Raw genomic sequence first — 55,456 nt, forward strand, 5'->3', positions numbered from 1 at the left:
ATCGCCGATGACCTTCTTCCCGTCCAGGCTGTGAACCTTGCCGCCGACGTAGAAGATGATTTCACGGCTCGCGATCACCCGACCCGCATGCCTTCCCGTGCACAGCTCCAGCGCGCCTTCGGACATCACCTCGACCGGTTCCAGCATGTCGGGATTGGTCTTCGCGATCATCCGGGTAAAGCCGGCCCCCGAGGTCAGAACGATGGCCGTCGGGCGCATCGAATTGACGAAAATGCCATGTGGTTGAAGCTCGCGGGCAAGGGCCAAAGTCGCGCGGTCCAGCGCGGCCTTGGTCGTTCCGTAACCGCCCATGGAATACGTCGCCTCGATTGGAATGCCCGCCCGACCAGGAAGTTCATCGACCCGGGCCGAACCGCTTCCGATGTTCAGGATCCACCCCGCCCCCCGCTTCTTCATTTCCGGCAGACATTGCCGGGCAAGGTCCACCGGGGCGATGACGTTCAATTCGAACATGAAGGTCATCTCGCTGTTTTCGATCTCGGTGAGCGACTTCATGATTCCGTAGGCGGCGTTGTTCACCAGAATGTCGATGGGTCCGAAGAAGGCGCTTGCCCGATCCATCAACCCGGCACGCGCCTCGGGGTCCGCCAGGTCGCACGCAATCGCGGCCGCCTTGCCGCCCATTGCCTCGATATCCGCCACGGCGGATTCGAGCGTTCCCGGCAGGCCGTCTTCTTCCCCCATCACGGGTGCGTTCAAGACCACCGATGCCCCTTCCGAGGCCAGCCGCATGGCGATTGCCTTGCCGATCCCCCGGCTCGCGCCCGTTACAAAGGCCACCCGGCTATTACAGCGTCCCATTTTTCAAATCCTCCATGTTTTCCGTGCCGATCGAAAACTACCCGTGACCGACCTCACGTGGTTGCAGCCTCAACGTTCCGGTCCCGCGGGGTCAGGTCGCAGCCGTACGACCAACCATGGCAACAACCAGAAGCAAACTGCGCCGAATGCCAGATCCCTCAGGTAGATCAGATGCATGTCCTGCTCCAACAGGACTGGCGCCGTGCCGATGGTCAGGAAGGCGAAAAGCCCGAAATTGCAGACCAGCGGCAGCATGTCCTTGATCTTGCACGCAATGGCCAGAATGATTGCAGTCAGCGGGACGATCACCGCGATATCGCCGAAAAGCGCAGGAAACTCCGCAATCGACCAGGAGATCAGAAGCCCAACCGCACCGCCGACGAAGATCCCGGGCGCCTGATCCAATTTCATGCCGGTGGCGCTCCAGACGGTGACCGCAACAAAGGCGATCCAGGGATTTTTGAGACCAAACAACGACGTGACAAAAAAATAGCTTCCGGCCGCGACCAAAACACCAAGCGTGATCAGAACCGCTTTCCAGAATGGTAGATCCTGCACTTTCCCCGCTCCTGAATGCGTCGTCCGAACCTAGGCGCCGATCGGGCCGTCAACCATGTGCGTGGCGTCTGTCCCAGCCGAGCCGGCGCATTGCACTCCGCCATCGGGAAAGTGCTCCACGGCCCCCTTCTGATCGTAGTTTGGCAATTGAACCACCTCTCAAGAACCCGGTGCACAGCACTGGTTTACTAAAAACTGTCGCCCTGATTTGACCTCGCACGCGCTTTGATAATGGGTGGTGGCTTTGATTTGTCCAAATCGAAGTGAGCCAAAATGGCCCAGGACTTTTGCGACAAGGTTTTGTCCCTTAGCAATACTTGCAGTTGAGGAAAGGTCTCTCTTCCAAGGCATGAGTTTTTTGACCCTAGAACCCGGTCGGAACCCGTTGAACCAGAGGACGTCGATAGCAGTGACAATCGGCTTTCAAACGATGTGCGATCCGTTCGACCCCGTCCTTCAAATGCACACACAACCAGGACAACTCCTATGTTGAAGCGCTGGATCTCGAACGTAGCACTTGTGGTCTTTGCCATCGGTGTCGCCGCGATCGCGAATGCCGATCCTCTAACCGACCGCGGGATCGATCCCAAGACACTGGAACTTATGGTTTCCGAATTGTCAACGGATCTGCGCTATACCCGGTTTGCCGAAATCGAGATCCGTACCGCGGAAGAAACCCTTAGCGATCGCGTGTTGATTGAATTCGATCCCAGAACCCCGTCGGGGATCGATCTGGTCCTGAAGTTCGACAAGCCGACCCCGACGACCGCCTCGACCCGCCGGTTTCGCAGTGTCCTGGAAGCCAGGATGCGGCTTCAGCACGAAATCAGATCGCTGGATCTGTCATACGACCCTGAAAGCGTCCGGCTGGAATCCTCCAACGGGTCAACCGCCGTCTACACGTTTCGCTACAGCCCGTTTGCGCTGGCGCAAGACATCGCGTGGATCCGCTTCCTACAGGGGCGGATCTGGGTGGATGGCGACCGCGTAACCCGGATTGTTCTGACGCTAGATGAAGGCCGCACCTTCCTGCACGACGGCACCCGCGTGTCAGACTACACGCTGGATGTCCGTTTCTCTCGGGCGAAGAACGAAACAGATGTTATCCAGGATTCGGTCAACGTGATCGTGGCAAGAGATTTGTTCCTCGGCCTGGTGCCAAATGGCGGGCAGTTTGTCACGACGGTTCGGACAACTGCGATCAGCTATGTCGATGAGGACGGAAACGACGTAACACCCAAAAGTGCCGCAGCTCTGAGACGCGTGGACCTCGCCTCGTTCAACAATCCGGTGCGGGTGAACATTGACCGGACATTCCCGATCTTCGGCAGGCAGGCCAGGGCGGCCGGCTACGAGTTTCCCAAGCCGTTCGGCGTCAGCGTGATGTACAACGACATCACAACAAGGTTCACTTTCTCAAGCTTTGAAATCAATGGGATACGCGAGCCGATCGAGGCAATCTTCAACCCCAACGGGTCAGGCATCGACATCCACGCGAAATCACCCCAAGTCCGGATCGACTGGTTTCCGTTTCCATTCCTGAACCTAATGGGCCTTTTTGGCAAGCTGGAAGCCACCGGAAGCCTGAAGATCCGGACGACCGGTCTTGGTCAGCTGGTTGGGCTGCCTCCAATCATCGAAGAACAAATCGACATCAATTCCACTGTGGTCGGTGGCGGCGCAACGCTCGCGGGGGGCTGGCGCAACTACTTCGCCTCGGTCACCGGAACAGTGTTGACCACAACAACCGAAGAAGCCGGCACAAAAGCGACATCACACTTGATTGCGCCCCAGATCGGATACTATTTTCCGCGGCATCGCCTGCGCGTGATGATCGGTGCCGACTGGCTCAAGCTCGACAGCCAGATGGCCGGAACCATTCCCATTCCGGGTGGCCCCAACCTGAACTTCAACATCGGTATGGAGCATGAGGAATGGGCCGGTCGGTTTGGCATCTACAAGCAGATCGGAAACAACATGGAGTTTACCCTTACCGGCACCTATGGCGACACCAGAGAAGGTTTGACCGCGATGCTTGGTACCGTTTCTGAGGTAAGCGATCCCATAAAGCAAACCCGGTTCGGGCAAGTCCGAGGTTTTTCCCCGACAGCGGACTGGCCCTTGCCAGAGCGTTGCCAGATGCCGCGCTTTCGGGCATTCAAGCACTTTCCCGGCTGTTTTGGCGCCAGACTGCCAGGCCGCCAGATCTTTTTTTCATCCCATCCTGTAGCCTTGTCACCTATTCTACCCGTTCAATGAAAGCTCCAGGCACAGCAATCATCGCAACGATACTGGCGGCATTGCCGCGTCCACAGCGCAGAAATCAGAGATACAAACCATGGCAAGTGAACAAAGGGCTGCGGTGAAGGTAGACATCGCGTTGCAGGGCGGCGGTTCCCACGGGGCCTTTACCTGGGGCGTGCTGAGCAGGCTTCTGGAAGAGGACTGGCTTGACATCCAGGGCGTCTCGGGGACCAGCGCCGGGGCGATGAATGCCGTCGCTTTGGTTCAAGGGCTCCTCGAGGGTGGAAACCCGCGCGCGCAGGAACTGCTTGAGAAATACTGGATGGACGTAAGCCGGGCTGCACGGCTCAGCCCGATCCGACGCGGTCCGCTGGACAGGTTTTTGGGTCGCTGGTCGCTGGACTATTCTCCGACCTATCTTGCTTCCGAGATTTTCGGGCGGTTGCTTTCGCCCTATCAACTGAACCCGGCCAACGTGAACCCGCTGCGGGACATCGTGGCAAAGTGCTTTGACTTCGACCTAGTCAACGGATCCGAGGACATCAAGCTTTTCTTGTGCGCAACGAATGTGCGGACCGGGCGCCCCAAGATTTTTCGGCAACCGGACATCAGCGTCGACACGGTCATGGCATCGGCCTGCCTTCCAAAACTGTTCAAGGCTGTGGAGATCGACGGCGAAGCCTATTGGGATGGCGGATACATGGGCAACCCGCCGCTTTTTCCCCTCATTGACGAAACCACGGCCCGCGACGTCATTCTTGTCCAAATCAATCCGTTCGAGCGGGACGAGATTCCTACGACGGCCGCCGAGATTGACAACCGACTCAACGAAATCACGTTCAACAGCAGCCTTGTCAAAGAGCTGCGGGCGCTCGGTTTCCTATGGGAGATCATCCACCATGAGAACCTCGACCGCGAGGCCTACAGGGATTCGCGACTTCACGTCATCGGCGCCGAACGCGATCTCTGTGGCCTTGGCGCATCCAGCAAGCTGAACGCCGAGGAGGCGTTTCTGCGCCACCTGTTCGACATTGGGCACAAGGCTGCGTCGGATTGGCTGGACGAGAATGCCGCCCATATCGGCGTACAATCGACATGGACGCCACAGCCGCTGTGGGAAGAAAGCCTTGAACCGGCGCACCTTGAACCGGGGACCAAACGAAAGCTGCCGTTGTGAGTTACGAATTGCTGGGCATCCTGCTGCCCCTGATCCTTCTGATGTACCTTGCCTTCAAAGGCATCACGTTGCTCATCCTGGCGCCTTTGATGGCCTTGCTTGCGGCGATCCTGACCGGTGGGTTACCGCCCATCGCGGCCTATACCCAGGTTTTCATGATGAACGCGGCCGACTTCATCTTTGCCTTCTTTCCCCTGTTCTTTCTGGGGGCCATCTTCGGCAAGCTCATGGACGACAGCGGGTCCGCAAACGCGATTGCGCGATGGATCGTCGCAAAGCTTGGCAAGGGCAACGCGATCCTGTCCGTGGTCATCTGCTGTGCGGTTCTGACGTATGGCGGGGTGTCGCTTTTCGTGGTGGCCTTTGCCATCTTTCCCATCGCCGCAGCGTTGTTTCGTGATGCGGACGTGCCCAAACGGTTGATTCCAGGCGCGATCGCCTTGGGGGCATTCACTTTCACCATGTCAGCGATGCCGGGCACGCCCGCCATCCAGAATGCCATTCCGATGCCGTACTTCGGCACCACTGCCTTTGCCGCGCCCGGGTTGGGCATCTTCGCCGCGATCATCATGTTCGGCCTGGGTATTGCCTGGCTCAATTTCCGCGAGCGGTCGGCGAGAACAAGCGCAGAAGGATACGGCGCCCACGAGGACGCCGTGCCCGAGCCTGACAGCATCATGCGGGCGCAAACGTCAAACGAAGGGTTTGATGTAAACGAGATTGACCCCGCCGATCCTGACCTGACCCCACCGGGGATCATCCTCGCCACGGCGCCCATCGTGATCGTGGTGGCGGTGAACCTGCTCTTCGTGTCCTTTCTGCTTCCCCATCTCGACACCGACTATCTGGCCAAGCCACTTTTTGGGGAAACCTCGGTCGAAGCCGTGGGTGGTGTCTGGGCAATCGTGGTTGCGCTGACCACATCCATCCTGTTCTTGATTGCTGTGAACTGGCGGCAATACCGGGACCTGCGCGAAACGCTCAACAAGGGGGCGGATGCGTCAGTGCTGCCGATCTTTAACACGGCCAGCCTGGTGGGTTTCGGTGGTGTGGTCGCCGCCCTGCCCGCTTTCGCCCTGGTAACCGAAGCCCTGATGTCTGCCAGCGGGGGAAACCCGCTGGTTTCGGTTGCGATGTCGGTCACGACCCTGTCGGCCATGACGGGGTCCGCCTCGGGCGGGATGAGCATAGCGCTGGACGCGCTCGGCGACACTTTCCGTACCATGGCGGACAGCTCGGGCACCTCGTTGGAGGCCATGCACCGTGTGACTTCGGTCTCTTCCGGCGCCTTGGACGCGCTGCCCCATAACGGGGCCGTCATCACGGTTCTCGCGATCGCGAAACTGACTCACAAGGACAGCTACTTCGATATCTTTGTGACTGCGGTCGTCATTCCGTTCCTCGCGCTGGTCGCCATCATTCTTCTTGCCGGCGCGTTCGGAGGGTTCTGACCTACAGCGGGAAGAACACTGGTGTGATCGCGACAGCAATCACACCCACAAGAACGGTCAGCGGCAAACCGATTTTCAGGAAGTCGGCAAACCTGTAGCCGCCCGGTGCCACGACCAGTGTGATCACCGGCGTCGACACCGGGGTGGAAAAGGCCGAAGACGCTGCCAGCAGGACACATATGACGAATGGATACGGCGACACTCCCATGGTCTCGGCGGCGGTCACGGAAATCGGTGCGACCAGAACTGAGGTCGCGGTATTGGACAGGACCAGCCCCTGGGCCGCTGTCAGGAAGAACAGCATTCCCATCATTGCCCTTGGCGAACCGTCCCCCACGAAAGAAATCAGCGCGTCTGCAACAAGGTCCGCGCCACCGGTGACCTGCAAGGCATCGGCAAGGGGCAGCATGCCTGCGATCAGAACGATGCTGCTCCAGTGGATCGCCCCGTAGGCACGTTCGGGCGAAATGGTGCGAAACAGAACTGCTGCGATGGCCGCCAGCAAGACGGCCACAACCACCGGCACCAGGCCAGAGACGCTGAGGACAACCATCATGACCAGAATGGCCAGGGAACTCAGGTATTTGTCCGGGACCAGCGGGACATATTCGCGCTCGGTTGGCAAGTGCAACAGCACGAAATCATGGTTCAATTCGGCGAAGGCGTCGATGTTACTCACCGGTCCGGCGATCAGGATCCGGTCACCGGCCTTGAGTTCGGTACGAAACGGGTCGTCCAGACGGTCTTCGCCCCGAAGCACACCAATGACATCGACACCGTGGATATCGCGAAATGCGTATTCCGAGACCGTGCGCCCAATGATCCGGGCCTCCGGATGGACAAGCATGTCGGCCAATGCCACGCCTGTGCCCCATTCCGTGGTCTCTTCCTCGATCACGCCGACATCGCGAAATGCGGATTGATCCGACAGTATGGCAAGCTCTGCCGGTTCCCCGACAACCAACAGGCGTCCCTCGTCATCAGTTCCATTTCTGGAACGAAGGCGTCCGCCTTGCGTTTCGGCGGTCGCTTGCGCGCCAGAACGCGCGCGATTATCCCACTGAAGATCGAGCGGAGGTCGGATTGAGGTTTGTGAACCACCGAAACGAGGTAAAACTTGTCGAGTAGCGCGAAAGTCTCGAGCAGTTTCAGGGACGACGCCCGCCGTGACGCCGTGCCTTCGCTCGGTCGTTCAGCCTCGACCGCCGCGTCGTCTCCGGCCAGCATGGGCCGCGCAATCGTAAGGCTGTAAAGGATCGCGACCACTAGAACAAACAGCCCGATCGGGAAAAAGCTGAAGAAGCCGAGCGGCTCGTATCCACCCTCCTGCAAGGTATCACTGACGACGAGGTTGGGTGCCGTCGCGATCAAGGTCAGCATTCCACTGATCAAAGCTGCATATGACATCGGAAGCAGCAGGCGCGACTGATGGAGACCGGTTTTGGCGGCAATGCGCAGGATGATAGGGACGAAAATCGCCACGATGGCCGTAGAACTCATGACAGATCCCAGAATGCCGGCACCGACCATGAGGAAAACAAGCAATCGAGTCTCGCTGTTACCCCCGTAGCGCAGGATCAGGTTTCCGATGCTGTGCGCAATACCGGTGCGATCCAGCATTTCACCAATGATCAGAAGCGCGGCCACCATGATCACGACCGGGCTGCCAAATCCCGACATCGCCTGGCCAGACGCCAATATGCCGGAAAGGATAAGCGCGATCACGACGATCAGGGCGACCAGATCTTACCTGACCCGGTTGCTGGCCACCATCGCACCGGCAACCGCGATCAGAACGAAGACCAAGGTGGCTTCGGGATTCACGGTGCTTCGGCCCAACATTTTCTAAGGTTCACTGGCGTCATCCAGGTGGCTTTCTGTTCCAAACCGTTCCAGACTTGAAACGCATGTAGCCATAGTCAAACAAGGCCTGCATGTATTCCGGATCGAAGGGTTCATTCAAAGGCGCGTTGAAATCCGGGCCGATCCACGTGGCATTGTACCTGACGCCCTGGCGCTGCCCGATGGCGTAGGCCACGCCCAGATCGACCGCGCCTTGATACTTGATGAGAGTGGCGAGCGAGCGTTTCGAGATATCGGCGATACCGGGCTTTGTGATCTCGGCCTCGGGATCAATCTTGCCGTTTCTGATTGCATACAAAGTGGTCCCTTCGGTAAACCGGCTTGGAATGCGCCATCCGGGAACAAACATGGATTGCGAAACTACGCCACCATCGACATGAAGCTCGTCACGAATTCCCAACGGTGTTTCGACATCGATCAATACCGGAGGAAACACGCCGGGCATCGCTGCGGATGCCATCAACGCATCCTGAAATACCTTCCGCGCGTTCGGAGCGCCACTGGCAGCAATTCGACCAAGATCCCATAGCACCGGGCGTTGGGCGTCCAGGCTGACCGTCTGGATCACCAAGCGGCGACCCCGGCGGTGCTGCACGGCGATTTTTTCCAGGAATTCGTCGGTGACATAGTCTTCCAGCAACCGACGGAGAGGTCCCGAGCTTTTTACGGACGCCTTCGAAAAAATCTGGGTGATCGGGCGGCGCTCAAAGATCTGTTCCGGCGGCAGGCCGCCGTAAAGTCGTTTGAGTTCGTCATCGTAGTCAGACCCCAAAAAGGCGAATGGGGCGGCCAGGGCGCCCGTAGACACCCCGGTCACGTTCATGAAAACCGGGCGGGTTCCGGATTCGCTCCACGCCGTCAGGATACCCGCAGCATAGGCGCCGTTTTCTGCCCCGCCGGACAGTGTAAGGTCGGCATGCCGGTCCGGCAGTCCGGCCGCTCGCGCTTGCTGCTGCCGTTCGGTCAGAAGCTCGTTGATGTTGGGTGGCGTGTCGTCGGCCCAGAAGCGGGCATTTTTGATACCTGGAACCTGCGGGGCTTCAAGCTCTCTGATGCTGACAGGATCTCGAGATATAGTGGTTCCGCACGCGGACAGTATCAGGGAAACAAGAACGATGACAAGAATTCTCATCTATGCCTCCGGTGGAGTTTCCGGGTTTCGGGGTGCATTCTCATCTCTTCTTTGACGGCACCATCTCGGTGCTCGACGGCACGAGATCGGTGTGGGAGGTCTGCTCGGCATGGGACACCGGTTCGGAGGACCGGATGTGGAACCCGAGGTAGACGACGAAACTGGACATGACCGCGAAGTTCACCCAGTGCATTGCATTGTCGCCAAAAAAACCCGTGAAGACGCTTGTGATTATGGGCCCCGCGATCGATCCCAAGGTCCAGACAAACAGCATGGTCACCGCCGCGGCCGAAACATAGACCGGGACCGTTCTGTCCATCGCGTGTGCTGTCAGCAGAGAATACATGGTCAAAAGGCTGCCACCGAGAAGAACCATCAGGATCATCAGAACAAGGTAGCCCGGCGAAAGATAGTCGAACTCGATTTCAACGGGCTGCGCGTCGGCCAGGAGAGCCATGGCCAACAGCACCGCTGCGCATATGGATGACGTGATGAAGATCACCACACGCCGGTCCACTTTGTCAGACAGGCTGCCAAGCGGGTACTGGAACAGGACCCTCCCCAGGTAGATCGCGCCGATAATGTAGGCAATGTCGTGGACCTTGATGCCCAGTTGAGAGGCGCTGTAAGGCGCCACACTCAGGATCGTGGTGGACACCATTCCCATGGCGATCACCCCGAAGACAGCTGCAGGCGCGTCCTGTAACAGCCCTCTGACACGAACCTTGGCCTTGGATCCGGGGTCTGGCGGGTTCGTTCGGGTGGAGGCAATGACCACGGTCGAGAAGCAGTAGATCAAGGCCACGAGAACGAAGGCATCGTCGCTTTCTTCCGGGACGAGAATGACAACGGCCTGGCTGAGAACCGAAACAATGCCGACAACAATTGCGTAGATGGCCAGCACCCTGCCCCGCGAGGACTTCTCGGCCGTTTCGTTGATCCAGGCATCCCCGATGGAAAACAGGCCCGCCGTGGCGAGCCCCATCAGGAAACGCAGAAGAATGAGAAACGAAACACTGTCGACCTGCGAAAACAACAGGATAGCGGCGGTTGTTATCGCTGCGCCCGCCGCAAATGCGCGAATGTGCCCGATATCCGCGATCGACTTGGCGACGACAAAACACCCGACCAGAAAACCGGCCGAGTAGGCCGACGCGGCAAACGAAGCTGCTTCCTGCGACGCGCCGGACTGGGCAAAAGCAAGAGGCACAAGCGTGCCTGCGGCTGCCGTCGCCAGCTGAATGGACGCCATCGCGACAAAAACCGACCGCAGGGTCACAAGTTGTTTGTTCAGGGACATTTGTGCATCTTTTCTAGTCCTGTATTCGTCTACGGTAGCTTGCAGACTATGGCCATTCCGAAAGCCGATCAAATTTCGGGCCCGGACGCCTTTGCCCGATCCCGTTTCTGCATTTCTGCATTCGACAACCCAAAAAGCCTGATCGGCTCGCTTCGGCCTCGCAGGTTCTCCGGGGGAAACTCCACCCAGTCTGCGGCGTCCGCTCCTGCCGCAGACAGAACCGCATCTGACACGGCCACTTGCAGGTTTCGCTGCTTGGCAAATGCCTCGATCCGTGAAGCCTCGTTCACGACGCTGCCAAAAACCCCGAACTCCAGGTGGTGCGCGTCGCCAATCGCGCCTGCGACAGCGGTTCCGGCATGCAGGGACATAACAACGTTGATCTCGGTTCGCCCGGCGCCTTCGCGTTCTTCAGACCATCGTGACACCGTGGCGGATATGCCTTCTGCAGCTTTCAGGGCGTGCTGCGCTGCCCGCTCCATTGACTCGTTCAGGCCGAACACGATCATTGCGCCGTCGCCGATGAACTTGTCGATGACGCCGTCGTTCGCGGTAACCTCCCTCTCGATATGCGACCTGAACTCGGTCAGCAGTTCAGTAGTTGCATGGGCGCCAATGGCCTCGGATATAGCGGTGAACCCCCGGATATCGACAAACATGACCACGATCCGGACCGCCCTTCCCTGACGCAGTTCGTCCAGTTTTCTGTCGCTGAGGTTTCCTGCCAGTTCAGGGGAAAGAAACCGCGTCGCGTTGCGCTCCCGCTCTCTCTGTTGGGCCACCGCATAGGCCAGCCTACGGGCGCGCCATACGACAAGAATACAGATGACCCCGATCAGGACGACCAGAAGGAACCGGACCGTATTGCTCATGGGGGAGTGGTTCTTGGTGAGGTAGACGATGTCCGCGTCAGACAGACCGTCTTCCATTCCCACCAAAGTGACGAAAAACAGACCAGCCACGAGGCAAAGCGTCAATGTCACCTGCAACACCGGTCGAATCCGGATCAGCTGCGAGACCAGCACGACAAACAGGAAGAACGTCGCTGGCGCCGCGAAGGCCACGACCGATCCGGCAGAGTGAATCCGGGCGCCGAAATGCAGGTTGCACAGCACTATGCTTATGTCCGCGATACCGAAGGCCCAGGACATCCAAAGCCTGTAGTAGCCGAGTTGCACGACCGAGATGGACGCAACACCGATCAGAAAATACGAAAACACGATCCACGCGGCCAGCAGCACATCGCCCGCTTCACCCTCGGAAAGGATGTCAGCCGAAACCGTCAGGACAACAATCGTAAGCCCAATGATCAGCGCGGCGGCAAGCCTGATCACTCCGATCAGCTTTTCCGCACTCGCGTCTGCACGCGCTATTGCCGCGTCAGCAAAAGAACTGGACGGCGCGGCGCCAAGTTCGTTTTTATCGACCGGTTTCCAAGGCAGGGGCTCTACTCCAAAGGCCAAAACACAACAAAAAAGCTTGCGATCCCGAGGTCTAAGCCCCGCAGCACACCCAAGCCTTGAGGCCTCCCTGCCCCCAGTTTGGTGGCTCTTCCCCCAGGCCTTTGGACTGGTCTTGCAGTTCGGATCGCGTCGCCTCGGCGGACATGAGTATGTTTGGTACTATGTCCGGTCACAAGGTGCGCGAGACACTGAGCCATTTTGGCTCAGCGTCGCTTGTCAAGTATGGTCTGCGCGGGCAGATTGGGATGGAAAACGTTGGTCTAAACGGAAATGCGGCTTGCGGTTCCGCCGATGTCTTATCGAGGGATTGCGATGCATATCAAAAGCTTAAGCCTCTTCTCTGCACTGGTTTTCTTCGCACAGGGCTCAGTGCTTGAAGCACAGGAAAGCACCGGTTCGGCACGTCCGGCAAAGGTGTACACGGTTGTTGAAACCGACACGTTGTATCAACGTTCCTATCCCGCGATAGTGTACCCCTCTCAGGAGGTGGAGCTGTCCTTTCGGGTCAGCGGGCGGATCGTGGAATTGCCGATCAGGGCCTCCATGAGCATAGCGCAAGGTAACGTCGTCGCAAAGTTGGATACCCGCGATTTCGAGGCCGAGGTGCGGCGGCTGGAAAGCCAGATGGACCAGGCAAAGGCACAACTCATCGTGCTTCGCGTCGGTGCCCGACCCGAAGAGATCGCCGCCCTCGAAGCCGCCGTTGCAGCGGCACAAGCTCAGCTTGATCAGGCTCGGGATGATTTTGAAAGGACTCAGCGACTGGTCGAACGCGGCGTCGCGCCGGCCTCGCAGTTCGAACAGCGGTTGGCGGCCTATCGCGTGGCTCAGGCGGAACTCAGATCACAGCAGGAACAGTTGGCCATTGGCCGCAGCGGTGGACGCCCCGAAGAAATTCTTGCTGCCGAAGCCCAGTTGCGCGGGCTCGAAGCCCAGGTTCAAAGCGCTCGAGACAACCTGTCCGACACCACGTTGCGGGCACCGTTCAGCGGCACCATTTCCAGCCGGTTTGTCGAGAACTTCCGCAACGTTCAGGCAGGCGAGGCGATCGCCCTGCTTCAGAACCTTTCGACCGTGGAAGTCGGCTTCGATCTTCCGGGCGCGGACATCATTGCCATGTCGGGTCTCGACATAGAGAACGTCACCAGCGTCGTCATCTTCGAGTCGATGCCCGACGTCGAAGTCCCTGCAGAACTGGTCGAGTTCACAACTCAGGCAGACGCCGCGACCCAAACCTACCGGGGTCGATTGTCCGTCACGCCACCTGACGGGATGATCGTCCTACCGGGGATGGTCGCGCGGGTCATTTCGCGCGCCAACCGTCAGCAGGCGCCTCAAATGACTGTCCCGCTCTCCGCCCTGGCTTCCAGCCCGGACGGATCCACGTTCGTGTGGCGCGTCGACACCAGCGACAACACGGTGTCACGCCAGCCTGTCGAGCTTGGCGACGTGTCGGAAGGCGGCGTCGTCATCAATACCGGGCTCGAGGCCGGGGCCGTGGTTGTGACCGCAGGACTGAGTGGTCTTCAGGAAGGCATGGCGATCCGCCCCATTTCGAAGATCGGCGACTAAGCCATGGATCTTGCCCGTTTCGCAGTCGAAAAGCGCGTTATCTCGGCGCTGTCCACAATCCTTATCCTGATCGCCGGTTACTTCGCGTACATGACCCTACCTCGGTTCGAGGACCCCGAGTTCATCATCCGGCAGGCGCAGATCATCACCCCGTATCCCGGTGCAACCGCCGAGGAAGTGGCGGAAGAGGTCACCGAAGTTGTCGAAAACGCATTGCAGGAACTGCAGGGCGTGAAAGAAGTGCGCTCGGTGTCGTCGCCGGGGGTCAGTACCGTTACGGTCGAATTCACGATCCCGACCACACCGGACTTCCCCACGCTCTACGAACGGTTCGCGCAGATGCGCGCAAAAATCTTGGACGTGCAGCCAGATCTGCCGCCCAACGCCCTTCCGACTCAGGTCTACGACGACTTCGGCGATGTGTTCGCGCTGTATTTCGCAATTGTCGGTGATGGCTACACCATTGCCGAACTGCGCGACTACGCAAAGGACCTTCAGCGGGAACTGGTCGCCGTCGAGGGCGTGTCCAAGGTCGTGCTGAGCGGGACACAGGATGAGGTCATCTATGTAGAATACTCACCGGCCCGGCTGGTCGAACTCGGGTTGACACCACAGCAGATCCAGCAGGTTCTGGAGGGGCAGAACCTAGTCATTCCCGGTGGCTCCATCGAGTCGGATTCCCGCAGGATCGAGATCCGCCCCACGGCGGCCGTGGAGTCGATCCAGTCGATCGAGGATCTTGTCATCACGGCGCCGGGTACAGGGGCGTCTTTCCGGCTTTCGGACATCGCCGTGGTGTCGCGCGGCTATGTTGATCCGCCCCGTCGACAGCTTTTTCGCGACGCTCAGCCTGCCATCGGAATCGGCATCTCGAACACGCTTGGCGGCAATGTCGTGAACATGGGCGACGCCGTGAAGGCACGTATTGCCGAGCTTGAATCCGCCCGTCCGGTCGGCATCGAAATTCTTCCGATCTCGGACCAGTCCGCTTCGGTCAAGGATTCCGTCGACGACTTCGTGATGAACGTGGTTCTGGCACTTGTCATCGTCGTCGGTACGCTGCTCGTCTTCATGGGGTTGCGGTCGGGGATCCTGATGGGGGGCATCCTGCTTGTTACCGTCGCAGGCACCTTGGCAGGCATGTACCTGTACGGCCTGGACATGCAGCGGATTTCCCTTGGCGCGCTGATCATTGCGCTTGGCATGCTGGTCGACAACGCAATTGTCGTCGTCGAAGGTACCCTGGTCCGCGTGCAGCGAGGCGAAGACACGAAAGATGCGGCGATTGCGGTGGTCAACCAGACGAAATGGCCGCTGCTTGGCGGAACCGTCGTGGGACTTCTGGCGTTTTCGCCCATCGGCTTTTCACCGGACAACACCGGTGAGTATGCAGGCAGCCTGTTCTGGACGATATCGATCTCGTTGTTGTTCTCATGGCTGGTCGCGATCTGGCTGACCCCGTATTTCTGCACGCTTCTGCTGAAGCCCAGCGAAACCGCGGCACCGAAGGAGAACGCCATCCTGCGCGGATACCGGACAGTTCTGGCCCTGGCGATCCGGGCCCGCTACATCACGGTCGTGCTGGTTGTCGCGCTGTTCGCCTCTGCCGTGGTCGGTATAGCCCTCGTACCGCCGGGTTTCTTCCCCAACAGCACCCGGGCGCAGTTCGTCGTGGACTACAACCTGCCTGAAGGGACGGACATCACCAGAACCAGCCAGGATCTGAAGGAAATCGACCAGCACATCCGCAGCCTGGATGGCGTGACCTCTACCAACCTGTCGGTCGGAGGCGGCCATCTACGGTTCATGCTGGTCTACACCAGCGAGGATGCGAATACGGCATACGGCCAGATTCTGGTCGACGTCGAAGACTACCGGCAGATCGACGACCTCCAGCCCCAGATACAGGCGTGGATCGATCATACCTATCCCGAGGCCTACTCGAAGGTCTGGAAGTTCGTGCTTGGACCCGGCGGAGGTTCAAAGATCGAAGCCCGGTTCACCGGAACCGATCCGGTCGTGCTGCGGTCGCTCGCTGAAGAAGCCAAAAAGGTCTTCTCCGAGCAGGGCGGCATCGCGATCAAGGACGACTGGCGCGAACAGGTGCAGGTCATCCGCCCGATCATCAACACGGAAAACGCCCGACGCCTTGGGCTGACCCAGGGCGAGATTTCCCGGGCGATCTATGCGCATCTGAACGGGGCCGATATCGGCATCTACAGGGAAGGCGATGACCTGCTGGCCATTGTCATGCGCCCGTTTGAAGACGCCCGCGATGATATCGGCGATTTGCGCAACATCCAGGTCTTCAGCCAGGTAGCCGGTGGCTACATCCCGATCTCTCAGGTCGTGACCCGTTTCGAGTTGGTCTTCGAATCCGGAAATCTGCGCCGCATCGACCGGCGGCTCTCTATCACCGCCCAGGCGGACAACGCCCCTGACGAACTGTCGGGCGATCTTTTCGCCAAGGTCCGGCCTCTGGTCGAGGACATCGAGATGCCAAGCGGATATTCCCTTGAGTGGCGCGGCGAGTACGGTGACTCGCAGGACGCCAACGATGGGTTGGCATCGACGATGCCGTTGGGGTTTGGCGCCATGATCATCGTCGTGGTCATACTGTTCAACGCCTTCCGCCAACCCCTGATCATCTGGCTGACCGTACCGCTGGCCCTGATCGGGGTGGTCTGGGGGCTGGCGCTTACAAGGACGCCGCTGGAGTTCATGGCCATATTGGGCGTGCTGTCGTTGACGGGTATGTTGATTAAGAATGCCATCGTTCTGATCGACGAGACCGACACCCAGATAGGAGACGGCAAACCCAGACTTCAGGCAGTCGTGGATTCCGCCGTTTCGCGTGTGCGCCCGGTGTCTCTTGGCGTACTGACGACGGTTCTGGGCGTCATGCCTCTGCTCTGGGATCCGTTTTTCGAGTCTCTGGCAGTCGTCATCATTTGTGGCCTGAGCTTTGCAACCATCCTGACGTTGATCGTCGTACCCACGCTTTACGCGATCTTCTTCCGGGTTCGCGATGACGAGATATCGCAGACCTCCTGACGGACGGAAGCCATCCCGCTGCCGTGGCGTAGGCGCAACCGAGCTGCTGCGCTTGCGATACGCGGTAATGCGTGCCTGGCGTGCGGCATATATTTCGGAAGAACATACGGCCCTCAAGTGGATGGGTACATCGAGGTTCATCACGTCGTGCCGGTCAGCCAGTTGGGTAGAGATTACGTGATCAATCCGAAAGAGGACCTCGTTCCGCTCTGTCCAAATTGCCATTCCGTCGCCCATCGAAGAAACCCGCCCTTCACTGTCGATGATATCAAACGCCTTTTTCTTGAGGCCGGAGAGTCCTCAGGCGGGAGCAAAGCATGATAGCATGCGAAGGTTCGGGTTCCGTTCCATCTCGCCAAATGCATCCGACATCGAAGTGTTTAGGTTGCGTTACCAAATAATGGCTTGATTTCAGTGCTTTGCAAAAAATTCACCAAATCGGCGCAGTCAATTGGTTCAGAGAATATCGGCCCTGAGAGACCGATCTCGGCCGCCTCACGCCGGGCAAAGTGAACAGCCCCATCCGCATAACCCTCTAAAACAACGGAAAAATCCGGCCGCAACCGGATGGGGAGAACGCTTTCTCGGGGGCAAGTGGCGGAACGGAAGGGATTCGAATTGTCGGGACGGCGGCGTTACCGCCGCCTCACGCGCGTTTGGTTCTGTTCACGCCGCGCGACGTTGATCGGGTGTTCCCGACCGAGGGCGCGATAGAAGCCGTTGCCCTTTGACCAGTTTAGGAACTGGCTGAAGCTGTCGACCTGGTCATCGTTCCGTCCGCGTGGGAAGGACTGAAGCTCGCGCTTGAAGGTTGCCAGCCAAGGGGAGTCGGCCGGCAGACACACCTTGCCCGCCTCCACCGGGGCACAGGCCGCGTTGAAGCGGATCTCCTTGTCCTTGTCGGGGGTCACCCGGTTGAAGCGCTTGTCATCCTGGAATAACTCCTGGAACAACGGCCGACCGGTCGCGGCATCCTCGATCAGAACCGTCTCGGGATCCCATTGCCCAACCAAGGTCAGCACCTTCGATTTCAGTTCGGGGTAGTCCAGTTGCCCGCGCCAGAGATCGAGCAGATGCCAGTGGGGCGGCAGGAACCCCCAGGTCGTGCCGACGGAATAGTCCGACCGCGGATCTGACGAGGTGCCGGTATCCCAACTCTGGACGACCAGGTGATAGTGGTGCCGCGGCAGGACCTCGTCAAAGGTGCCAAACCACTCCCAGCGCAGCGGAGATCCGTCTGGTGCGATCGGGTTCTGCTGGTACTGGCAGTTGAAGATCGCCGTGCCCATTTCACGGCGCATGCGATCGAGCGTCTCCCGGTCGAGCTTCGCCGGGAACAGCAGGTCCCCCGGCCTGCGCCGATGCACTTGCCCGCGCCCGATCGGTATGACCTCGTTCTCCTCCGCGATGGCCGGCAGGTTCAGGTGCCGGTAGGTGCCCTTGTCAAGGAGGTAGCCCGGTGGGTCCATCTCGTGCAGCCGCTGGGCGATCATCACCACCCTGCCCTCCGCTGGATTGTCGAAGCGAGACAGCAACGTGCCTTCGATGAACTCCTGCGCCCGGATCAGTTCCGCCTCGGAATTGGCGTCCCCGGCCTTCATCAGGTCGTCGATGATGATGTAGTCGGCGCCATGGCCGGTCACCGAACTGCCGATGGACACCGCCTTGCGACTGCCGCCCGCGGTGGTGCGGATTTCTTCCACGGTATTGCCCTTTTTCGCCAGCCGAGTCCCGGGGAACATCTCGCGGTACCAGCGCGACGACATGACCCGCCGGCAATCCTCGGAATGCTTGCGGGCGAGATCAAGGCCATAGCTGGCCACGATGATCTTGGCGCCCGGATGGTGTCCCAGCAGAAAGGCCACGTAGGAAACCGCCACGGTTACGGATTTCAGGCAGCGGGGCGGAATGTTGATCACCAGCCGCTTGTTCTCGCCACTGCGCACTTCGTCCAGAGCATGGCACATCGCGCGCACATGCCAAGCCGGCTCAAACGTACCATTGGGCCCGTGATGGAGGGTGTCGAACACCCTCCACACGAACGGGAAGAAGTTGTCCCGGCAGAGATTGATGGCGGCCTGCCGAACCGTGCGCGGTTCAGGTACCGTCATAATCATCCTCCTGGTCCTCGACATCCTCTTGACCCGCTTGCGGGGAGGAGAAGAAATCCCGGAGGATGTCATAGTCTACCGGCTCGGGCCTGCCCGAGAGACCAGCCTCAGTATCGTGAGCCTCGCTGTCGCCAAACAGGTCCGCATCAAGCTTCAGAAGGGCCAACAGCGCCTTCGAATCTCCCTTCAAGGCACTGGCCGTCAGCCGCTTGGCCATGGCTTCCGCCTTGGTGATCCGGATCTCGCGGTTGCCCTCGCGGACCGTGATTTTCGATTCAAGCTCCCGCTTGAGGCTGGCACTCAACCCCCTGGCACCTTTCGGCCGCCCTTTCGGATTGCCCGACTGGCCTTTCTTGAACCGCGTTTGTTTCGGCGGCTTGCCATATCCCACCTCGTAGTCCTTTTCGTCATCAGACATGGCGGACCTCCTTTTTCGCGACGGCATTTGCCTGAGCAGCCCGGCCGTCAAAGGTCTCGCCGGTGACCGCATGCACGACCTGTTCACCCGTCATCTCCTGCCAGCGACGGATGGCGACATCGACGTAAGCCGGGTCCAACTCGATCAGCCGCGCCCGGCGCCCGGTCTTCTCGGCCGCCAGCAGCGTGGCGCCGGAGCCGCCGAAGGCATCGAGCACTACGTCGCCACGATGGCTCACATCCATGATCGCGTCCGCCACCAGCGCCGTCGGCTTGACCGTGGGGTGATCGGCCAAATCGGCCTCGCGCCCCTTGCCGAAGCTGTTGACCCCGGCATAGTCCCAGACATTGGTGCGGTTGCGGCCATGCTTGCCCAGCTCCACGTTGTTGATGTGCCGCGCACCCGGCTTCTTGAAGATGCAAACCATCTCGTGCTTGGAGCGGTAGAGGCTGCCCATGCCGCCATTGGTCTTGTTCCAGACGCAGAGATTGATGAGGTCGAGACCGCCGGCCTTACCCATTGCGATCAGGTCCTCGATGTGGCGCCAGTCCATGCAGACCATGGCGATGCCGCCTGCAGGCAGATTGGCCACGACATGGGTCAGGAACGTCTGGAGAAAGCTGCGGAACTCCGTGTCGGTCATCTCGCCCGAGGCCATGGCGAACTCGCGGTGGCTGCCATCCTTGCCCAAGCGCACATGCCCCTGCACCGGCACATTGTAGGGCGGGTCGGTGAAGACCATGCGCGGCACATCACCATCCAGCACAGAGGCATAGCCGTCCGCTTCCAATGCATTGCCGCAGAGGATGCGGTGATCCCCGAGCAGCCAGATGTCGCCGGGCCGGGTGATGGCGACTTTTGCCGGGTTCGGCTCTTCAACGGTTTCCGGCTGACGCGCATCCGTGTCACCGGCACCGCTGATGAGGAGGTCGATCTCCGCCACCTCGAAGCCGGTGATGTCGAGACCGAACTCCAGCTCGCCATCCAGGCTCAGGTCCATCAGCTCGGCAAACTCGATCTGCAGCGCCGCCTGGTTCCAGTCGGACAGTTCCGCGAGCCTATTGTCGGCGATGCGCAGGGCGCGCACCTCGGCCGGGCTCAGGTGACCGGCCACCACGGTCGGTACCGTGGTGAGGCCAAGCGCCTTCGCTGCCTCGAACCGGCCATGACCGGCAATGATCACGCCGTCGCCGTCGACCAGGATCGGGGTGACGAAGCCGAACTGTCGTACCGAGGCTTTCAGCTTGTCGATGCTCTTTACCGTGTGAACGCGATTGTTCTTGGCGTAAGGCTTGAGGTCTGCAATCGGCGTCTGCACAACCTTTTCGGCCATCCAGACAGGGGCGGTCGATGCTGCGGCATCGCGGGGTTGGGATTGGGTACGCATGCGCGCCTCCATTCATCTGGGCTGTCGCAACAGCCGGGGATCGAATGGACCGCTTCGGGGAATTCGGAGAGAGCACGAACAGCAACTGCCCGGATCCAGCGATCCGGTTCATTGCCTCTTTCGATGCTCCCTTTGGGCGCTCGGGCCCGGTGAGTGCTTCTGGCAGGATTTGAAGGTCCTGCGTGAGGCACACCGAATATAACCACCCAACCAGAAAGAATCAAGTTTTTGTTTTTTTCCAGTGCGTTACGACACCTACGATTCTTCGTTAGCGCCAGCGGATTCAGGCTGGACTACCGGTGCGAACCACGCATCACTGGTCCCACGCCCGACATGTTCGGGCTCACCTCGGTACCGGGGCACGGCATCCCGCCCCTCTGAACACGAGGAGACCAGACATGCCCAAAACCAAACACACCAAGACCGATAGGGTACAAACCCTGCTTCGCCACCCCGCAGGTGCCAGCCTCGCGGACATCTGCAAGGCCACCGGCTGGCAGCAACACTCGGCCCGGGCCGCCCTCAGCATGTTGCGCAAGAAAGGCGCAACGATCGAACGCAGAGCATCGGATAAACCGGGCGCGCCGGCCACCTACCACCTCGTTGCCGAGGCGGAGGCGCAGGCATGACCTTCCCAGCGGAAATCGCCGAGCTGGAAGCGATGGATCGGAAGGGCTTGTTGTTGCTCTGGCAGCAGCTGTTCGACCGCCCTGCCCCGGCAATGCTGAGCCAGCCCTTCCTGCGCCGCTTCCTCGCCTTCGAACTGCAGGCCCGCCGTCATGGCGGGCTCTCCCGGAAGGTGACGGCTGCGCTGGACAAGGGGGCGGACCAAAAGCCACGGCCGACGCCCCCTGCCCTCAAACCCGGGGGACGCCTGCTGCGCGAATGGAACGGGGTGACCCATGTGGTCGATGTCACCGAGGACGGTTTTGCCTGGAACGGTCGCGCCTACCGCTCGCTTTCGGCCATCGCCCGCGAGATCACCGGGGCGCACTGGTCCGGCCCCCGTTTTTTCGGTCTCACTGGAAAGGGCGCCAGATGAGCCCGCGTCGCAAAGTCCGCTGCGCCATCTACACCCGCAAGTCCTCCGAGGACGGGCTGGACCAGGACTTCAACTCGCTGGATGCGCAACACGAGGCCTGCGCCGCCCTCAGCATGTTGCGCAAGAAAGGCGCAACGATCGAACGCAGAGCATCGGATAAACCGGGCGCGCCGGCCACCTACCACCTCGTTGCCGAGGCGGAGGCGCAGGCATGACCTTCCCAGCGGAAATCGCCGAGCTGGAAGCGATGGATCGGAAGGGCTTGTTGTTGCTCTGGCAGCAGCTGTTCGACCGCCCTGCCCCGGCAATGCTGAGCCAGCCCTTCCTGCGCCGCTTCCTCGCCTTCGAACTGCAGGCCCGCCGTCATGGCGGGCTCTCCCGGAAGGTGACGGCTGCGCTGGACAAGGGGGCGGACCAAAAGCCACGGCCGACGCCCCCTGCCCTCAAACCCGGGGGACGCCTGCTGCGCGAATGGAACGGGGTGACCCATGTGGTCGATGTCACCGAGGACGGTTTTGCCTGGAACGGTCGCGCCTACCGCTCGCTTTCGGCCATCGCCCGCGAGATCACCGGGGCGCACTGGTCCGGCCCCCGTTTTTTCGGTCTCACTGGAAAGGGCGCCAGATGAGCCCGCGTCGCAAAGTCCGCTGCGCCATCTACACCCGCAAGTCCTCCGAGGACGGGCTGGACCAGGACTTCAACTCGCTGGATGCGCAACACGAGGCCTGCGCCGCCTATGTCGCTAGCCAGCGTCACGAGGGCTGGTCACTGCTGCCACAGCGATACGACGACGGCGGCCTCTCCGGCGGCACGCTCGAACGCCCTGCCCTGCAGCGGCTTCTGGAAGAGATCGATGCCGGGCGCATCGACATGGTGGTGGTCTACAAGATCGACCGGTTGACCCGCTCACTCACCGACTTCGCCAAGCTCGTCGAGCGGCTCGAACAGGCCAACTGCTCCTTCGTCTCGGTGACGCAGTCCTTCAACACCTCGTCATCCATGGGTCGACTGACCCTGAACGTGCTGCTGTCCTTTGCCCAGTTCGAACGCGAGGTAACGGCCGAGCGCATCCGCGACAAGATCGCCGCCTCCAAGAAGAAAGGCCTCTGGATGGGCGGCAACCTGCCCTTGGGTTTCGACCGCCACCCTGATCCCAAAGCCCGCACGCTGGTGGTGAACCAGGAAGAGGCCAGCACCGTCCGGCGCCTCTTTGATCTCTACGCGGAACTGCGCTGCCTGCGCCGGGTGGCGGAGCGGGCCGCTGCCGAGGGGTTGTGCTCGAAACGGGTTGTCCGAGCTGATGGCACCGTTAGGGGCAATCGCCTGCTGTCGCGCGGCCAGATCTACTACCTGCTGCGCAACCCGGTCTATCGCGGCCAGATCCGCCACAAGGACAAGCTCTGGCCCGGCCAGCACCCGGCGATCGTCGACGAGGACCTGTGGGAACGGGTGCAGGAGAGGATGCGGCAAGCCTCACAACGGTCCCGCGCGCAACCCTCACCCGATACTCCATCCAGAGGGACGGCCCCCGGCGCCTGGCTGACCGGCAAGCTGCGAGATGACACCGGCGATTGGCTCACCCCGACCCACACCACCCGCAAGGGCCGACGGCTACGCTACTACGTCTCCAACAGGCTGATCTCCGGGGGCACGGATCCCACCGGTTGGCGATTGTCAGGACCAGCATTGGAGACGGCGGTTAGCAACATCGTGATCACACATCTGCAGGAGGCATCCGCATCGCACCGGATCCTCGCGCGGCCCGAGGCCGGGTCCGCATCTGTAATCAAGTCCGCGGTCGCAGAACTGGCCACCCGGCTCCGCGACACCGGCGGAACGATTTGCGCCGGCCTGCTTGCCTCTGGCACGCTCAAGCGCGGGCGGATCTGCCTCGACCTGGACGGCAAGGCCCTGGCAAGCGCGCTTGGCCATTCGCCAGACGATCTGAACCCGGACCTGCTCAGAATCGAAGCGCCTTTCGACCTGCGACGCCGCGGCGTCGAAGCCAAGATCATCGCCGGCGATGTGCAGCCTCACCCGGATCCGCATCTCCGCTCCATGCTGGTCCGCGCCCATGGCTGGGTCCGCAATCTGAAAAGTGGCGTCCAGCTGGTCAACATTGCGCGCGAGGAACAGGTGCCCGCCTCCTTCATCCGCACCCGCGCCCAACTCGCCTTCCTGTCGCCGAAGATCCAGGCCGCGATTCTCGACGGCAGCCAGCCGCCGGAGCTTACCCTCAAGCGCCTGGTCAGCGTCACCCACCCGCTGGATTGGGCGGAGCAGGAGCGCATCTTCGGCTTCTGAAACTCTCCAAAATTCCGGCTTCCCTGATACCCGGTGTGACGTCCCTGTTCCGACGCAGAACTTCCCTGTTACCGTGAAAAAATTTCCCTGTTCCACAGTTTAGGGAATTTGGGGCGTAAATCATTGATATCACGCCATTATCACAAAGACAAAATCAGGAAATTCCGCCAAAAATGCCGAAATTCGCTGTAAACTCCCTGTTATCAGGGAAAATCCGCCCAAAGCGACCCCGCGAAAATACGGAACTGAGACTGGCGTTAGAACCGTGGCCTAGTTGTGCTTGCTAGATCGTCTCTGATAGAAAACGGGTATGGTAAACCGCTGATGTCGCGGCAGAAATCCGGGGCAGAAAGTATCAATAGAGTGAGACGGGAATGGGTGGCGGGGAGACAGGGATTCGAACCCTGGGGACGCTCTCACGCCCAACGGTTTTCAAGACCGCCGCATTCGACCACTCTGCCACCTCCCCGGCGCAGGCAGCGGTCTAGGACGAACATCGGTTGGTGGCAAGTCCAAAAGAGGGATTTCTTGCCGAAGCCGGACCCGCGGTCTTTCCTTGAAACAACCCGCAGGTTATGATTTGCGCAAGGACTGCAGGAGGCCGGCAAAAGAACCGGTCGAACCGCGGTTGGGGCCAGCCACGCAAAGGCCCTACAGGCAAGGGATAACACAATATGAAGCGAGCGACAGAGACACGCTTTGGACCGCGGCCGTTGGCGGTGCTGGTTGTTGCATTGACTGCGCTGACGGGATGCGACGAAGCTTTGAACACAGGCAAGTCTTCCTCTAAGGCAGCCAGTGACGATGGGCAGACCCAAAGCAACACCACGGAACTGTTCCCCGAAGTCGCCAGCGGCTCTCAGCGCGATATTGAAGCGCCGGACGTCTTCGAAGTGACCGAGGCCGGGCTATGGGATGGGCGTCCCTCGTTGGGTGGCATCTGGGTGGCGCACCCCAGCGCATCTCAGCCCGAGCGGGTCGCCATCAAGAACACAAGCAACAACAAGACCGTGACGGGCGCCTTGTTCCGCCGGGAACGAAACCTGCCCGGGCCAGCCCTTCAGGTGTCCTCGGCAGCGGCTGAAAAACTGGGAATGCTTGCCGGCGCTCCTGCCCGTCTGCAGGTGGTTGCACTCCGTCGCGAAACGATCGAGCCGGAGCCTGCACCGGAACCCGAAGCAGCCCCGACCGAAGAAACTGCAGACGCCGCCGAAGCAACCACAGCCGAAGAAATCACAACGGCCGGGCCCGACGAAAAGGTCGAAGAAAAGCCGGCCAAGCGGAAATGGTGGCAGAAAAAGACACCTGAAAACACCGGTGCCATGGTCGCCGGTGCTGCCGCGGCCGGAGCGGCCGCAAGCGCCGCGGCCGACGAAACTGCGCCCGCGATTGAGGAAGCGGCAGATGCGTCCGCGACCGCTGCATTGACGGATCCGGTCGTCGCACCGCCGCCCGCCCCGAAGAAACGCAAGTGGTGGCAGAAGAAAGATCCCAATGAAATTACCGAGACGCCGCTGGACCCGATCGCAGGTGCCGCGGCCGCCATTGACGCATCCGAGCCGACGCCGGCTGCGGCGGCCAGTGCCACAGCCGCATCGTCGAACCTGACCAAACCTTATGTTCAGATTGGAACGTTCGGAGTTGAAGCGAACGCGAAAGCCGCCGCCGAAAAGGTCCGCACGAACGGATTGGCGGCCGAAGTTCTGGAACTGGAGTCTGCGGGCAAGTCGGTCTGGCGTGTACTGGTCGGCCCTGCCACGACGCGCACCGAACGCAAAGCGATCCTCGGAGATATGAAAGACCTGGGCTTTACCGATGCCTTTATCGTGAAGAACTGAACAGGAGGGTCCAATGCTGACCTCACTCAAATCGGCTGTTCTGGCCGCGGGCCTTGCCCTGCTTGCCCTGCCGGTTCACGCCTTCGACACGTCCGCGCGCGCGGCTTATGTGATCGACCAGACGACAGGCACTGTGCTGTTGTCGAAGAATGCCGATGAACCGCTTCCACCGGCATCGATGTCCAAGCTGATGACGCTCTACGTGGCATTCGAAGCCCTGCGCGACGGTCGACTGACGCTGGATGAAACGCTTCCGGTCTCGGAACACGCCATGAGCTATGGCGGCTCGACCATGTTCCTGAACACGCAGGACCGGGTCCGGGTCGAGGACCTGCTGCGCGGCATCATCGTCCTGTCCGGCAATGACGCCTGTGTTGTGATCGCCGAAGCGCTCAGCCCGGACGGCACCGAGGCCGGCTTTGCGCGCTACATGACCCAACGCGCCAGGCAGATGGGCATGAACCACTCGAACTTCACCAACTCGAACGGCTGGCCTGCTGCAGGTCACATGATGTCGGTGCATGATCTGGCCGTGCTGGCCGACAGGCTGATCACCGATTTTCCCGAATACTATCCGCTGTTTGCCGAGGAAACCTTCGAATTCGACGGCCGTGCCCCGTCGAACGTGAACAACCGCAATCCGCTGCTGAAACTGGATATCGGTGCCGATGGCCTGAAGACCGGCCACACGCAAGAGGCGGGCTATGGCCTTGTCGGTTCGGCCAAGCAAGGCGATCGCCGGGTGGTCTTCGTTCTTTCCGGGCTCGACAGCATCTCTCGCCGGGCAGAGGAGGCTGAGGCCGTGGTCAACTGGTCGTTTCGAAATTTTATCGAGAGGACAGTTGCCAACGCCGAGACGCCGATAGCACAGGCCAAAGTGTGGATGGGCGCGCAAAAGACGGTTGGGCTTGTGCCCGACGGTGACCTCACCCTTCTGTTCCCCGTTCTGGGCGATCAGAACGTGCAGGCCGAAGTCGTGTATCAAGGCCCGATCAACGCTCCGATCGTCAAGGGCCAACAACTGGCCGAACTTGTGATACAACCCGAAGGTTTGCCCGAAATCCGGCGCCCCCTTGTCGCAGCCGAGGATGTGGCGATGGGCGGGTTTTTGGTGCGGCTGATGACCGTGGGCGGCATCGTCCTGAAAGACATGATCAATACCCCACTGGAGTCGATGTGAGCCCGCGCGGTCTATTCCTGACATTCGAGGGGATCGACGGTTCGGGCAAGTCCACGCAGGCCCGCAGGCTGGCAGAAAGCCTCGAGGCGGCCGGACATGACGTTGTTCTGACGCGCGAGCCGGGCGGTTCGCCCGGGGCCGAGGAAATTCGCCGACTGGTCCTCGAAGGCGACCCCGACAGGTGGTCGGCGGAAACCGAAATTCTTCTGTTCACGGCCGCACGACGCGATCATTTGGAGCGCACGATCGAACCGGCCTTGAATGCGGGTAAGATCGTGATTTGCGATAGGTTCGCCGACAGCACCCGAATGTATCAGGGCCTGTCGCGCGGAGATCTGCGCGCGCTGGTGGACCAACTCCACGGCCTGATGATCGGCCGCGAGCCCGATCTGACCTTGCTGATCGATATGGATCCGGAAATCGGGCTCTCCCGCGCCAAGGGTAGGCAAGGCACCGAAGAACGGTTCGAGGATTTTGGCCCGGCCCTTCAAAAACGTATGCGCTCGGGTTTCCTTGCGCTGGCGGACGAGTTCAAAGACCGGTTCCGTGTGATCGATGGCAATCGCGACGTGGACAGCGTGGCCGTGGATGTGAGAGAAACCGTCCTGAAGGTTCTGCGGTAATTCACGAATGAGCGACGACACACCCACACCGGACCAGGCGCCCGGCGCGCTTCACCCGCGCGAAACACGCAAGCTGGTTGGACAGGATGCGGCCGAGCAAGCCTTCCTGACCGCCTTTGCATCTGACCGGCTGCATCACGCGTGGCTTCTGACCGGCCCTCGTGGCGTGGGCAAAGCGACCCTGGCATGGCGCATCGCGCGGTTTCTGCTTGCCACGCCGCCGCAACAGGATGACGGGCTGTTCGGTGCGCCCGAGGCTCCGACAACACTCGACATCGCGCCGGACCACCCGGTTGCAGCAAGGATGCTGGCCGGGGCCGAACCCGGTCTGGCCGCGATCACCAGATCCTTGAATGATCAGGGCCGCCTGCGCAACGAGATCGTTGTCGATGACATCCGAAAACTGGGGCGCTTCTTCGGCCTCAGTTCAGCGGACGGAGGGCGCCGCGTGGTTATCGTGGATGCGGCGGACGAAATGAATGTCAGCGCCGCAAACGCGTTGTTGAAAATGCTCGAAGAGCCTCCTGCCCGCACGACACTGCTTCTGGTTTCGCATCAGCCGTCACGGCTGTTGCCGACGATCCGCTCGCGGTGCCGCACCCTGCGCCTGTCACCGCTGTCGCCGGAGGATATGAAATCGGCGCTGGCACAGACCGGCGCCGAGTTGCCTCCGCAATCCGATCACCTCGCGGCTTTGGCCGCCGGTTCCGTAGGCGACGCGGTAAGGCTGATCAATCTGGGCGGGATGGAGATCTATGCCGAGCTGATCCAGATACTGGGCACCCTGCCCCGCCTCGACCGCCAGCGCGCGCTGGCTTTGGCCGAAGCGGCCGCGCAGCGCGGAGCAGCCGAGCGCTATGACCTGCTTTTGAATCTGATTGACATCGCTCTGTCTCGCCTTGCTCTGACAGGTGCGACCGGCGCGCCTCCGCAGCCAGAAGCTGCGCCAAACGAGTCCGAAGTGCTATTGCGCCTGTCATCCTCGCGCCCCCAAGCCTTGGGCTGGGCCGAGGCCGCATCCATCATCACGGCCCGTGCACGGCACGGGCAGGCGGTGAACCTTGACCCTGTCGCCGTCGTCCTAGATACGGTGTTCAAGATTCAGGAAACCGCCGGTCCGAGCAGATGAGCGACACGCCCCAACCTCCCGCAATCACTGACAGCCATTGCCATCTGGATTTCCCGGATTTCGAGGGCCAGCTGGACGCAATCATCGCTCGTGCGGCCGAAGTGGGCGTGACACGGATGGTGACGATCTGCACACGTCTGCGCAATGAGCCGACCGTGCGCGCGATCGCCGAAACATATGCCCCGGTTTTCTACGCTGCCGGCACCCACCCCATGAGCGCGTCCGAAGAGCCACTGGCAAGCGTCGATGAACTCGTCGCATTGTCCCGACATGCAAAATTTGTCGGCATCGGCGAAACCGGGCTGGACTATCACTACACCGCCGACAGCGCCGAAATCCAAAAACGCTCGTTGCGGGTTCACATTCAGGCCGCCCAAAGTACAGGCTTGCCGCTGATCATTCACGCCCGTGCAGCCGACGAGGACATGGTGACAATCCTGCAAGACGAGTTTCGGAACGCACCTTACTCCTGTGTGATGCATTGCTTCTCGTCCTCGGCCGAACTGGCACGGGCGGCGTTGGATTTGGGGTTCTACCTCTCCATGTCCGGCATCGCGGCCTTTCCAAAAAGCCAAGAGCTGAGGGATATCTTTGCGGCAGCGCCTGTCGATCGAATTCTGGTAGAAACCGACGCACCATATCTGGCCCCGCCGCCCCACCGGGGCAAGCGGAACGAGCCCGGCTATACCGCTTTCACCGCCCGGGTCGGCGCCGAGCTGTTTGGCATGGACTACCCGGACTTTGCAGCGCAGACCCAGGAGAACTTTGATCGACTGTTTGCGAAGGCGGCCGCCTACCCGGTTGCCGCATGAGCATGCTGCGGTTCACCATCCTGGGCTGTGGCTCCTCTGGCGGCGTCCCCCGGTTGGGTGGGCATTGGGGAGATTGTGACCCGCAAAATCCGCGCAATATCCGCCGCCGATGCTCGATGCTGGTTGAACGGGACGGGCCGGACGGCACGACCTCGGTATTGATCGACACGACCCCGGACATGCGCAGCCAACTGCTGGACACCGGAACCGGACGCCTCGACGCCGTTGTCTACACACACTCGCATGCCGATCATGTCCACGGCATCGATGACCTGCGCATGATCGTTTTCAACATGCGCGCGCGGGTACCCGTTTGGGCGGATGGCGACACGCAAAACGCATTGCTGGGGCGGTTCGGCTACGCGTTCATTCAACCCGAAGGCTCGCCCTATCCACCGATCCTCGACCTGAAGACTATTGACGGCCCGTTCGAGATAGACGGTCCGGGAGGATCAATCCCGTTTCGCCCGTTCAAGGTGAACCACGGATCGATCGATGCGCTTGGTTTTCGTATGAACAACCTGGCCTATCTGCCTGATGTTGCGGAAATCTACGATGATGCCTGGCCCGAGCTTCAGGGATTGGACTGCCTCGTGATTGACGCGCTGCGCCGGAACCCGCATCCGACCCATGCCCACCTGGAAAAGACCCTTGGCTGGATCGAACAGCTAAAGCCGGCTCGGGCGGTTCTGACCAATATGCACATCGATCTGGACTATGCAGCCGTCGATGCCGAGACCCCGGACTATGTCGAGCCTGCCTATGACGGCTTGGTGATCCGGCAACCATTGTAGGACATCGGATTGCACGCGCTTCCCCCAGCTCTGACCGAACTGCCTGGATTGAGGTCGTGACATGTTGCAAAGCCTGATCGACGTCATCCTTCCGGTTTTTCTTGTGATTGGGGCCGGCTATGTCTCGACGCTGACGGGTTACTTCAAAGAAGTGCATATCGACGGGCTGATGAAGTTCACGCAGGGGTTCGCAATCCCCTGCCTGCTGTTTCTGGCCATCGCCCATCTGGACCTGAGCGCCAGCTTTGACCCGCGCCTTCTGGGCAGTTTCTATACCGCCGCAGCTCTGTGTTTCCTTGCGGGGGCTTTCGGCGCTCGCCTGATATTCAAGCGCGAATGGGAAGATTGCGTCGCGATCGGGTTCTGCTGCCTGTTTTCGAACTCGGTCCTGCTGGGCCTGCCAATCACCGAACGCGCCTATGGTCCCGACAACCTGACCGGAAACTATGCGATCATCGCGTTCCACTCGCCGTTCTGCTACTGCGTCGGTATTACCGTGATGGAGGTCATCCGCAACCGAGGCAATGGCGGTATGCGCATGGCCCGGTCGGTGCTTTCGGCAATGTTCAAGAACGCGCTGATCCTGGGTATTGCTCTGGGCTTCATCGTCAATCTCACGGGTGTCGGTATTCCGGCTGTGGCAGACGAGGCCCTGAGCCTGGTGACCCGCGCAGCACTGCCCGGTGCCCTATTCGCCCTGGGAGGAGTTCTGGTCAAGTACAAGCCCGAAGGCGACCTGCGGACAATCGGCTATGTTTGCTGCGTTTCACTTGTTCTGCATCCAAGCCTGGTTTGGTTGTTCGGTACAGCGACCGCCCTGCCGCAAGATCTTTTCCGCTCGGGCGTTCTGAACGCGGCGATGGCGCCCGGTTTCAACGCCTACATCTTCGCCAATATGTACGGCCGGGCCAAACGAGTTGCCGCCTCTTCGGTATTGATCGGCACAGGCGTGTCCATTCTTACGGTATGGATGTGGTTGACGTTGCTCGGGTAAAGACGAATTGACTTTGCGGGAGGGCGCCACACCTATCCCGAAACAGAATAAGGAAGCCCAAGCATGCCGACTGCTGTCATCGTAGCGCATGGCCAACCCTCCGACCCAGACCCGGCCGAGGCATCCCTGGCCAAACTGGCCACTCGGATCGATCAACTGACGGATAGAGTCACAGTCAGATCGGCGACCCTCGCCGCGCCAGGTGCATTGGAAAAAGTCCTTGATGACATTCCGGACGGCAGCGCGATTTATCCGTTGTTTATGGCGAAAGGGTGGTTTGTGACTTCTGCGCTTCCCAAACGCCTTGAAGGGCGTGCAGTACGGCAACTCGACCCGCTGGGCGTTGACCCGCAGCTACCCAACCTGGTGGCGCGCGCCCTGCGACCTTTGATCGACGAGCAAGGTTGGAGCACCACGTCGACGGATCTGCTGATTGCCGCACACGGCTCAGGCCGCAGCCGCAACCCGGCAGCCGTCACCCACGAATTCGCTGACCGTTTGGCCGGGTTGATATCACTGAAATCAATCCGCTGCGGATTTGTCGAAGAAGCCCCATCGATCAGTGACGCTGCGAAAATGACCGGGGACCATGCGACCTGCCTGCCGTTTTTTGCCTGCACCGGGGGCCACGTGTTGGATGATATTCCCGCCGAGCTGGGTAAGGCCGCATTTCGCGGCCCGGTGCTGCCTGTGGTCGGCGAGTTGGATGAAATCCAGTCGCATGTCGCGCGGACATTGGACGGGGCTTTCGCTGATTAGCCAAGCAGCCAGCCTATCGACGCACCGGGCTACTCCGGTGCCGGCGCCTCTTCGGAATAGAAGCGATGGCAAGACCGACCGTTTCGCTTGGCCTCGTACAGGGCCAAATCCGCCGCGTGCAGAATCTCAGCCGGTTTCGGGGACAGGAACTGTGACGTTAGGGCGGTCCCGATGCTCGCCGAAATCGCGCAGGTCTCGCCCTCGAAAACCATTGGTTTCTGAAGGCGGCCAATCAGGCGATTGGCGATCCGTTCAAGTTGAGCCCTGCTCGACAGGCTTTTGAATATCAGAACAAATTCATCGCCGCCGATCCGGGCGACCGTATCGTCGCTGCGGGTTTCTTCCAGCATGATCCGTGCGGCCTGGGACAGGACATAGTCGCCCGCGGCATGTCCCAATTCGTCGTTCACGGCTTTGAAGAAATCCAAATCCAGATGCATCAACGCAAAAGTGGATTTCGTTGAAACCAAATGCTCGAGGATATGGTCCATCGCGCGCCGGTTCTTGAGGCCGGTTAGAGTATCGGTATAGGCCTGTTCCTCGGCCGCAAGCATTGCCCCCTGAAGCCGCAGGTTCAACGACCTCGAAGCCTCCATCGCTGCAGACTTGGCCTCGACTAGGTAGAGCAATTCAATCGCGAGATCGGTTCCCGAGAAATCCGCGCTTGTCAGGGCATAGTCCCGTACGGCGTCCAGGATCGAGATCCCGAAGGACAGGTTGATAACCGCGCCTGCATCGTCAGGCAGCGGCGCCACCAAACCCTTCAATGCTGTGCGCGGTTCATCGTGAAGCTTGAGATGAAGCTTGGTACCTGCCGTCGCCATCAACGCCGGCATAGTCGTCACGGTTCTGGGCCTTACCAGTTCAAATATTTCCAGAAATTCGCTGCCAACCAACGGCTGGTCGGGGCGCAGTTTTTGCAGTGTCGGCCCGACCTGAAGGATACGCCCATCCTGATCCACCAAGGTGAACATCGGGCACAACGTCTCCAACATCCTGCCCAGTTGATCCAGATCCATCATCAGTTCCGCGCCCCCAGATCAAAGTGACGACCCTCGGCAAAGGCGCTTTCGACCAGAACCATCGAGATGACGTCCACCCCGCCCCTCTGCCCGGCATGCCTCAGAATCACGAGCGCGCCATAGTCGTCCGCCATTGCTCGCAAGATCCCGATCATGACATTGGCATACCCATCCAGCCCGGGATGGCAGTGCAGTTCGAATTCGGTGGGCGAGCGCTCCTGCAGTTCCAGGGCAGGCAACTCAAGGTCAGAGACCGCCAGTTTGACCCGATCGGCCAGATCATCCAAAGACTGCAGAAACTCGACATAGGTGACACCGCCAAAGCGCAGAAGGCGCCGCAACCCTTCCATGTTGGGGTGTGAGACCAGATAGGTTCCAAGATCCTCGAGGAACTCGTCCCGCGAACGGTTCAGTTGATCGCAGACCACGTCCAGCAGGCGATATGACTTTTCCCGGTCGTATACGAGCATCGCTTCGAACTCGGCGAACCCAAGTTCAGCGGCCTCGGTCGCCCGAAGCCAGCGCTCACGCCCATACGTCGCGCATACAAACGATTGAACTGCCTTGTTGATCAATCCGTGCATGAATGCCCTCAAAAAGGTTTCATGCCCGATCCCACCTCAAAGATCTTAACAAAGGCCAAATGCGGAAGTTCAAGATGGGGAAAATTAACCAAAATCCCAGACTGAGACATCCTGCCGTTCCGGCTGCCTGCCCAGTGGGGCGGTGTCAGAAATCGGTCGGCGCGCCCCCTTCGGCTTTGCGCCGTGCGACGAAGTCAGCCAGTTCCTCTCGGACGCCTTCATCCATCGGCGGAGCCTCAAAACTGTTGATGATCTCCTTGAACATCAGATGCGCCCGTTCGGCTGTCCAGATCCCACCCGCGACTTCCCAACCCTCGTAGTTTTTCCAATCGCTCAGGAAGGGTTGATAGAACGCGGTGGTATAGCGATCCTGGGTGTGTTGGATGCCAAAGAAGTGCCCATCGTTCCCGACCGCGCGGATGGCTTCCAGTGCGATTTCGTCTGGGCCTGTGGCGCAGATCTCAGGCTGCATATACCTTTGAATTTGCTGCAATATCTCGCAGTCCATGATGAACTTCTCCGGACTCGCGATCAGACCGCCCTCCAGCCATCCGGCTGCGTGATAGACCATATTGGTCCCCGACTGCACCGCCGCCCAGAGTGAATTCGACGTCTCCCAGACGGCCTGGCCGTCCGGCACATTGGCCGCGCAGACACCGGACGAGCGCAAGGGCAGCCCATAGAACCGCGCCATCTGGCCGGTCATCTGGGTCGACCGGATGTATTCAGGCGTGCCAAACGCGGGCGCACCGGACTTCATGTCGACATTCGAGGTGAATGTCCCGATGACACAGGGGATGCCGGGCCGGACGTACTGGAACAAGGCAATCGCACACAGCGCCTCGGCCAGCGACTGCGCAACTGCCCCAGACATCGTAACCGGGGCCATCGCCCCCGCCAACGTGAAAGGCGTGACGACGATCGCCTGCCCCCGCCGGGCCAGACGCAGGCACCCGTCGATCATCGGGTGGTCGTGTTTCAGAGGCGAGGTCGAGTTGATGTTGGTGTACATGCGCGGTGACGCCTCGAATTCCTCGTGGCTGAGACCGCCTGCGATGCGCACCATTTCCATGACATCCTCGACGCGCTCTTTGCCCAGCGAATAGGCATGCATCGCCTTGTCCGTCAGCGTCAGCTTGTCATATAGGACATCCAGGTGCCGGACGCTGGCGTGCAGGTCAACCGGCTCGACCGGGTAGCCCCCGGCAAAATGGATGCAGTTGAAATACTGCGTCAGCTTCAACAGGTTCCGGCACATTTCACGGTTGCCGGGTACCTTCTTGCCGATCTCCATGTCCCAGTAGTTCGGCGGTGACGAGACATTTCCGAACAACATCGTCTTGCCGCCGATCTCGATCGTGTGGTTCGGGTTGCGCGGCGTGATTGTAAAGGTCGAAGGCGCCTTGGCGACCATTTCCATGACGAAGTCACGGCCCATGCGCACGTTGTCGCCATTGATGATACATCCAGCTTCACGCAGGATCTCCAAGGCTTCTTGGTTGTAGAACTCGATGCCGATTTCCTCGAGAATACGCATGGCACCGTCATGAATGGCTTCGACGCCCTCCGGGCCCAACGGTTCGGTTGGCCGGTCGATGTTGATCGGCGGATTCCAAGGCATCTGGTCGATGACTGCCGCACCTCGGCGCGCTGCAGCGCCTGCGCGTCCACCACCCCTGCGCTTGCGAGTATTCGTGTCGGCCATCTGTTCCTCCGGCGTTTGTTACTCTCAAACAAGACCCGAAGTCCGGCCTCTGGCCGCTCTGTCTGCGACAGCCAAGGTCGGTTTCAACTCATGAACCGCCGATTTTCAGGCAAGGCGCTTTAACGAAGGTTCAGCCAGCCGGGGATGTGGCTGATATCGGGAAGAACGACATCTGCCATCGGTGCAAGATCCTCAACCCTGGCCAGTCCGGTCAGAACACCGATCGTGGTCATGCCGGCGGCGCGACCGGCCTCCAGATCGTGCAGACTGTCGCCGACCATGGCGATCCGCTCCGGTGCGACGCCAACATGTTGGGCAAAAGCCAACAACTGGCCGGGCCCAGGCTTGAACCCGTGGCCACTGTCATACCCCGCAATGAAATCGAAATAGGTCTCGATTCCGACCGAGGCCAGGTGCCGTTTCGCCGGCATCTCGCCGTCATTGGTCGCAACACCCAGCTTCTTGCCGGCGTCTTTCAAGGATTGCAGAAACGGTTCAAGCGCAACGGCCTCGACCTGAGGCGCATGGGCAGAAGCCGCATTCAAGGTCTGAACCAGATCCTCGCGGGACCAGCCGTCAAGGTCTGGGAACAAGGCGCCTGCGACCTCGTCGACGGTGCCAGCGATCACGATACTGTCCTCGGAATAGGTCTCTGTCGCGAAGTCAAAGCCAATGCTCTTTCCAAGCACGGACGCACGCGCATTGTCGCCCTCGCTCAGACGCAGCAGCACCGCCTTGCCGAACGCCCCCCACGTGGCGGCGAAATCAAACAGGGTTCCGTCCTTGTCAAAAACCAGCGCATCAATCGACATGCATTCTTGCTCCTGCGCGGACCCGTTCAGGTCCAATGAACATCCGCGCCGCCTGACAGGACGCTTCGGGCCTGGGCCGGTTGATCGTAGGGGACAGCGTTTGCGTCACAAAAGGCCAACACCCACGAATCGTCAAGCATCAGAAATTCCAGCACCGAAGCAAGAAACTCGGGCTCTGTGGCGCGGTCCCTCAGGTCATCCGTCGACGCGCCGGTCGAACCAAGGAAAACAGGCAACAATTCATCGTTCCCAACAAGCCACCCAAGCGCTTTCAAGGCCAGAGTTTCGGCGAATTCGGCAGAGATCGGCATGATCAGGCCCCGGTTCGAAGATTTGGAAAGGGTTTGTTAACCAGACTCATAAACACTTTGGCAAGGCATGCAATCTACGGTGAAAACAATGTCCGTGCAGGGAACCATCCTTGTCCTCGACGGGGTCTCGACCAATCGCATCATGCTGAAGGTGCAACTGACGGCGGCGTGGTATCATGTCGTGCAGGGCGAGAAGCTGGCTGGTCTTGGGGCGTTGCTGCGGCGGACCCGGCCGGATCTGGTGCTGACGGCCCAGACACTGCCAGACGGAGACGCGGGCGACGTCAAAAGACTGATGCTGTCCGTTCCGGCCCTGCAGGATGTCCCTGTGGTCGCGATTGCGCCTCAGAACGATCGGACCGCCCGGCTGCGGAACCTGTCCGAGGGGCTGGATGACGTTCTGGCCTATCCGTTCAAAGATACGCTGTTGCTGGCGCGTGTGCGAAGCCTGCTGCGCGCCCGTGCGGAAACTCAGGATCTGAAGAACAGTGGCAACCCTCAATCCGTGGGATTTGCCGAAGCCCCCGCAGCAATGATCACGCCCGCGCGGCATGGTCAGATCGCCGTCTTGGCCCACACCGCACGTACTCGCACGCTGTGGCACAAGGCCCTGAACGGACGAACGCAGCATTCGGTGTGCAGCCATACCCTGCCCAACCTTAGCGGCGTCTTGTCTGGCACCATACCTGACGCGATAGTTGTCGAACTGAACAGCGATCCATCCGGCCTGAACATGTTGGCCGACCTCAAATCCCGCACCGGCACCCGGCGGACCGCTCTGATCGGAATCATTCCCGATGACAACGCCACTCTTGCCGCCGAGGCCTTGGATCGTGGCGCCGATGCAATTTGCCTCGGAGGGTTCTGCCCTGACGAAGTATCGCTTCGGGTCGAGGCGTTGATTGCACGCAAGGCGCATGACGAGCAAATGCGCGACTCGTTGCGCCGTGGAATTGAGGAATCGTGGATCGACACGCTGACCGGCCTGAACAACCGTCGTTTCGCACAGACCGCGATGGACCAATTGCTGCACAGCTCGGTGCACAAACAGCGGGGTTTCGCGATCATGCTGGCCGACCTGGACCATTTTAAATCCATCAATGACCGTTACGGCCACAGTGCCGGTGACAGGGTTTTGGTCGAGGCCGGAAAACGGATGAAACGTGCTTTCGGACCTGACGGTTTCCTCGCCCGCATCGGAGGAGAGGAATTCCTGTTCGGACTGCCAAACGCGACCCGCGAAAAGGCGCTCAGGAAGGCGGCCGATATCTGCAGCGGCGTCAGCAGCGTACCGATCGTCCTGCCGGACATTCCTGCCCGGCTTCCGGTGACGGTCAGCATCGGGCTGAAGGTGTGCGAGCCACCCTTCTCCCCAATTCCGGACGGCTCACTGTCGGCCGAAAGCCTGATCAAATGCGCGGACAAGGCGCTTTATGCGGCAAAGCAGGCCGGCCGGAACCAGGTGTGGATGAAACAGAACGCGGCCTAAGCGAGTCAGTCCTTGCGTTTCTTGGGATCCGGGCGCCGCTTCAACACGTCTTCCAGGCGGTCGGCATAAGCTTTTCGTTCTTTGTCGGACATGGCCGAAACCCGAGCCAGCCACTGCTCTTGCAGAGCCGCCTGGATTTCGTCATTCGCCCGGGCTTGTTCTTCCAGCAGGTTCTGGACTTCATCGCGGTCGAACGGAATGGCCCGCAGCGCCTTGCCAAGCGCCTTGAAATCACGAGACCTTTTCTCGGCCCCGCGCCGATGCTTGTCGGCCAGATCGCCTCTCAACGCCTTGCGTTCCGGATCAGGAAGAGCGCGGTACAGGGCAGGTCCAAATCCGGGAGGAACATCGTCCCGCACACCATGAAACCGCAGCGCAGTCCCGATGATCACCCCGGCGACCAGCAGGTTCAGACCAAGGGATACCACCAGCAGCACAGGCACCCAGCGCCGTGGGGGTTTGACGTCTTCATTCATTCCGCTTCCTCCAGAAACGCGGCCTCGAGACCGAGATTGGCGACCATGTAGGATGCATCCTGGGTCATTATGTAATTTGCCGGGTCCGGCAGAAAGGACGGCGCGGCAAAGCCGACCCATGCGCCAACCACGCTGGCCGCCGCAAGCCCACTGAGCGCCTGCCAGCCCCCGAGACCGGCAACGAGATTGCCCAGAAACCCTTGTGACTTGGGTTTCGCTGTTTTTGTCGCCGCAAGCCGGATGGCCTCGGCATCCGTCAGGATACGAACCGCCAAATCGTCGGGCAGATCAACATGTGCCTGCCGTGCCTCGGCAAACAAGAGATCCAGTTCTGTATCTTGGTCAGACATGGTCATACCCCAACTCTTCCTGACGGCCTGACAGTATGGCCGTCAACGACCGCTTTCCGCGGGCAACAAGACTTTCTACCGCTTCTACGGAAATCCTCATGATTCCCGCGATTTCCGGATTGGACAACTCCTCGATATGCCTGAGAATGACAGCTTCGCGCTGCCGTTCGGGCAATTGTGCCAAGGCCGCTTGCAACGCATCCACGCGGGCGTTTTGCTGCATTCGGTCCACGACACTGGGCTGGTCGTCCTCAGGCTCTGGCACATCGTCCAATGTGCCTGCCGTTTTCTTCCGCCGCAGATCGACACACAGGTTCAAGACCACGCGGTACAACCAGGTCGAGATCTTGGCCTGCCCCGGAACCCAGTCCGCCGCCACTTTCCACAGCCGAAGCATCGCTTCCTGGGTTACGTCTTCGGCCTCTGCCCTGTTGTTCAACATGCGCAGAGCAACCGAATAGCACCGCGGCCCCAACCGATCGGTCAACAGGCGTGCTGCCTGGGCGTCGCCTTCGGCAAACCGCTTCAGCAACACGTCGTCGCTGCAGGCATCCGCGGCGACCGTGTCGCCGCGGACAGTATGCGCAGAGGACGGCACGTCCTTCATCCTGCGTCAGTTGTTGTCTGGGTCCGGGCGGCCACCCTTCTTGTGGTGCCGACCCATTCCATCCCGTGCATTGGCGAACTCCTGCTCGGACAGCGAACCGTTTCCATCCGCATCAAGGCGGTCAAACATCTTGTCAGCCCGGCGCGGTTTCGGCAACTCGTCCGCAGTCAGAAAGCCGTCTTTGTCGGCATCATGACGCTCGAACATGTCGGAAACGCGGTCGTTTGCCTTCTTCTGGGCCTCGGCCTGCATTTCTTCGACGCTGATCTTTCCGTCACCGTCGGTATCGGCCGAGGTGAACTTCTGCAGGCGATGGGCCTCCATCTCGGCCTTGGTCACCTGGCCGTCACCGTTCGCATCCAGCTCCTGAAAGCTGACCGGTTCACGGTCGCGAGGTCCTTTGGCCAGCGCAGCCGTCCCGGTGACGGCAACTGCAGACAGAATGATGGCCGAGATAAATTTTGCGCTCTTCATTGCTCGTTTCCTTTGTTGTCGCGGCCCTGTGCCGCTGCTTACATTCATTCAAACGCGGACCGGCAAAGTTTCCGTCGCTGTCCGCAAATTTTTTTCCGGCATTGAAACCTGCATTTCCGGTCAATATTTTTGAGAGGGTCGGTGCAAAGCGACGCACCCCCCTTTTCTGCGGGATGAAACAAGCGCAATATCTCCGAAATCCGAGCGCGAGTATCAAGATGACAGATCAAACCATCGACACCCTCCCTCAGGAGGAACGCCCCACGTGGCCCGCCATCGTGAAAGGGTTCCGGTGCAAATGCCCCAACTGCGGCAAAGGCAAGCTGTTGCATAGCTACCTGAAGGTGAATGATACCTGCGCAAACTGCGGTCAGGAATTGTTTCACCACAGGGCAGATGACGGGCCGGCCTACTTGACCATTTTGCTGGTCGGACATCTTCTGGCTCCGGCGCTGCATGTCACTTACGTCGGCCTGCGCCCGTCTCCGTGGGCCATGGCAATCGGCTTTTCGATCGCGTGCGTTGCGCTGTCGCTGTTCCTTCTGCCCAGGCTCAAAGGAGCGGTCGTCGGCTTTCAATGGGCCCGGAAGATGCACGGGTTCGACGACAGCAAGTGACCCGTCAATGCAGCTGAGCTTCTCATGACCGTGGACAAATCCGCAATTCGCGACGCCGCGACGATCATAGTTTTGCGCGACCGTTTTCGAACCCCGTCGATCCTGATGGGCCAACGTGGTGCCGCGGCGGCCTTCATGCCGAACAAGTTCGTGTTTCCGGGGGGTGCCGTGGATGCCGAGGACGCGCAAGTTCCGCTGGCCACTCCGGTACCCGAGATTTGCCGGCAACGGCTGAGCGATCAGGCCCCTGCCGGGTTGCATGTGCCACTGGCGGCGGCGGCAATTCGCGAGTTGTGGGAGGAGACCGGCCTTATCCTCGGTGCCCGGGATACCTGGCCGGGTCCGGTTCCACATGCCTGGACCGGCTTCGCGGAAAGAGGCTACATTCCGTCGGCTGAAGCGCTGCAGTTCGTGTTCCGCGCGGTTACCCCGCCCGGACGCCCACGACGGTTCGACGCCCGGTTTTTTCTTTTGGACGCAGATGCCATCGACGGTGATCTGGACGACTTCAGCCAGGCTTCGGATGAGCTGTCACATCTACAGTGGATTCCGTTGGAACAGGCGCGGGAGTTCGACTTGCCGTTCATCACCGAGGTTGTTCTGTCGGAAGTCGAGGCGCGCGTATCAGATACAACGCCCCCCGACTCTGTGCCGTTCTTTCTGAACAACGAAGAAGCCAGCCTGTTCCAGCGCCTCAAGGGCCACCCGATGCCCGAAGCAGACTGAGCCACCTTATTTCATTCGGCTTACCACAACTGTGACTTCGGGCTTTTTGCCGATTTCGATCTGCGAACTTTGGCGAACGATGCGACGCATGGCTTCTTCCAGCTTGTCATCGTCCCGCAGCGTTTTGACATCAGCCCGCATCAGGAACTGGTTCAGGTCCTCTTCCAGCACCTCGATCAATCCGGCCCGCGACACGCCGGTTTCCGGCAGGCCCATGGTATCGCACCAAGGCTCGCCCAGTGGCTCGTCGTCTTCGTCCAGGATGACAGTTACGGTCACGTGCCCGTTCAGAGCCATGCGGATACGGTCCCGCACCACACCGTCCAGCGCGCCAATCTTGACGGATCCGTCCAGGTAGGTCCGGCCGGTCTCGACATAATCCACGACCTCGGGCGCGTTCCCGGACAGATCCAGCATCGTTCCATTGACCGCCAGAACTCCGGCACGCCCCCCGGCCTCGGCCAGCTTGGCGTGTTCCCGCAGATGCCTGTGTTCACCGTGCATTGGAACGACGATCTGAGGATCGACCAAGGCATGCATCTGCTCGAGATCGGGGCGGTTGGCGTGGCCGGAAACGTGATACAAGCCAGCGCTGTCATCGACCACGTCGACGCCTTTTTCGCTCAGTTGGTTCATGATGCGGATCACACCGCGTTCATTCCCCGGAATGGTCTTCGAGGAGAACAGGAACAGGTCGCCATCTTTCAGCTCGATCCCCCGGTACTTGCCACGCGCCAGCTGCGCGCTGGCCGCGCGGCGCTCACCCTGGCTGCCGGTGACGATCAGCATCAGGTTCTGGCGGGGCAGATCCAAGGCTTCCTCAGCGCTGATCACGCGGGGAAAATCAGACAGGATACCGGTTTCGGTCGCAGCCTCGATCATGCGGCGCATGGCCCGGCCCAACAGAACCACCGACCGACCCGCCCGCTGCCCGGCCTCGGCCAGCGTTTTGACCCGCGCGACATTCGACGCAAAGGTCGTTGCAACCACCATACCGGTCGCGTCTTCGACCAATTGAGTGATGGCCGGCCCGACCTCCGACTCCGAACGGCCGGGATGCGAGGAAAACACGTTGGTGCTGTCACAAACCAACGCCTTGACCCCGGGCTTGGCCACTTCGGCCCAAAGATCGGGATCAAACGGTTCGCCCACAACCGGATTGGTGTCCAGTTTGAAATCACCGGTATGCACGACACGGCCGGCCGGTGTATCGATCACCAGCGCCGCGCTCTCGGGGATCGAATGCGAAACGGGCAGGAACCCGACCGTAAACGGACCTGCCTTGATCTGCTCGGGCCAGGCGGACACGGTGCGCACGGCTTCGGGCGGATGTCCGACATCTTCCATTTTGCGGCGGGCGATATTTGCGGTGAAAGCACGCGCGTAGACCGGCGCGCCAAGGGCCTCTTGACAATGGGCCACGGCGCCGACGTGATCCTCGTGCGCATGGGTGACGAAGATCGCCTCAAGCCGATCCGCACGTTCCTTCAACCACGAAATGTCGGCGTAGATCAGATCGACGCCCGGCGTTGTATCCATGTCGGGAAAGGTCACGCCCAGATCGACCAGGATCAGACGTTCCTGACCGGGTTTGCCATAGCCGTAGACATAGGCGTTCATACCGATTTCGCCCGCGCCGCCGAGCGGCAAGTAGATCAGTCTTTCGCTGCTCATGCCGAGCCAGTATCCTTATTGTAGCGATGGATCACGGTAAGCCCGTGCATCGTCAGATCGTCTTCAATTGCATCAAAGCCCACATCGGCCTGATCGAACAGCGGTGCAAGACCGCCCGTCCCTATGACCTTCATGGGCATTCCGTATTCCGCCTTGATCCTGTCGATCAAACCTTCGATGAGGCCGGAATACCCCCAATACACACCTGACTGGATACATCCAACCGTGTTTGTGCCGATGACTTTCTCGGGACGCGTCACGTCGATATGCGGCAGAGCTGCAGCGCCCTGGTGCAAGGCCTCGAGACTGAGGTTCACGCCGGGGGCGATCACTCCTCCGACATAGGCGCCATCAGCGGCGACCACATCGAAATTCGTGGCGGTCCCGAAATCCACCACCACGACATTCCCGCCGTGCCGATCAAAGGCACCGGCCGCATTCGCCAGACGGTCCGGACCGGGAATCGTCCCTTCATCAACGCGCGGCGCTACCGGCAACTCGCAATCGGGCTTGCCCACCACCAACGGCCGGCATCCAAAGAACCGGTCGGCAAAGACGCGCAGGTTGAACACCACCCGCGGCACCGTCGAGGCAATGATGACGTCGGTGATGTCAGCCTCGATCCCGTAATGTTTCACCAGGGTCGAGTACCAGGTGAAATAGGCATCGGCCGTGCGGGCATGGTGGGTTGAGGTGCGCAGCGTGCACAGGAATTTCTCGCCATCCCAGATCGAGAAAACGGTGTTCGTGTTGCCGCAGTCAATGGCCAGAAGCATATGCGCCCCTTTCAGAAATAAACGTCTGCCGCCGGAATGCTGACGCGGCCCTTGGCGGTGTTTAGGACAAGGTTGCCGCCCGCGTCCACCGTTTCAAAGGTCCCGACGGTTTCCGAAGCACCTGTGCGCGCGGTAATCACCTCGCCCAGCTTCGCAGCCCGGGCCAGCCACGCTTTGCGGATCGGTTCAAACCCGTAGGTAACAAACTGCAGTTCGAGCTTTGCGTAGGCATCGGCGAGTTCAGTCAGAAAATCCTCGGCGGACACCTGAGCCCCGGTTTCCGACAACAACGAAACGGGCCGCAGAGCTCCCTGCTCAACTGTCTCAGGATCAGGCGCGTCTGCGAGGTTCACCCCGATGCCGATCGCAAGGTGGGATACGTCGCGCCCCTGCCCCGTGCTTTCCAACAGGATGCCGGCCAGTTTCCCGCCGTTCAACAACACGTCATTCGGCCATTTCAATGCGAACCCCTGTGCGCGACCGGTGACCGAAACACAGGCATCAAAAAGCGCCAGCGCGGCAACAAAGCTGCGAAGGGCTGCCTGCTCTGGATTGCCCTCGGGCCGCAGCAACAAGGTTGCTGCCAGGTTGCCCTGGGGGTTGGACCACGCCCGGCCGCGCCTGCCACGCGCGGCGGTTTGATGATGCGCCATGATCCAGACCGGACCTGTTGCAGTGGGTGCGATCCGCGCGGCCTCATTCAGGGTGCTGTCAACTTCCTGCAGGATATGCAGACCGTATCCTTGGGGCCAGGTGCTCATGCCAAAAAGGCCCGGCCTGATGGCCGAGCCCCTTTCCAGATTTTGTTGAAACGGTCAGTTGACAAGCGTCGTCGCCGCGGCTGCCGCTGCGCCCTCGATCCCGAACTGGTAGACCACACCGATCAACATCAATGCGGCCGACCCCATCAGAGCAACCCACAATACCGGGGTCGAGCGGGTTTCGATCGGATCTTCGTTTTCGTCGCCGAAATACATGTAGAAGACGATCCGCAGGTAGTAGAAGGCACCGATCACCGAGGCGATTGCCGATGCAATAACCAACCCAATCAGGTCAGCTTGCACACCGGCCTGCCAGACGCCGAACTTGGCGAAGAACCCCAGCATTGGCGGTACGCCGGCAAGGCTGAACATCAGGATCAGCACGGCCAGCGCCTTGCCCGGGTCCCGCTTGGAATACTGGCGCAGGGCGTCGATGTCTGTCACCGGCTTGCCGTCGCGCTCCATCATCAGGATGAAGGCGAAGGTGCCGATATTCATGGTCACATAGATCGCCAGATACATCAGCATCGCTTTGACACCCAATTCGGTGCCCGCGGCCAGACCGATCAGCGCGTACCCCATATGTGCAATTGACGAATAGGCCATCAGCCGTTTGATGTCGCGCTGCCCGATGGCAGCCACGGCCCCCAGCAACATCGACAGGACCGAAAGCAGCACGATCACCTGCTGCCAGTCCGCGATGGCACCGCCGAACGCATCATGCAGAACGCGCGCGAACAAGGCCATCGCTGCAACTTTGGGTGCGGTTGCAAAGAAAGCCGTCACCGGAGTGGGCGAGCCCTCGTAAACGTCCGGTGTCCACATGTGGAACGGAACCGCCGAAATCTTGAATGCCAAACCCGAGATCAGCAGAACAAGGCCAAACAGAAGCCCAACCGAGACATCGCCGTGATGCACCGTGTTGATGATGCCCGAGAACAGCGTCGTACCGGTGAACCCATAGACCAGAGATGCGCCGAACAGCAGCAATCCCGAACTGAGCGCACCCAAAACGAAATACTTCAGCCCCGCCTCGGTCGATTTGGCGCTGTCACGGCGCAGGGCCGCCACGACATACAGAGACAGCGACTGCAGCTCGAGACCCATATAGAGCGACATCAAATCGCCGGCGCTGACCATCATCATCATGCCGACCGCTGCCAAAGCCACCAGCAACGGATACTCGAAACGCAGCAGGTTCCGGCGCGCCATGTACTCCTGGCTCATAACCAGAACCGCGGCGGCCGATAGCAGAATCGCGACCTTTGCAAATCGGGCGAACCCGTCGTCGATGAACATGCCGTTGAAGGCCACGTTGGTCCCCGAGCCGTTCGACGCGATCCAGAACGACAGCGCCGCCATCAGTCCGGCCGTCGTCCAGACCAGAACCGGAGCCAGCGCATCCTTGCTGGTGTAGACAGCTCCGATCAGCGCCGCCATCGCATAGATCGCCAGAATGATTTCCGGCAGAATTACAGTGAGATCAGCCTGGATCATGTCTCCAAAGCTCCCTTAGTGCGAGGCGACCTGGGTCGCGGCCTCGGCCGCGGCCAGAGCCGTGTCATAGTTCGAAATCAGCGCGGCGGTCGAATTGCCGATCACGTCGGTGACCAGCGACGGATAGACCCCCAGCAGGATGGTCATGACGATCAGCGGCGCAAAGATCAGGCGTTCGCGTGTGCTCATGTCGGTGATCGACTTGAGGCTTTCCTTGATCAGGTCGCCAAAGACCACGCGGCGATACAGCCACAGCGCATAAGCTGCCGAGAAGATCACACCGCTGGCCGCCACTGCGGTCACCCAGGTGTTGACCTGGAAGGTGCCCATCAGCGTCAGGAATTCGCCGATGAACCCGCTGGTGCCCGGCAGCCCCACATTGGCCATCGTGAACAGCATGAACACCAGCGCATAGGCCGGCATTCGGATCACCAGCCCGCCATAGGCCTCGATGTCGCGAGTGTGCATCCGGTCGTAGATCACGCCGACGCAAAGGAACAGCGCGGCCGAGATGAACCCGTGGCTGAGCATCTGGAAGATCGCCCCATCGATGCCCTGCTGGTTCGCCGCAAAGATGCCCATGGTCACAAAACCCATATGCGCGACCGAGGAATAGGCGATCAGCTTTTTCATGTCCTCCTGCACCAGCGCCACCAACGAGGTGTAGACCACGGCGATGGCCGACAGCCACAGCACCAGATCGGTCATCACGGCCGACCCAACCGGGAACATGGGCAAGCTGAAGCGCAGGAAGCCATAGCCACCCATCTTCAGCAGGATTGCCGCCAGCACGACCGAACCCGCCGTCGGTGCCTGAACGTGCGCGTCAGGCAGCCAGGTGTGCACGGGCCACATCGGCATCTTCACCGCGAAGGACGCGAAGAACGCGAGGAACATCAGCGTCTGCATACCACCGACAATGTGGACACCCAGCACGCTGAAGCTCTCGGACGAGAACTGGTGCGTCATGAGCGCGGCAATGTCCGTGGTGCCTGCATCCGCATACATCGCCACCATCGCCACCAGCATCAGAACCGAGCCGAGGAAGGTGTAGAGGAAGAACTTAAAGCTGGCATAGATCCGGTCCTTGCCGCCCCAGATGCCGATGATCAGGAACATCGGGATCAGCCCGGCTTCGAAGAACAGGTAGAACAGCACCAGATCCAGCGCCATGAATACGCCGAGCATCAGCGTTTCCAGAAGCAGGAAGGCGATCATATATTCCTTGACCCGGTCGGTCACGTTCCAGCTGGCCAAGATGGTCAGCGGCATGATGAAGGTGGTCAGCAGCACGAACAGAACGCTGATGCCATCCACGCCCATCTTGTACTTCAGGCCCAGCAGCCACTGACCCTCTTCCACCATCTGGAAGCCGGTGTTCGATGGGTCGAACTCGGTATAGATTCCGATCGAAACAAGGAAGGTCACTGTGGTCGCAACCAGCGCGATCCACTTGGCATTGCGCTGTGCGGCCACATCGTTCCCATGCAGGAACAGCGCCATCAGACCGGCGGAAATGGCCGGAATGAACGTTACAATGGATAGGATATTGTCCATCAGTTTGCGCCTCCGCCGATCGACATCCAGGTGACCAGGGCGGCGATCCCCAGAACCATCCAGAAGGCGTAAGTGAAGATGTAGCCCGTCTGCGCCTTGCCTGCGAGGCGGGTGAAGAAGGGAACGACGCCCATTGCTACTCCGTTCAGGAAACCGTCGATCGTCTTGCCGTCACCGCCCTTCCACAGGAACCGGCCAAGGGCCACAGTCGGTTTGACAAGGATCGCGTCGTAGATTTCGTCAAAGTACCACTTGTTCTTGAGGAACAGGTACAGCGGACGCTGGTTCTCGGCCAGGCGGCCCGGCAGCGCCGGGTTCACGATGTAGAACAGGTAGGCCAGTCCAAAGCCCAGAACCATTGCGATGAACGGCGAGACCTTGACCCATTTCGGCGCCGCATGCGCGTCGTCCAGAACATGGTTGTCCGGCGCGATGTACAGCGCACCCTCGCCCGGTTTGCCGACAAAGGCATAGTGGTGATCTCCGCCCTTCGCCTTGTCATCATGCGCAGCCTCGTCGCCATGGGATTCGGTGGCATGCGTGTCGTCGCCATGGTCATCGGCCTTGGCATGGTCACCGGCCTCGGCATGCGCCTCGGCCACCGGAATGCCATAGAACTTGCCAACCTGATCGGCGTGACCGAAGAAGTTGTTGTACCAGATCATGCCCGCGAACACGGCGCCCAGCGACAGAACACCCAGCGGCACCAGCATGACCATCGGGCTTTCATGCGCGTGCTCATGCGTGTGCTTGTCGCCCCGCTCCTCGCCAAAGAAGGTCAGGAAGATCAGGCGCCAGCTGTAGAACGAGGTCATCGCGGCCGCGATCACCAGCGCCCAGAACCCGAAGGCCGATCCGCCGGCATAGGCGCTTTCGATGATGGCATCCTTGGACAGGAAACCGGCAAAGCCGATCGTGGTCAGCGGGATACCGACACCGGTGATGGCCAGCGTGCCGATCATCATCGCCCAGAAGGTATAGGGGATCTTCTTGCGCAGGTTGCCATAGTTCATCATGTCCTGTTCGTGGTGCATGGCGTGGATCACCGAGCCCGCCCCCAGGAACAAGAGCGCCTTGAAGAAGGCATGCGTGAACAGGTGGAACATCGCCGCCGAATACATGCCCACGCCCGCGGCCACGAACATGTAGCCCAGCTGCGAGCAGGTCGAATAGGCGATCACGCGTTTGATGTCCGTCTGCACCAAGCCCACGGTCGCGGCAAAGAAAGCGGTGGCAGCCCCCAGCACGGTGACGAACCCGGTTGCTCCTGGCGCGAACTCCATCAGCGGCGACATGCGGCAAACCAAGAACACACCGGCCGTCACCATGGTGGCCGCGTGGATCAGCGCCGACACGGGCGTCGGGCCCTCCATCGCGTCCGGCAACCAGGTGTGCAGGATCAACTGCGCCGATTTGCCCATCGCACCGATGAACAGCAGCACGCAGATGACCTCGATCGCGGTCCATTCGCCCCACAGGAAGGTCAGTTGCGTTTCTGCCAGCTGGGGTGCAGCGGCAAAGATGTCCGAGAAGTTGATGCTGTCGGTCAGGAAGAACAGCGCGAATATCCCCAGCGCAAAGCCGAAATCGCCCACACGGTTGACGATGAACGCTTTCATCGCCGCCGCATTGGCCGAAGGTTTGCGATAGTAAAAACCGATCAGCAGGTACGACGCGACCCCTACACCTTCCCAGCCGAAGAACATCTGCACCAGATTGTCGGCCGTCACCAGCATCAGCATGGCGAAGGTGAAGAAGGACAGATAGGCAAAGAAGCGCGGCTTGTAGCTTTCGCCCTCACGCCACTGCGGGTCGTGATCCATGTAGCCGAACGAATAAAGGTGCACGAGCGCCGAAACCGTGGTGACGACGATCAGCATTATGGCGGTCAGCCGGTCCAGACGGATGGCCCACGAGGTCGACAGCGAGCCGCTCTCGATCCAGCGCATGATTTCGATCTGCTGGGTCTGTCCGTCAAAGCTGAAGAAGACGATCCACGACAGCAAACAGGCCAGGAACAACAGGCCAGTGGCCGTCCACAGCGCGGCCTTTTCGCCGATGAACTTCCAGCCAAAGCCGCAGATCAGCGCGCCCACCAGCGGGGCAAAGAGGATTGTGGTTTCCATGATCCCTTACCCCTTCATCATGTTGACGTCTTCAACCGCGATAGTGCCGCGGTTGCGGAAGAAGCAGACCAGAATAGCCAGCCCGATCGCAGCCTCGGCCGCGGCCACGGTCAGCACGAACAGCGTGAAAACCTGCCCGACCAGATCGCCGAGAAAGCTGGAAAACGCCACGAGGTTGATGTTCACCGCCAGCAGCATCAGTTCGATGCTCATCAGCAGGATGATGACGTTCTTGCGGTTCAGGAAGAGACCGAAGATGCCGATGACGAACAGCGTCGCCGCGACGGTAAGATAGTGTTCAAGTCCGATCATCGTCTCAAAGTCCCTGCCCCGGTTTCACGTCCTTCAACTCCATTGCCTTGGCCGGGTCACGCATCATCTGGCCGACGATGTCCTGACGCTTGATGTCCTTGCGGTGGCGCAGCGTCAGCACGATGGCGCCGATCATGGCCACCAGCAGGATCAGGCCCGCCAGTTGGAACAGAAGGAAGTATTGATCGTAAAGGATGACACCCAGTGCCTCGGTGTTGTGGCGGTCGGCAGGGATCGGCTGGGCCAGGTTGGCCGCCGCGCCTTGTGCGCTGTCCCAGGCGCCAAAGGCCATGACGAACTGCATCAGGATGACCAGACCGATCAGCAGGGCCAGAGGCATGTAGCGCGCCATCTCGGCCTTGAGCTCGGCAAAGTCCACGTCCAGCATCATCACCACGAACAGGAACAGCACCGCCACCGCGCCGACATAGACGATGATCAGCAGCATGGCGACGAATTCCGCCCCCAGCAGCACGAACAGTCCCGCCGACGAAAGGAAGGCCAGGATCAGCCACAGCACCGAATGCACCGGCTGCCGGCTGATCACGGTGAACAGCCCGCCGGTGATGGCGCTGATGGCAAAGAGGTAAAAGGCAAATACGCTCATTGGTCATCTTCCTCGTTTTCGCCCATGGCCTCCTGCGCCAGTTCCAGCGCCCGGGTCATGGCCGGGATGCCGGCAAAGACCGACATCTGACCGATCGTTTCCACGATCTCTTGTTTCTTGGCCCCCGCCTCGATGGCATGGCGCACCGTCTGGCGCAGGGCCGTGTCGGCCTGCGCGCCCTGGCAAGTCAGACCGGCCAGCGTCAGCAACAGGCGGGTCTTGGCATCCAGTCCGCCCGGATTGACGGTGTTGCCGAACATCATTTCCATGACCTCTTTGGGCATGGTCGGCCACAGCGCCTCGAAGCCGCGCATCGCGTCGACGGGCGAATAGCTCTCCAGCGCCGGGTTGAACGCCTTGGCCATGTCATGGGCCTGTCTGAGCATCTGCTCGAATGGGTTTTTTGCCGGATCGCTCATCGGTAGGGCGCGTCCAGTTCCAGGTTGCGGGCGATCTCGGCTTCCCAGCGTTCACCGTTGTCCAGCAGCTTCTGCTTGTCATAGAACAGCTCTTCGCGGGTTTCGGTGGCGAATTCGAAATTCGGCCCTTCCACGATGGCATCGACCGGGCAGGCCTCTTGGCAGAAGCCGCAGTAGATGCACTTGGTCATGTCGATGTCATAGCGCGTGGTACGGCGGCTGCCGTCTTCACGCGGCTCAGCGTCGATTGTGATGGCTTGAGCGGGACACACAGCTTCGCACAGTTTGCAGGCGATGCAGCGCTCCTCGCCGTTGGGATAACGGCGCAGGGCGTGTTCACCGCGGAACCGGGGCGACAGCGGACCCTTTTCGTGCGGGTAGTTCACGGTGGCTTTGGGGGCGAAGAAATACTTCAGCCCCAGCTTCATGCCGACCCAGAAATCCTGCAGAAGGAAGTATTTGGCCGCGCGGGTATAGTCGATATTTGCCATTGTCAGCCTCCTACGCTCCAACGGGCGAATGCACCCCAGAACCAGTCGAACTTCGCCGCAAAGGCCACGAAGACCACCCACACCAGGCTGAACGGCAGGAACACTTTCCAGCCCAGCCGCATCAGCTGGTCGTAGCGGTAGCGGGGCGTGATTGCCTTGACCATCGCGAACAGGAAGAAGAAGAACGCCATCTTGGCGACCATCCACAGCACACCATCGGGCAGGCCCGGGATCGGCGACAACCAGCCGCCGAAGAACAGCAGCGTGGTCAGGGCGCACATCAGGAAGATGGCGATGTATTCGCCCGCCATGAACAGCAGGAAGGGCGTTGCCGAGTATTCAACCTGATAGCCTGCAACCAGCTCAGACTCCGCCTCGGGCAGGTCGAACGGCGGGCGGTTGGTCTCGGCCAGGGCCGAGATGAAGAACAGGAAGACCATCGGGAAATGCGGCAGCCAGTACCAGCTGAAGAACCCGAACGAGCCATCCTGCGCCCGCACGATGTCTCCAAAATTCATCGAGCCGGTCGAAATTATCACCCCGATGATAATCAGGCCGATCGAAACCTCATACGAAATCATCTGCGCGGCCGAGCGCAGCGAACCCAGGAACGGGTATTTCGAGTTTGACGCCCATCCGCCCATGATAACGCCGTAAACCTCGAGCGAGGACACTGCGAACACGTAAAGGATGGCCACGTTGATGTCGGACAGGACCCAGCCGTCATTGAACGGAATGACCGCCCAGGCGATCATGGCCAGTACGAACGACGTCAGCGGCGCCAGGATGAACACAGTCCGGTCGGCGCCGGCAGGGATCACCACCTCTTTGACGACGTATTTCAGCGCGTCCGCCACCGATTGCAGTAGGCCATAAACGCCAACCACGTTGGGGCCGCGACGCATCTGGACCGCGGCCCAGATCTTGCGGTCGCCATAGACCAGAAACAGCAGCGAGATCATCACGAAGGCCACGACGGCCAGCACCTGCGCCAATATGATCAGGGCTATTCCGCCTGGGGTGTCAAAGAATTCAGCCATTGGTCCTCACACCGTGGGTATTCCGTTTTCCGCTGCCATCGCGAGGCCCGACCGGCCGGTCGGAGACTCGCGTCGCCTGCGATTGGTTTGGCGAGTTGGTGTAAACAGCATCCGCTTCCTGCACGCCACCTTTTTCCTTCATTTCATTCGGCAAAACACCCGACCACGCCCCTCGTATCTCCTCTCGGAAAAACGAGCTCGGGCTTCCGCCCTCTGTGCTGTTTATGGTCGTCGCAAGCCTCATTCCGCAGCAATCTTTTGGTCACCGCGCGCCTTGGCCAGCGCCGAAAGCTCGGCCATCAACTGCGAGGCACGTGCGATCGGGTTGGTCAGATAGAAATCCTTGATCACGGTCCGGAAATCGGCCTGCCCCAAAGGTCCGGCCTCGATTGCCTGTTCTTCGTTCTCGGGCACTTGGTCGATCCCGGCCAGATGCGGCACTGCTTCGATCAGCTTTTGCCGCAGCTGGGCCAAAGTGTCATAAGGAAGTTTCTCGCCCAACTCTGCCGAAAGCGCCCTTAAGATCGCCCAGTTTTCCTTGGCTTCGCCCGGCGCAAATCCGGCCCGCATCGCCAATTGAGGGCGACCCTCAGTGTTGACGAAGAGACCGTTTTCCTCGGTATAGGCCGCACTTGGCAGGATGACGTCGGCGCGATGTGCACCGCGGTCACCGTGGCTGCCCTGATAGATGACGAACGGACCGGTATCGATATCGACCTCGTCCGCGCCCAGATTGAAGATCACCTCGCCGTCGATTGCAGCCTCAAGGCCACCTTCCGTAACTGCCCCCACATCCATCGCACCGACGCGGGCCGCCGCTGTGTGCAGAACCAGCATCCGACCCGACAGCGCGCGCGCAGCGGCCAAAACGGCCAGACCGTCGGCCTCAGAAACGGCGCCTTGTCCGACGATCACAACGGCTTCGTTGCTTGCCTTGGCCTTGGCCAGTGCATCGCGGTCGGTGCCAAGATGTTCGTAGTCATAAGTCAGATCAACGGCCGGGCCGATCAATTTGACATCGGCGCCCGCCAGCCACGCCTTGCGGATGCGCGCATTCAGCACCGGAGCCTCGTCGCGCGGGTTGGTGCCGATCAGAATGATCTCTTTCGCCGTGTCGATCTCCTCGATCGTCACATTGCCGACATAGCCCGAACGGTTACCGATAGGCAGGCGGGCATTGTCGGTTCGGCATTCGACCTTGCCACCCAGCCCCTCAATCAACTGCTTCAACGCAAAGGCGGCTTCGACAGGAACCAGATCGCCGATCAGACCTGCAACCTTCTTGCCCTTCATCGCCGCTGCGGCGGTGGCCAAAGCCTCGGGCCAGCTGGCGGCGCGCAGGCGACCGTTTTCGCGGATATAAGGCGTGTCCAGACGTTGACGGCGCAAACCGTCCCAGACAAAACGCGTCTTGTCCGAGATCCACTCTTCATTCACGCCATCATGGTTGCGCGGCAGAATGCGCATCACTTCGCGGCCCTTGGTATCGACACGAATGTTCGATCCCAAGGCGTCCATCACGTCGATGGTTTCGGTCTTGGTCAGTTCCCACGGGCGTGCGGTAAAGGCATAAGGCTTGGAAGTCAGCGCCCCCACCGGGCACAGGTCAATGATGTTGCCTTGCAGGTTCGAATCCAGCGTTTGGTTCAGGTAGGAGGTAATTTCCGCATCCTCGCCCCGGCCTGTCTGGCCCATTTGGTCGATACCCGCGATCTCGGTCGTGAAACGCACACAGCGGGTGCAGCTGATGCAGCGGGTCATGGCCGTACCAACCAGCGGACCCAGATCCAGATCATCCACGGCCCGCTTGGCTTCTTTGAACCGGCTGGCCGACATACCGTAGGCCATTGCCTGGTCTTGCAGATCGCATTCACCGCCTTGGTCGCAGATCGGGCAATCCAAGGGGTGGTTGATCAGCAGAAATTCCATGACCCCTTCCCGGGCCTTCTTGACCATGGGCGAGTTGGTCTTGACCACCGGCGGCTGGCCTTCCGGTCCAGGGCGCAGATCGCGCACCTGCATCGCGCACGAAGCGGCCGGCTTGGGCGGCCCGCCCACGACCTCGACCAGGCACATGCGGCAGTTGCCGGCAATCGACAGGCGCTCATGATAGCAGAACCGCGGCACCTCGACCCCGGCCTGCTCGCAGGCCTGAATCAGGGTCATCGCGCCATCGACTTCGATTTCCTTGTCGTCGATTACGATCTTGCGGAGGTCAGACATGGTCTAGTTCGCCCTCAAATACACGCCAATGGCGCTGTTTCGTTCGATTTCCTTGCGCCCCAGGGCACAGAATGTTTCAGCTTTTCCGTAGCTCACGCCGTTCTGCGCGAGATACTTCTCGCCCTTGGCCCGCATCCGCGCTTTTTCAGAGTCCGACTCGACATAGGCCCGGATCTCTCCGTCCGAATAACCCAGGCTGTTGGCCTTGGACCGCAGGCTCCACATCACACCGATTGCCTTCATTCGCCGCCCACTGATCGACGGGCAGTATTCCGAGATCTCATTTGCGATGGCGATGTAGTAAAGCTCGTTGTCGATTTCCTTGACTTCGCGCAAGGGCGGCTTTGCGTCCGCCGAGACGGGCAACGCCGTCGCACAGGCAAATGCGGCAAGTTTCACAAATTTCATGACATATCCTTTCGTCTTGGGTTCCCCAAGACGTCCCGCGGCACGGCTGTTATGCAATAACGGCCGCCCGATCAGCGCAGGATATGCAATAGCGCAGCTCATGGTCGTTGACAGGCTCCGGCAAATGTCAGGCTGTCGTTTTCGATGCGCAGGTTCTGCGGTTCGGTGTCAGGACCAACCTTCCACGCAATGCGGGAGGAACCGAAATTCTGAATGCAGAACCGGGTGCCCTCGTACCGACCAGCTTCGCGCGCGCCATCCAGCGAGGCTGACACACCTTTGATCGTCACGGTGAAATCCGCAGGCGACCGTTTCTTGTCGACCGGCTTTGCCTTGGCCCGAAACGACTTGCCGTCAAACAGGAT

The 55,456-nt window shown here is 60.4% G+C and carries 55 protein-coding genes and 1 tRNA gene (2 of these 56 cut by a window edge); 22 read left to right on the forward strand and 34 right to left on the reverse strand.

Annotated features, from left to right (window positions below; all coding sequences use genetic code 11):
* Positions 1-822: the 5' portion of an SDR family NAD(P)-dependent oxidoreductase gene (locus ACR3EL_RS11050; protein WP_170340473.1), read on the reverse strand. Its footprint begins 39 nt before the window's first position; 822 of the gene's 861 nt are visible here — the first part of the coding sequence; its start codon is at positions 820-822; the stop codon falls past the left edge of the window.
* A gap of 69 nt (positions 823-891) precedes the next feature.
* Positions 892-1,380 (reverse strand): hypothetical protein, encoded by a 489-nt coding sequence (locus tag ACR3EL_RS11055; RefSeq protein WP_170340471.1) that lies wholly within the window; start codon positions 1,378-1,380, stop codon positions 892-894.
* Between the two features lie 519 nt (positions 1,381-1,899).
* Here ACR3EL_RS11055 and ACR3EL_RS11060 point away from each other — a divergent pair.
* From ACR3EL_RS11060 to ACR3EL_RS11070, 3 genes are all read left to right on the forward strand, one after another.
* Positions 1,900-3,639: a hypothetical protein gene (locus ACR3EL_RS11060; protein WP_170340469.1), complete on the forward strand. Its 1,740-nt coding sequence runs from the start codon at positions 1,900-1,902 to the stop codon at positions 3,637-3,639.
* A 79-nt stretch (positions 3,640-3,718) separates the two neighbouring features.
* Positions 3,719-4,801, forward strand: coding sequence for a patatin-like phospholipase family protein (locus ACR3EL_RS11065; RefSeq protein WP_170368202.1), 1,083 nt, complete (start codon positions 3,719-3,721; stop codon positions 4,799-4,801).
* Positions 4,798-6,252 (forward strand): GntP family permease, encoded by a 1,455-nt coding sequence (locus ACR3EL_RS11070; RefSeq protein ID WP_315901672.1) that lies wholly within the window; start codon positions 4,798-4,800, stop codon positions 6,250-6,252. Before ACR3EL_RS11065 ends, ACR3EL_RS11070 begins: the two co-directional genes overlap by 4 nt.
* A gap of 1 nt (position 6,253) precedes the next feature.
* Here ACR3EL_RS11070 and ACR3EL_RS11075 read toward each other — a convergent pair whose 3' ends face one another.
* The 5 genes from ACR3EL_RS11075 to ACR3EL_RS11095 all read right to left on the reverse strand — a co-directional run bounded on the left by ACR3EL_RS11075 (position 6,254) and on the right by ACR3EL_RS11095 (position 11,881).
* The gene (locus ACR3EL_RS11075) at positions 6,254-7,216 is read right to left on the reverse strand and encodes an SLC13 family permease (protein WP_480721588.1); all 963 of its coding nucleotides are present in this window, start codon (positions 7,214-7,216) and stop codon (positions 6,254-6,256) included.
* A complete protein-coding gene (locus tag ACR3EL_RS11080) occupies positions 7,147-7,995 on the reverse strand; it encodes an SLC13 family permease (RefSeq protein WP_480722459.1) in 849 nt (282 codons plus the stop codon). Before ACR3EL_RS11080 ends, ACR3EL_RS11075 begins: the two co-directional genes overlap by 70 nt.
* Before the next feature lie 118 nt (positions 7,996-8,113).
* Positions 8,114-9,247: a patatin-like phospholipase family protein gene (locus ACR3EL_RS11085; protein WP_170340462.1), complete on the reverse strand. Its 1,134-nt coding sequence runs from the start codon at positions 9,245-9,247 to the stop codon at positions 8,114-8,116.
* A 40-nt stretch (positions 9,248-9,287) separates the two neighbouring features.
* Positions 9,288-10,547, reverse strand: a complete 1,260-nt coding sequence (locus ACR3EL_RS11090) for an MFS transporter (protein WP_170340461.1) — start codon at positions 10,545-10,547, stop codon at positions 9,288-9,290.
* Positions 10,548-10,615: 68 nt separating this feature from the next.
* Positions 10,616-11,881 carry an adenylate/guanylate cyclase domain-containing protein gene (locus ACR3EL_RS11095; RefSeq protein WP_170340459.1) on the reverse strand — a complete coding sequence of 422 codons (1,266 nt, stop codon included), beginning with the start codon at positions 11,879-11,881 and terminating at the stop codon, positions 10,616-10,618.
* A gap of 441 nt (positions 11,882-12,322) precedes the next feature.
* On the opposite strand from ACR3EL_RS11095, the gene ACR3EL_RS11100 reads away from it, so the two are divergent.
* From ACR3EL_RS11100 to ACR3EL_RS11110, 3 genes are all read left to right on the forward strand, one after another.
* On the forward strand, positions 12,323-13,582 hold the full coding sequence (locus ACR3EL_RS11100; RefSeq protein ID WP_170340457.1) for an efflux RND transporter periplasmic adaptor subunit: 1,260 nt from the start codon (positions 12,323-12,325) through the stop codon (positions 13,580-13,582).
* 3 nt (positions 13,583-13,585) lie between these two features.
* On the forward strand, positions 13,586-16,636 hold the full coding sequence (locus ACR3EL_RS11105) for an efflux RND transporter permease subunit (RefSeq protein WP_170340456.1): 3,051 nt from the start codon (positions 13,586-13,588) through the stop codon (positions 16,634-16,636).
* Positions 16,637-16,711: 75 nt separating this feature from the next.
* Entirely contained in the window at positions 16,712-16,957 is a 246-nt protein-coding gene (locus ACR3EL_RS11110) for an HNH endonuclease (RefSeq protein WP_480722460.1), read from the forward strand.
* A gap of 314 nt (positions 16,958-17,271) precedes the next feature.
* Here ACR3EL_RS11110 and terL read toward each other — a convergent pair whose 3' ends face one another.
* Genes terL through ACR3EL_RS11125 form a run of 3 tightly spaced genes read right to left on the reverse strand, consistent with a single transcriptional unit; the run spans position 17,272 to position 20,552 of the window.
* Positions 17,272-18,747, reverse strand: a complete 1,476-nt coding sequence (terL, locus tag ACR3EL_RS11115) for a phage terminase large subunit (protein WP_480721591.1) — start codon at positions 18,745-18,747, stop codon at positions 17,272-17,274.
* Complete coding sequence (locus ACR3EL_RS11120) at positions 18,734-19,165, reverse strand: DUF5681 domain-containing protein (protein WP_170340452.1); 432 nt, start codon at positions 19,163-19,165, stop codon at positions 18,734-18,736. Before ACR3EL_RS11120 ends, terL begins: the two co-directional genes overlap by 14 nt.
* Positions 19,158-20,552, reverse strand: coding sequence for a site-specific DNA-methyltransferase (locus tag ACR3EL_RS11125; RefSeq protein WP_480721593.1), 1,395 nt, complete (start codon positions 20,550-20,552; stop codon positions 19,158-19,160). Before ACR3EL_RS11125 ends, ACR3EL_RS11120 begins: the two co-directional genes overlap by 8 nt.
* A gap of 398 nt (positions 20,553-20,950) precedes the next feature.
* Here ACR3EL_RS11125 and ACR3EL_RS11130 point away from each other — a divergent pair, with 398 nt between their 5' ends.
* The 5 genes from ACR3EL_RS11130 to ACR3EL_RS11150 are packed head-to-tail and all read left to right on the forward strand — an operon-like array spanning position 20,951 to position 23,898.
* Positions 20,951-21,181: a DUF3489 domain-containing protein gene (locus ACR3EL_RS11130; protein WP_170340450.1), complete on the forward strand. Its 231-nt coding sequence runs from the start codon at positions 20,951-20,953 to the stop codon at positions 21,179-21,181.
* Positions 21,178-21,594: a DUF2924 domain-containing protein gene (locus ACR3EL_RS11135; protein WP_170340449.1), complete on the forward strand. Its 417-nt coding sequence runs from the start codon at positions 21,178-21,180 to the stop codon at positions 21,592-21,594. The genes ACR3EL_RS11130 and ACR3EL_RS11135 overlap by 4 nt, the downstream gene beginning before the upstream one ends.
* Positions 21,591-21,809 carry a hypothetical protein gene (locus ACR3EL_RS11140; RefSeq protein WP_480722469.1) on the forward strand — a complete coding sequence of 73 codons (219 nt, stop codon included), beginning with the start codon at positions 21,591-21,593 and terminating at the stop codon, positions 21,807-21,809. Before ACR3EL_RS11135 ends, ACR3EL_RS11140 begins: the two co-directional genes overlap by 4 nt.
* On the forward strand, positions 21,806-22,222 hold the full coding sequence (locus ACR3EL_RS11145; protein WP_170340449.1) for a DUF2924 domain-containing protein: 417 nt from the start codon (positions 21,806-21,808) through the stop codon (positions 22,220-22,222). The genes ACR3EL_RS11140 and ACR3EL_RS11145 overlap by 4 nt, the downstream gene beginning before the upstream one ends.
* On the forward strand, positions 22,219-23,898 hold the full coding sequence (locus ACR3EL_RS11150) for a recombinase family protein (RefSeq protein WP_170340447.1): 1,680 nt from the start codon (positions 22,219-22,221) through the stop codon (positions 23,896-23,898). Before ACR3EL_RS11145 ends, ACR3EL_RS11150 begins: the two co-directional genes overlap by 4 nt.
* A gap of 379 nt (positions 23,899-24,277) precedes the next feature.
* Here ACR3EL_RS11150 and ACR3EL_RS11155 read toward each other — a convergent pair.
* Positions 24,278-24,367, reverse strand: a tRNA-Ser gene (locus ACR3EL_RS11155).
* 205 nt (positions 24,368-24,572) lie between these two features.
* Between ACR3EL_RS11155 and ACR3EL_RS11160 the strand changes: the two genes are divergently transcribed.
* The 8 genes from ACR3EL_RS11160 (at position 24,573) to ACR3EL_RS11195 (ending at position 32,027) form a co-directional block, all read left to right on the forward strand.
* Entirely contained in the window at positions 24,573-25,736 is a 1,164-nt protein-coding gene (locus ACR3EL_RS11160; RefSeq protein WP_480721596.1) for an SPOR domain-containing protein, read from the forward strand.
* A gap of 13 nt (positions 25,737-25,749) precedes the next feature.
* Positions 25,750-26,916 carry a D-alanyl-D-alanine carboxypeptidase family protein gene (locus ACR3EL_RS11165; RefSeq protein WP_480721598.1) on the forward strand — a complete coding sequence of 389 codons (1,167 nt, stop codon included), beginning with the start codon at positions 25,750-25,752 and terminating at the stop codon, positions 26,914-26,916.
* The gene (gene tmk, locus ACR3EL_RS11170; protein WP_170341058.1) at positions 26,913-27,539 is read left to right on the forward strand and encodes a dTMP kinase; all 627 of its coding nucleotides are present in this window, start codon (positions 26,913-26,915) and stop codon (positions 27,537-27,539) included. The genes ACR3EL_RS11165 and tmk overlap by 4 nt, the downstream gene beginning before the upstream one ends.
* 7 nt (positions 27,540-27,546) lie before the next feature.
* Entirely contained in the window at positions 27,547-28,668 is a 1,122-nt protein-coding gene (locus ACR3EL_RS11175) for a DNA polymerase III subunit delta' (protein WP_480721600.1), read from the forward strand.
* Complete coding sequence (locus ACR3EL_RS11180; RefSeq protein ID WP_480721602.1) at positions 28,665-29,480, forward strand: TatD family hydrolase; 816 nt, start codon at positions 28,665-28,667, stop codon at positions 29,478-29,480. Before ACR3EL_RS11175 ends, ACR3EL_RS11180 begins: the two co-directional genes overlap by 4 nt.
* Positions 29,477-30,274 carry an MBL fold metallo-hydrolase gene (locus ACR3EL_RS11185; RefSeq protein WP_480721603.1) on the forward strand — a complete coding sequence of 266 codons (798 nt, stop codon included), beginning with the start codon at positions 29,477-29,479 and terminating at the stop codon, positions 30,272-30,274. The genes ACR3EL_RS11180 and ACR3EL_RS11185 overlap by 4 nt, the downstream gene beginning before the upstream one ends.
* Before the next feature lie 61 nt (positions 30,275-30,335).
* Positions 30,336-31,268: an AEC family transporter gene (locus tag ACR3EL_RS11190; protein ID WP_170340433.1), complete on the forward strand. Its 933-nt coding sequence runs from the start codon at positions 30,336-30,338 to the stop codon at positions 31,266-31,268.
* A 63-nt stretch (positions 31,269-31,331) separates the two neighbouring features.
* Positions 31,332-32,027 carry a CbiX/SirB N-terminal domain-containing protein gene (locus ACR3EL_RS11195; protein WP_480721606.1) on the forward strand — a complete coding sequence of 232 codons (696 nt, stop codon included), beginning with the start codon at positions 31,332-31,334 and terminating at the stop codon, positions 32,025-32,027.
* 29 nt (positions 32,028-32,056) lie between these two features.
* Here the strand turns inward: ACR3EL_RS11195 and ACR3EL_RS11200 are convergent, their stop codons facing one another.
* The 5 genes from ACR3EL_RS11200 to ACR3EL_RS11220 form a co-directional block, all read right to left on the reverse strand.
* On the reverse strand, positions 32,057-33,049 hold the full coding sequence (locus tag ACR3EL_RS11200) for a diguanylate cyclase domain-containing protein (protein ID WP_480721608.1): 993 nt from the start codon (positions 33,047-33,049) through the stop codon (positions 32,057-32,059).
* Positions 33,049-33,633 (reverse strand): heme NO-binding domain-containing protein, encoded by a 585-nt coding sequence (locus tag ACR3EL_RS11205; protein WP_480721610.1) that lies wholly within the window; start codon positions 33,631-33,633, stop codon positions 33,049-33,051. The genes ACR3EL_RS11200 and ACR3EL_RS11205 overlap by 1 nt, the downstream gene beginning before the upstream one ends.
* Positions 33,634-33,778: 145 nt before the next feature.
* Positions 33,779-35,338, reverse strand: coding sequence for a trimethylamine methyltransferase family protein (locus tag ACR3EL_RS11210; protein WP_480721612.1), 1,560 nt, complete (start codon positions 35,336-35,338; stop codon positions 33,779-33,781).
* A 119-nt stretch (positions 35,339-35,457) separates the two neighbouring features.
* Positions 35,458-36,150 (reverse strand): HAD family hydrolase, encoded by a 693-nt coding sequence (locus tag ACR3EL_RS11215; RefSeq protein ID WP_170340425.1) that lies wholly within the window; start codon positions 36,148-36,150, stop codon positions 35,458-35,460.
* Between the two features lie 26 nt (positions 36,151-36,176).
* Positions 36,177-36,461: a DUF3572 domain-containing protein gene (locus ACR3EL_RS11220; RefSeq protein WP_093964931.1), complete on the reverse strand. Its 285-nt coding sequence runs from the start codon at positions 36,459-36,461 to the stop codon at positions 36,177-36,179.
* 88 nt (positions 36,462-36,549) lie between these two features.
* Here ACR3EL_RS11220 and ACR3EL_RS11225 point away from each other — a divergent pair, with 88 nt between their 5' ends.
* A complete protein-coding gene (locus tag ACR3EL_RS11225; protein ID WP_170340423.1) occupies positions 36,550-37,950 on the forward strand; it encodes a diguanylate cyclase in 1,401 nt (466 codons plus the stop codon).
* A gap of 5 nt (positions 37,951-37,955) precedes the next feature.
* On the opposite strand, the gene ACR3EL_RS11230 is transcribed toward ACR3EL_RS11225, so the two are convergent.
* Genes ACR3EL_RS11230 through ACR3EL_RS11245 form a run of 4 tightly spaced genes read right to left on the reverse strand, consistent with a single transcriptional unit; the run spans position 37,956 to position 39,857 of the window.
* Positions 37,956-38,426 (reverse strand): periplasmic heavy metal sensor, encoded by a 471-nt coding sequence (locus ACR3EL_RS11230; RefSeq protein ID WP_170340417.1) that lies wholly within the window; start codon positions 38,424-38,426, stop codon positions 37,956-37,958.
* Positions 38,423-38,776, reverse strand: a complete 354-nt coding sequence (locus tag ACR3EL_RS11235) for a hypothetical protein (RefSeq protein ID WP_254429904.1) — start codon at positions 38,774-38,776, stop codon at positions 38,423-38,425. Before ACR3EL_RS11235 ends, ACR3EL_RS11230 begins: the two co-directional genes overlap by 4 nt.
* Positions 38,769-39,383 carry an RNA polymerase sigma factor gene (locus ACR3EL_RS11240; protein ID WP_093964927.1) on the reverse strand — a complete coding sequence of 205 codons (615 nt, stop codon included), beginning with the start codon at positions 39,381-39,383 and terminating at the stop codon, positions 38,769-38,771. Before ACR3EL_RS11240 ends, ACR3EL_RS11235 begins: the two co-directional genes overlap by 8 nt.
* A gap of 6 nt (positions 39,384-39,389) precedes the next feature.
* Positions 39,390-39,857 (reverse strand): EF-hand domain-containing protein, encoded by a 468-nt coding sequence (locus ACR3EL_RS11245; RefSeq protein ID WP_170340413.1) that lies wholly within the window; start codon positions 39,855-39,857, stop codon positions 39,390-39,392.
* A gap of 218 nt (positions 39,858-40,075) precedes the next feature.
* Here ACR3EL_RS11245 and ACR3EL_RS11250 point away from each other — a divergent pair, with 218 nt between their 5' ends.
* Positions 40,076-40,474 carry a DUF983 domain-containing protein gene (locus tag ACR3EL_RS11250; RefSeq protein WP_093964925.1) on the forward strand — a complete coding sequence of 133 codons (399 nt, stop codon included), beginning with the start codon at positions 40,076-40,078 and terminating at the stop codon, positions 40,472-40,474.
* Positions 40,475-40,498: 24 nt separating this feature from the next.
* Complete coding sequence (locus tag ACR3EL_RS11255; RefSeq protein WP_170340412.1) at positions 40,499-41,200, forward strand: NUDIX hydrolase; 702 nt, start codon at positions 40,499-40,501, stop codon at positions 41,198-41,200.
* Positions 41,201-41,206: 6 nt separating this feature from the next.
* Here the strand turns inward: ACR3EL_RS11255 and ACR3EL_RS11260 are convergent, their stop codons facing one another.
* The 14 genes from ACR3EL_RS11260 to ACR3EL_RS11325 all read right to left on the reverse strand — a co-directional run.
* Complete coding sequence (locus ACR3EL_RS11260; RefSeq protein WP_170340410.1) at positions 41,207-42,874, reverse strand: ribonuclease J; 1,668 nt, start codon at positions 42,872-42,874, stop codon at positions 41,207-41,209.
* Positions 42,871-43,650, reverse strand: coding sequence for a type III pantothenate kinase (locus tag ACR3EL_RS11265; protein WP_093964922.1), 780 nt, complete (start codon positions 43,648-43,650; stop codon positions 42,871-42,873). Before ACR3EL_RS11265 ends, ACR3EL_RS11260 begins: the two co-directional genes overlap by 4 nt.
* 11 nt (positions 43,651-43,661) lie before the next feature.
* Positions 43,662-44,411, reverse strand: a complete 750-nt coding sequence (locus ACR3EL_RS11270) for a biotin--[acetyl-CoA-carboxylase] ligase (protein ID WP_170340409.1) — start codon at positions 44,409-44,411, stop codon at positions 43,662-43,664.
* 54 nt (positions 44,412-44,465) lie between these two features.
* Positions 44,466-45,908: an NADH-quinone oxidoreductase subunit NuoN gene (gene nuoN, locus ACR3EL_RS11275; RefSeq protein WP_093964920.1), complete on the reverse strand. Its 1,443-nt coding sequence runs from the start codon at positions 45,906-45,908 to the stop codon at positions 44,466-44,468.
* 15 nt (positions 45,909-45,923) lie between these two features.
* A complete protein-coding gene (locus ACR3EL_RS11280; protein ID WP_170340407.1) occupies positions 45,924-47,465 on the reverse strand; it encodes an NADH-quinone oxidoreductase subunit M in 1,542 nt (513 codons plus the stop codon).
* The gene (gene nuoL / locus ACR3EL_RS11285) at positions 47,465-49,591 is read right to left on the reverse strand and encodes an NADH-quinone oxidoreductase subunit L (RefSeq protein WP_170340406.1); all 2,127 of its coding nucleotides are present in this window, start codon (positions 49,589-49,591) and stop codon (positions 47,465-47,467) included. The genes ACR3EL_RS11280 and nuoL overlap by 1 nt, the downstream gene beginning before the upstream one ends.
* A gap of 6 nt (positions 49,592-49,597) precedes the next feature.
* Entirely contained in the window at positions 49,598-49,903 is a 306-nt protein-coding gene (gene nuoK, locus ACR3EL_RS11290; RefSeq protein WP_005984024.1) for an NADH-quinone oxidoreductase subunit NuoK, read from the reverse strand.
* Positions 49,904-49,907: 4 nt separating this feature from the next.
* A complete protein-coding gene (locus tag ACR3EL_RS11295; protein WP_170340404.1) occupies positions 49,908-50,510 on the reverse strand; it encodes an NADH-quinone oxidoreductase subunit J in 603 nt (200 codons plus the stop codon).
* On the reverse strand, positions 50,507-50,929 hold the full coding sequence (locus ACR3EL_RS11300; protein ID WP_170340403.1) for a carboxymuconolactone decarboxylase family protein: 423 nt from the start codon (positions 50,927-50,929) through the stop codon (positions 50,507-50,509). Before ACR3EL_RS11300 ends, ACR3EL_RS11295 begins: the two co-directional genes overlap by 4 nt.
* Positions 50,926-51,420: an NADH-quinone oxidoreductase subunit NuoI gene (nuoI, locus tag ACR3EL_RS11305; protein WP_093964915.1), complete on the reverse strand. Its 495-nt coding sequence runs from the start codon at positions 51,418-51,420 to the stop codon at positions 50,926-50,928. Before nuoI ends, ACR3EL_RS11300 begins: the two co-directional genes overlap by 4 nt.
* Before the next feature lie 2 nt (positions 51,421-51,422).
* Complete coding sequence (nuoH, locus tag ACR3EL_RS11310; RefSeq protein ID WP_170340401.1) at positions 51,423-52,460, reverse strand: NADH-quinone oxidoreductase subunit NuoH; 1,038 nt, start codon at positions 52,458-52,460, stop codon at positions 51,423-51,425.
* Positions 52,461-52,700: 240 nt separating this feature from the next.
* Positions 52,701-54,683 carry an NADH-quinone oxidoreductase subunit NuoG gene (nuoG, locus tag ACR3EL_RS11315; protein WP_170340400.1) on the reverse strand — a complete coding sequence of 661 codons (1,983 nt, stop codon included), beginning with the start codon at positions 54,681-54,683 and terminating at the stop codon, positions 52,701-52,703.
* A gap of 3 nt (positions 54,684-54,686) precedes the next feature.
* Positions 54,687-55,193 carry a DUF5333 domain-containing protein gene (locus tag ACR3EL_RS11320; protein WP_306372402.1) on the reverse strand — a complete coding sequence of 169 codons (507 nt, stop codon included), beginning with the start codon at positions 55,191-55,193 and terminating at the stop codon, positions 54,687-54,689.
* On the reverse strand, positions 55,190-55,456 hold the 3' portion of the coding sequence (locus tag ACR3EL_RS11325) for a hypothetical protein (RefSeq protein ID WP_170340398.1). Its footprint extends 111 nt past the window's final position; only the last 267 of its 378 coding nucleotides appear in the window; the start codon falls outside the window, past its right edge; it ends in the stop codon at positions 55,190-55,192. The genes ACR3EL_RS11320 and ACR3EL_RS11325 overlap by 4 nt, the downstream gene beginning before the upstream one ends.

The organism is Ruegeria sp. BJ3 (genome assembly GCF_056535665.1).

What these genes read in the sequence shown, in the direction of transcription:
- ACR3EL_RS11065 (WP_170368202.1), top strand. Translation starts at nt 3,719, where the DNA reads ATGGCAAGTGAACAAAGGGCTGCGGTGAAGGTAGACATCGCGTTGCAG.
- ACR3EL_RS11085 (WP_170340462.1), bottom strand. Translation starts at nt 9,247, where the DNA reads ATGAGAATTCTTGTCATCGTTCTTGTTTCCCTGATACTGTCCGCGTGC.
- ACR3EL_RS11090 (WP_170340461.1), bottom strand. Translation starts at nt 10,547, where the DNA reads ATGTCCCTGAACAAACAACTTGTGACCCTGCGGTCGGTTTTTGTCGCG.
- ACR3EL_RS11100 (WP_170340457.1), top strand. Translation starts at nt 12,323, where the DNA reads ATGCATATCAAAAGCTTAAGCCTCTTCTCTGCACTGGTTTTCTTCGCA.
- ACR3EL_RS11105 (WP_170340456.1), top strand. Translation starts at nt 13,586, where the DNA reads ATGGATCTTGCCCGTTTCGCAGTCGAAAAGCGCGTTATCTCGGCGCTG.
- terL (WP_480721591.1), bottom strand. Translation starts at nt 18,747, where the DNA reads ATGACGGTACCTGAACCGCGCACGGTTCGGCAGGCCGCCATCAATCTC.
- ACR3EL_RS11120 (WP_170340452.1), bottom strand. Translation starts at nt 19,165, where the DNA reads ATGTCTGATGACGAAAAGGACTACGAGGTGGGATATGGCAAGCCGCCG.
- ACR3EL_RS11125 (WP_480721593.1), bottom strand. Translation starts at nt 20,552, where the DNA reads ATGCGTACCCAATCCCAACCCCGCGATGCCGCAGCATCGACCGCCCCT.
- ACR3EL_RS11130 (WP_170340450.1), top strand. Translation starts at nt 20,951, where the DNA reads ATGCCCAAAACCAAACACACCAAGACCGATAGGGTACAAACCCTGCTT.
- ACR3EL_RS11135 (WP_170340449.1), top strand. Translation starts at nt 21,178, where the DNA reads ATGACCTTCCCAGCGGAAATCGCCGAGCTGGAAGCGATGGATCGGAAG.
- ACR3EL_RS11140 (WP_480722469.1), top strand. Translation starts at nt 21,591, where the DNA reads ATGAGCCCGCGTCGCAAAGTCCGCTGCGCCATCTACACCCGCAAGTCC.
- ACR3EL_RS11145 (WP_170340449.1), top strand. Translation starts at nt 21,806, where the DNA reads ATGACCTTCCCAGCGGAAATCGCCGAGCTGGAAGCGATGGATCGGAAG.
- ACR3EL_RS11150 (WP_170340447.1), top strand. Translation starts at nt 22,219, where the DNA reads ATGAGCCCGCGTCGCAAAGTCCGCTGCGCCATCTACACCCGCAAGTCC.
- ACR3EL_RS11160 (WP_480721596.1), top strand. Translation starts at nt 24,573, where the DNA reads ATGAAGCGAGCGACAGAGACACGCTTTGGACCGCGGCCGTTGGCGGTG.
- ACR3EL_RS11165 (WP_480721598.1), top strand. Translation starts at nt 25,750, where the DNA reads ATGCTGACCTCACTCAAATCGGCTGTTCTGGCCGCGGGCCTTGCCCTG.
- ACR3EL_RS11175 (WP_480721600.1), top strand. Translation starts at nt 27,547, where the DNA reads ATGAGCGACGACACACCCACACCGGACCAGGCGCCCGGCGCGCTTCAC.
- ACR3EL_RS11180 (WP_480721602.1), top strand. Translation starts at nt 28,665, where the DNA reads ATGAGCGACACGCCCCAACCTCCCGCAATCACTGACAGCCATTGCCAT.
- ACR3EL_RS11185 (WP_480721603.1), top strand. Translation starts at nt 29,477, where the DNA reads ATGAGCATGCTGCGGTTCACCATCCTGGGCTGTGGCTCCTCTGGCGGC.
- ACR3EL_RS11190 (WP_170340433.1), top strand. Translation starts at nt 30,336, where the DNA reads ATGTTGCAAAGCCTGATCGACGTCATCCTTCCGGTTTTTCTTGTGATT.
- ACR3EL_RS11195 (WP_480721606.1), top strand. Translation starts at nt 31,332, where the DNA reads ATGCCGACTGCTGTCATCGTAGCGCATGGCCAACCCTCCGACCCAGAC.
- ACR3EL_RS11200 (WP_480721608.1), bottom strand. Translation starts at nt 33,049, where the DNA reads ATGATGGATCTGGATCAACTGGGCAGGATGTTGGAGACGTTGTGCCCG.
- ACR3EL_RS11205 (WP_480721610.1), bottom strand. Translation starts at nt 33,633, where the DNA reads ATGCACGGATTGATCAACAAGGCAGTTCAATCGTTTGTATGCGCGACG.
- ACR3EL_RS11210 (WP_480721612.1), bottom strand. Translation starts at nt 35,338, where the DNA reads ATGGCCGACACGAATACTCGCAAGCGCAGGGGTGGTGGACGCGCAGGC.
- ACR3EL_RS11215 (WP_170340425.1), bottom strand. Translation starts at nt 36,150, where the DNA reads ATGTCGATTGATGCGCTGGTTTTTGACAAGGACGGAACCCTGTTTGAT.
- ACR3EL_RS11220 (WP_093964931.1), bottom strand. Translation starts at nt 36,461, where the DNA reads ATGCCGATCTCTGCCGAATTCGCCGAAACTCTGGCCTTGAAAGCGCTT.
- ACR3EL_RS11225 (WP_170340423.1), top strand. Translation starts at nt 36,550, where the DNA reads ATGTCCGTGCAGGGAACCATCCTTGTCCTCGACGGGGTCTCGACCAAT.
- ACR3EL_RS11230 (WP_170340417.1), bottom strand. Translation starts at nt 38,426, where the DNA reads ATGAATGAAGACGTCAAACCCCCACGGCGCTGGGTGCCTGTGCTGCTG.
- ACR3EL_RS11235 (WP_254429904.1), bottom strand. Translation starts at nt 38,776, where the DNA reads ATGTCTGACCAAGATACAGAACTGGATCTCTTGTTTGCCGAGGCACGG.
- ACR3EL_RS11240 (WP_093964927.1), bottom strand. Translation starts at nt 39,383, where the DNA reads ATGAAGGACGTGCCGTCCTCTGCGCATACTGTCCGCGGCGACACGGTC.
- ACR3EL_RS11245 (WP_170340413.1), bottom strand. Translation starts at nt 39,857, where the DNA reads ATGAAGAGCGCAAAATTTATCTCGGCCATCATTCTGTCTGCAGTTGCC.
- ACR3EL_RS11250 (WP_093964925.1), top strand. Translation starts at nt 40,076, where the DNA reads ATGACAGATCAAACCATCGACACCCTCCCTCAGGAGGAACGCCCCACG.
- ACR3EL_RS11255 (WP_170340412.1), top strand. Translation starts at nt 40,499, where the DNA reads ATGACCGTGGACAAATCCGCAATTCGCGACGCCGCGACGATCATAGTT.
- ACR3EL_RS11260 (WP_170340410.1), bottom strand. Translation starts at nt 42,874, where the DNA reads ATGAGCAGCGAAAGACTGATCTACTTGCCGCTCGGCGGCGCGGGCGAA.
- ACR3EL_RS11265 (WP_093964922.1), bottom strand. Translation starts at nt 43,650, where the DNA reads ATGCTTCTGGCCATTGACTGCGGCAACACGAACACCGTTTTCTCGATC.
- ACR3EL_RS11270 (WP_170340409.1), bottom strand. Translation starts at nt 44,411, where the DNA reads ATGAGCACCTGGCCCCAAGGATACGGTCTGCATATCCTGCAGGAAGTT.
- nuoN (WP_093964920.1), bottom strand. Translation starts at nt 45,908, where the DNA reads ATGATCCAGGCTGATCTCACTGTAATTCTGCCGGAAATCATTCTGGCG.
- ACR3EL_RS11280 (WP_170340407.1), bottom strand. Translation starts at nt 47,465, where the DNA reads ATGGACAATATCCTATCCATTGTAACGTTCATTCCGGCCATTTCCGCC.
- nuoL (WP_170340406.1), bottom strand. Translation starts at nt 49,591, where the DNA reads ATGGAAACCACAATCCTCTTTGCCCCGCTGGTGGGCGCGCTGATCTGC.
- nuoK (WP_005984024.1), bottom strand. Translation starts at nt 49,903, where the DNA reads ATGATCGGACTTGAACACTATCTTACCGTCGCGGCGACGCTGTTCGTC.
- ACR3EL_RS11295 (WP_170340404.1), bottom strand. Translation starts at nt 50,510, where the DNA reads ATGAGCGTATTTGCCTTTTACCTCTTTGCCATCAGCGCCATCACCGGC.
- ACR3EL_RS11300 (WP_170340403.1), bottom strand. Translation starts at nt 50,929, where the DNA reads ATGAGCGATCCGGCAAAAAACCCATTCGAGCAGATGCTCAGACAGGCC.
- nuoI (WP_093964915.1), bottom strand. Translation starts at nt 51,420, where the DNA reads ATGGCAAATATCGACTATACCCGCGCGGCCAAATACTTCCTTCTGCAG.
- nuoH (WP_170340401.1), bottom strand. Translation starts at nt 52,460, where the DNA reads ATGGCTGAATTCTTTGACACCCCAGGCGGAATAGCCCTGATCATATTG.
- nuoG (WP_170340400.1), bottom strand. Translation starts at nt 54,683, where the DNA reads ATGTCTGACCTCCGCAAGATCGTAATCGACGACAAGGAAATCGAAGTC.
- ACR3EL_RS11320 (WP_306372402.1), bottom strand. Translation starts at nt 55,193, where the DNA reads ATGAGCTGCGCTATTGCATATCCTGCGCTGATCGGGCGGCCGTTATTG.